Origin of the sequence: Serratia sp. Ag1 (assembly GCF_000743355.1) — a bacterium.
Lineage (GTDB): Bacteria > Pseudomonadota > Gammaproteobacteria > Enterobacterales > Enterobacteriaceae > Chania.
Window position 1 is genome coordinate 171,227 of record NZ_JQEI01000016.1, and the last position, 57,671, is coordinate 228,897.

At 52.6% G+C, this 57,671-nt stretch carries 53 protein-coding genes and 1 other RNA gene (1 of these 54 cut by a window edge); 14 read left to right on the plus strand and 40 right to left on the minus strand.

The annotated features are described in order from the left end of the window. Positions 1-627: 627 nt before the first annotated feature. From dolP to IV04_RS10945, 4 genes are all read right to left on the minus strand, one after another. On the minus strand, positions 628-1,203 hold the full coding sequence (gene dolP, locus IV04_RS10930) for a division/outer membrane stress-associated lipid-binding lipoprotein (RefSeq protein WP_037397710.1): 576 nt from the start codon (positions 1,201-1,203) through the stop codon (positions 628-630). Between the two features lie 10 nt (positions 1,204-1,213). Then, positions 1,214-1,804 (minus strand): DnaA initiator-associating protein DiaA, encoded by a 591-nt coding sequence (gene diaA / locus IV04_RS10935; protein ID WP_037397713.1) that lies wholly within the window; start codon positions 1,802-1,804, stop codon positions 1,214-1,216. Between the two features lie 164 nt (positions 1,805-1,968). Then, on the minus strand, positions 1,969-2,322 hold the full coding sequence (locus tag IV04_RS10940) for a YraN family protein (protein WP_197062165.1): 354 nt from the start codon (positions 2,320-2,322) through the stop codon (positions 1,969-1,971). Further along, on the minus strand, positions 2,319-4,319 hold the full coding sequence (locus IV04_RS10945; protein WP_037397717.1) for a penicillin-binding protein activator: 2,001 nt from the start codon (positions 4,317-4,319) through the stop codon (positions 2,319-2,321). The genes IV04_RS10940 and IV04_RS10945 overlap by 4 nt, the downstream gene beginning before the upstream one ends. 62 nt (positions 4,320-4,381) lie before the next feature. Here IV04_RS10945 and rsmI point away from each other — a divergent pair, with 62 nt between their 5' ends. Together rsmI and rnpB are read left to right on the plus strand one after the other, a co-directional pair. Beyond that, positions 4,382-5,245: a 16S rRNA (cytidine(1402)-2'-O)-methyltransferase gene (rsmI, locus tag IV04_RS10950; protein WP_037397719.1), complete on the plus strand. Its 864-nt coding sequence runs from the start codon at positions 4,382-4,384 to the stop codon at positions 5,243-5,245. Between the two features lie 41 nt (positions 5,246-5,286). Then, positions 5,287-5,665: RNase P RNA component class A (gene rnpB / locus IV04_RS24675), an RNA gene on the plus strand. A gap of 45 nt (positions 5,666-5,710) precedes the next feature. Here rnpB and IV04_RS10955 read toward each other — a convergent pair. Further along, positions 5,711-6,412, minus strand: coding sequence for a pirin family protein (locus tag IV04_RS10955; protein ID WP_037397721.1), 702 nt, complete (start codon positions 6,410-6,412; stop codon positions 5,711-5,713). A gap of 109 nt (positions 6,413-6,521) precedes the next feature. On the opposite strand from IV04_RS10955, the gene IV04_RS10960 reads away from it, so the two are divergent. Continuing rightward, the gene (locus IV04_RS10960; RefSeq protein ID WP_037397725.1) at positions 6,522-7,427 is read left to right on the plus strand and encodes a LysR family transcriptional regulator; all 906 of its coding nucleotides are present in this window, start codon (positions 6,522-6,524) and stop codon (positions 7,425-7,427) included. 25 nt (positions 7,428-7,452) lie between these two features. Here IV04_RS10960 and IV04_RS10965 read toward each other — a convergent pair whose 3' ends face one another. The 11 genes from IV04_RS10965 to IV04_RS11015 form a co-directional block, all read right to left on the minus strand. After that, positions 7,453-8,439 carry a glutathione S-transferase family protein gene (locus IV04_RS10965; RefSeq protein WP_037397728.1) on the minus strand — a complete coding sequence of 329 codons (987 nt, stop codon included), beginning with the start codon at positions 8,437-8,439 and terminating at the stop codon, positions 7,453-7,455. A gap of 75 nt (positions 8,440-8,514) precedes the next feature. Continuing rightward, complete coding sequence (locus tag IV04_RS10970) at positions 8,515-8,910, minus strand: DoxX family protein (RefSeq protein WP_037397731.1); 396 nt, start codon at positions 8,908-8,910, stop codon at positions 8,515-8,517. A gap of 277 nt (positions 8,911-9,187) precedes the next feature. Next, positions 9,188-9,475 carry a YqjK-like family protein gene (locus tag IV04_RS10975; protein WP_037397734.1) on the minus strand — a complete coding sequence of 96 codons (288 nt, stop codon included), beginning with the start codon at positions 9,473-9,475 and terminating at the stop codon, positions 9,188-9,190. Next, on the minus strand, positions 9,453-9,872 hold the full coding sequence (locus IV04_RS10980; RefSeq protein WP_037397975.1) for a phage holin family protein: 420 nt from the start codon (positions 9,870-9,872) through the stop codon (positions 9,453-9,455). Before IV04_RS10980 ends, IV04_RS10975 begins: the two co-directional genes overlap by 23 nt. Positions 9,873-9,874: 2 nt before the next feature. Beyond that, positions 9,875-10,180 carry a YqjD family protein gene (locus IV04_RS10985; protein ID WP_037397737.1) on the minus strand — a complete coding sequence of 102 codons (306 nt, stop codon included), beginning with the start codon at positions 10,178-10,180 and terminating at the stop codon, positions 9,875-9,877. Between the two features lie 160 nt (positions 10,181-10,340). Further along, positions 10,341-10,715 carry a DUF1090 domain-containing protein gene (locus tag IV04_RS10990; RefSeq protein WP_037397741.1) on the minus strand — a complete coding sequence of 125 codons (375 nt, stop codon included), beginning with the start codon at positions 10,713-10,715 and terminating at the stop codon, positions 10,341-10,343. A gap of 132 nt (positions 10,716-10,847) precedes the next feature. Then, positions 10,848-11,222, minus strand: coding sequence for an EnvZ/OmpR regulon moderator MzrA (mzrA, locus tag IV04_RS10995; protein WP_037397745.1), 375 nt, complete (start codon positions 11,220-11,222; stop codon positions 10,848-10,850). Next, positions 11,219-11,899 carry a DedA family protein gene (locus tag IV04_RS11000; protein ID WP_037397748.1) on the minus strand — a complete coding sequence of 227 codons (681 nt, stop codon included), beginning with the start codon at positions 11,897-11,899 and terminating at the stop codon, positions 11,219-11,221. Before IV04_RS11000 ends, mzrA begins: the two co-directional genes overlap by 4 nt. Before the next feature lie 127 nt (positions 11,900-12,026). Continuing rightward, positions 12,027-12,470, minus strand: a complete 444-nt coding sequence (locus IV04_RS11005) for a hypothetical protein (protein ID WP_037397751.1) — start codon at positions 12,468-12,470, stop codon at positions 12,027-12,029. Between the two features lie 181 nt (positions 12,471-12,651). Continuing rightward, on the minus strand, positions 12,652-13,428 hold the full coding sequence (exuR, locus tag IV04_RS11010; RefSeq protein ID WP_037397754.1) for a transcriptional regulator ExuR: 777 nt from the start codon (positions 13,426-13,428) through the stop codon (positions 12,652-12,654). A 116-nt stretch (positions 13,429-13,544) separates the two neighbouring features. Next, positions 13,545-14,843: an MFS transporter gene (locus tag IV04_RS11015; protein ID WP_037397757.1), complete on the minus strand. Its 1,299-nt coding sequence runs from the start codon at positions 14,841-14,843 to the stop codon at positions 13,545-13,547. A gap of 399 nt (positions 14,844-15,242) precedes the next feature. On the opposite strand from IV04_RS11015, the gene uxaC reads away from it, so the two are divergent. The 3 genes from uxaC (at position 15,243) to IV04_RS11030 (ending at position 18,785) form a co-directional block, all read left to right on the plus strand. Further along, positions 15,243-16,655 (plus strand): glucuronate isomerase, encoded by a 1,413-nt coding sequence (gene uxaC, locus IV04_RS11020; RefSeq protein ID WP_037397760.1) that lies wholly within the window; start codon positions 15,243-15,245, stop codon positions 16,653-16,655. 8 nt (positions 16,656-16,663) lie between these two features. Then, positions 16,664-18,154: a UxaA family hydrolase gene (locus IV04_RS11025; protein ID WP_037397763.1), complete on the plus strand. Its 1,491-nt coding sequence runs from the start codon at positions 16,664-16,666 to the stop codon at positions 18,152-18,154. A gap of 73 nt (positions 18,155-18,227) precedes the next feature. Continuing rightward, positions 18,228-18,785: a YgjV family protein gene (locus IV04_RS11030; RefSeq protein ID WP_037397766.1), complete on the plus strand. Its 558-nt coding sequence runs from the start codon at positions 18,228-18,230 to the stop codon at positions 18,783-18,785. Here the strand turns inward: IV04_RS11030 and sstT are convergent, their stop codons facing one another. The 5 genes from sstT to IV04_RS11055 all read right to left on the minus strand — a co-directional run bounded on the left by sstT (position 18,786) and on the right by IV04_RS11055 (position 23,816). Next, the gene (gene sstT, locus IV04_RS11035) at positions 18,786-20,024 is read right to left on the minus strand and encodes a serine/threonine transporter SstT (protein WP_037397769.1); all 1,239 of its coding nucleotides are present in this window, start codon (positions 20,022-20,024) and stop codon (positions 18,786-18,788) included. A 265-nt stretch (positions 20,025-20,289) separates the two neighbouring features. Next, positions 20,290-21,264 (minus strand): TerC family protein, encoded by a 975-nt coding sequence (locus IV04_RS11040; RefSeq protein WP_037397772.1) that lies wholly within the window; start codon positions 21,262-21,264, stop codon positions 20,290-20,292. 254 nt (positions 21,265-21,518) lie between these two features. Further along, positions 21,519-22,250 carry a glutamine amidotransferase gene (locus IV04_RS11045; RefSeq protein ID WP_037397775.1) on the minus strand — a complete coding sequence of 244 codons (732 nt, stop codon included), beginning with the start codon at positions 22,248-22,250 and terminating at the stop codon, positions 21,519-21,521. A gap of 1 nt (position 22,251) precedes the next feature. Continuing rightward, complete coding sequence (locus IV04_RS11050) at positions 22,252-23,232, minus strand: Gfo/Idh/MocA family protein (RefSeq protein ID WP_037397778.1); 981 nt, start codon at positions 23,230-23,232, stop codon at positions 22,252-22,254. Positions 23,233-23,309: 77 nt separating this feature from the next. Beyond that, positions 23,310-23,816, minus strand: a complete 507-nt coding sequence (locus IV04_RS11055; protein ID WP_037397781.1) for a M48 family metallopeptidase — start codon at positions 23,814-23,816, stop codon at positions 23,310-23,312. Positions 23,817-23,966: 150 nt separating this feature from the next. Here IV04_RS11055 and rlmG point away from each other — a divergent pair, with 150 nt between their 5' ends. Continuing rightward, the gene (gene rlmG / locus IV04_RS11060) at positions 23,967-25,106 is read left to right on the plus strand and encodes a 23S rRNA (guanine(1835)-N(2))-methyltransferase RlmG (protein ID WP_037397783.1); all 1,140 of its coding nucleotides are present in this window, start codon (positions 23,967-23,969) and stop codon (positions 25,104-25,106) included. A 35-nt stretch (positions 25,107-25,141) separates the two neighbouring features. Here the strand turns inward: rlmG and IV04_RS11065 are convergent, their stop codons facing one another. After that, positions 25,142-27,163 (minus strand): FAD-dependent oxidoreductase, encoded by a 2,022-nt coding sequence (locus tag IV04_RS11065; protein ID WP_037397785.1) that lies wholly within the window; start codon positions 27,161-27,163, stop codon positions 25,142-25,144. 442 nt (positions 27,164-27,605) lie between these two features. Between IV04_RS11065 and IV04_RS11070 the strand changes: the two genes are divergently transcribed. The 3 genes from IV04_RS11070 to IV04_RS11080 all read left to right on the plus strand — a co-directional run bounded on the left by IV04_RS11070 (position 27,606) and on the right by IV04_RS11080 (position 32,528). After that, a complete protein-coding gene (locus IV04_RS11070) occupies positions 27,606-29,225 on the plus strand; it encodes an ABC-F family ATP-binding cassette domain-containing protein (RefSeq protein ID WP_037397788.1) in 1,620 nt (539 codons plus the stop codon). Positions 29,226-29,302: 77 nt separating this feature from the next. Continuing rightward, entirely contained in the window at positions 29,303-31,012 is a 1,710-nt protein-coding gene (locus IV04_RS11075; protein WP_037397791.1) for an amidohydrolase, read from the plus strand. A 172-nt stretch (positions 31,013-31,184) separates the two neighbouring features. Next, positions 31,185-32,528, plus strand: a complete 1,344-nt coding sequence (locus IV04_RS11080) for an APC family permease (RefSeq protein ID WP_037397794.1) — start codon at positions 31,185-31,187, stop codon at positions 32,526-32,528. 47 nt (positions 32,529-32,575) lie between these two features. On the opposite strand, the gene IV04_RS11085 is transcribed toward IV04_RS11080, so the two are convergent. Continuing rightward, on the minus strand, positions 32,576-34,051 hold the full coding sequence (locus IV04_RS11085) for a PLP-dependent aminotransferase family protein (protein WP_037397797.1): 1,476 nt from the start codon (positions 34,049-34,051) through the stop codon (positions 32,576-32,578). A gap of 121 nt (positions 34,052-34,172) precedes the next feature. Between IV04_RS11085 and IV04_RS11090 the strand changes: the two genes are divergently transcribed. The 3 genes from IV04_RS11090 to IV04_RS11100 are packed head-to-tail and all read left to right on the plus strand — an operon-like array spanning position 34,173 to position 38,208. Beyond that, entirely contained in the window at positions 34,173-35,438 is a 1,266-nt protein-coding gene (locus IV04_RS11090; RefSeq protein ID WP_037397800.1) for a 4-aminobutyrate--2-oxoglutarate transaminase, read from the plus strand. 12 nt (positions 35,439-35,450) lie between these two features. Further along, a complete protein-coding gene (locus IV04_RS11095; protein ID WP_037397803.1) occupies positions 35,451-36,905 on the plus strand; it encodes an NAD-dependent succinate-semialdehyde dehydrogenase in 1,455 nt (484 codons plus the stop codon). 58 nt (positions 36,906-36,963) lie between these two features. Next, positions 36,964-38,208: an amino acid permease gene (locus tag IV04_RS11100; RefSeq protein WP_037397806.1), complete on the plus strand. Its 1,245-nt coding sequence runs from the start codon at positions 36,964-36,966 to the stop codon at positions 38,206-38,208. 64 nt (positions 38,209-38,272) lie between these two features. Here IV04_RS11100 and yfcF read toward each other — a convergent pair whose 3' ends face one another. Both yfcF and IV04_RS11110 read right to left on the minus strand, forming a co-directional pair. Beyond that, on the minus strand, positions 38,273-38,908 hold the full coding sequence (gene yfcF, locus IV04_RS11105) for a glutathione transferase (RefSeq protein ID WP_037397809.1): 636 nt from the start codon (positions 38,906-38,908) through the stop codon (positions 38,273-38,275). A 112-nt stretch (positions 38,909-39,020) separates the two neighbouring features. Continuing rightward, positions 39,021-39,674, minus strand: a complete 654-nt coding sequence (locus tag IV04_RS11110) for a Qnr family pentapeptide repeat protein (protein ID WP_037397812.1) — start codon at positions 39,672-39,674, stop codon at positions 39,021-39,023. Between the two features lie 182 nt (positions 39,675-39,856). Here IV04_RS11110 and IV04_RS11115 point away from each other — a divergent pair, with 182 nt between their 5' ends. After that, positions 39,857-41,317 (plus strand): EmmdR/YeeO family multidrug/toxin efflux MATE transporter, encoded by a 1,461-nt coding sequence (locus IV04_RS11115; RefSeq protein ID WP_037397814.1) that lies wholly within the window; start codon positions 39,857-39,859, stop codon positions 41,315-41,317. A 45-nt stretch (positions 41,318-41,362) separates the two neighbouring features. Here IV04_RS11115 and IV04_RS11120 read toward each other — a convergent pair whose 3' ends face one another. From IV04_RS11120 to IV04_RS11185, 15 genes are all read right to left on the minus strand, one after another. Continuing rightward, a complete protein-coding gene (locus IV04_RS11120; RefSeq protein ID WP_051916756.1) occupies positions 41,363-41,983 on the minus strand; it encodes a DUF2913 family protein in 621 nt (206 codons plus the stop codon). A 106-nt stretch (positions 41,984-42,089) separates the two neighbouring features. After that, the gene (locus IV04_RS11125) at positions 42,090-43,616 is read right to left on the minus strand and encodes an MFS transporter (RefSeq protein ID WP_037397816.1); all 1,527 of its coding nucleotides are present in this window, start codon (positions 43,614-43,616) and stop codon (positions 42,090-42,092) included. A 701-nt stretch (positions 43,617-44,317) separates the two neighbouring features. Continuing rightward, positions 44,318-44,869 carry a tyrosine-type DNA invertase gene (locus tag IV04_RS11130; protein WP_037397819.1) on the minus strand — a complete coding sequence of 184 codons (552 nt, stop codon included), beginning with the start codon at positions 44,867-44,869 and terminating at the stop codon, positions 44,318-44,320. Positions 44,870-45,014: 145 nt separating this feature from the next. Further along, positions 45,015-46,352 carry an ATP-binding protein gene (locus tag IV04_RS11135; RefSeq protein WP_037397822.1) on the minus strand — a complete coding sequence of 446 codons (1,338 nt, stop codon included), beginning with the start codon at positions 46,350-46,352 and terminating at the stop codon, positions 45,015-45,017. A 20-nt stretch (positions 46,353-46,372) separates the two neighbouring features. Continuing rightward, a complete protein-coding gene (locus IV04_RS11140) occupies positions 46,373-47,092 on the minus strand; it encodes a winged helix-turn-helix domain-containing protein (protein WP_037397827.1) in 720 nt (239 codons plus the stop codon). A 312-nt stretch (positions 47,093-47,404) separates the two neighbouring features. Next, the gene (locus tag IV04_RS11145; protein WP_037397829.1) at positions 47,405-47,932 is read right to left on the minus strand and encodes a fimbrial protein; all 528 of its coding nucleotides are present in this window, start codon (positions 47,930-47,932) and stop codon (positions 47,405-47,407) included. 444 nt (positions 47,933-48,376) lie between these two features. After that, on the minus strand, positions 48,377-48,898 hold the full coding sequence (locus tag IV04_RS11150) for a fimbrial protein (RefSeq protein WP_051916757.1): 522 nt from the start codon (positions 48,896-48,898) through the stop codon (positions 48,377-48,379). A gap of 158 nt (positions 48,899-49,056) precedes the next feature. Continuing rightward, positions 49,057-50,007: a fimbrial protein gene (locus IV04_RS11155; RefSeq protein ID WP_037397832.1), complete on the minus strand. Its 951-nt coding sequence runs from the start codon at positions 50,005-50,007 to the stop codon at positions 49,057-49,059. Positions 50,008-50,164: 157 nt separating this feature from the next. After that, positions 50,165-50,692 carry a fimbrial protein gene (locus IV04_RS11160; protein WP_037397835.1) on the minus strand — a complete coding sequence of 176 codons (528 nt, stop codon included), beginning with the start codon at positions 50,690-50,692 and terminating at the stop codon, positions 50,165-50,167. A 365-nt stretch (positions 50,693-51,057) separates the two neighbouring features. Further along, positions 51,058-53,580 (minus strand): fimbria/pilus outer membrane usher protein, encoded by a 2,523-nt coding sequence (locus tag IV04_RS11165; protein WP_037397838.1) that lies wholly within the window; start codon positions 53,578-53,580, stop codon positions 51,058-51,060. A gap of 54 nt (positions 53,581-53,634) precedes the next feature. Next, positions 53,635-54,306: a molecular chaperone gene (locus IV04_RS11170; RefSeq protein ID WP_037397841.1), complete on the minus strand. Its 672-nt coding sequence runs from the start codon at positions 54,304-54,306 to the stop codon at positions 53,635-53,637. A gap of 304 nt (positions 54,307-54,610) precedes the next feature. Next, positions 54,611-55,303 carry a response regulator transcription factor gene (locus IV04_RS11175; RefSeq protein WP_152562859.1) on the minus strand — a complete coding sequence of 231 codons (693 nt, stop codon included), beginning with the start codon at positions 55,301-55,303 and terminating at the stop codon, positions 54,611-54,613. Between the two features lie 115 nt (positions 55,304-55,418). Continuing rightward, positions 55,419-55,946, minus strand: a complete 528-nt coding sequence (locus IV04_RS11180; protein ID WP_037397847.1) for a fimbrial protein — start codon at positions 55,944-55,946, stop codon at positions 55,419-55,421. A 471-nt stretch (positions 55,947-56,417) separates the two neighbouring features. Continuing rightward, positions 56,418-56,966: a tyrosine-type DNA invertase gene (locus IV04_RS25215; protein WP_072010874.1), complete on the minus strand. Its 549-nt coding sequence runs from the start codon at positions 56,964-56,966 to the stop codon at positions 56,418-56,420. A 431-nt stretch (positions 56,967-57,397) separates the two neighbouring features. Beyond that, on the minus strand, positions 57,398-57,671 hold the 3' portion of the coding sequence (locus tag IV04_RS11185) for a beta-ketoacyl-ACP synthase (protein ID WP_037397850.1). Its footprint extends 956 nt past the window's final position; 274 of the gene's 1,230 nt are visible here — the last part of the coding sequence; the start codon falls outside the window, past its right edge; it ends in the stop codon at positions 57,398-57,400.

Genomic DNA, 57,671 nt, shown 5'->3' on the forward strand with positions numbered 1-57,671 from the left:
GCTTTGCGGACGACAGATTGAGATGGTGCTTCCTCCCGTGGAGTTGTCTCTTGTTCACATTTTGAGGTTTATTGTGGGATGGGTGTTTATTTCGGTCGTTATACCTTTTGTGTTTACTCAGTAACGCGGGTGAACACGACCGAGTTGGGGGCTCAAGAGCCAGCCCCCAACACCCCGGCCCTTGCCATATCAGGCGGTGGGCTGCGCCCACTTCCCTCACTCCGACACCGCGCATCACGGCCGGCTACGACAGTCGTCCCTGACTGTCTCGCCTGAACGCGCCGTCCGTGGCGCGTTCGCCTATGCGCGGTGTCTCCGTTCGGCGCCTTCAATGGCCTCAACACCCGTGCTCATCTCACCGACAATAATGTCTAATCTATTGTTATCAATATCCCTGTAAAGGGTGTACGGCGAAGGAGTCCGCGTAGCGGGCAGGCCATGTTAAGCGTGGGCGGGGTGCAGGGCCCCGCCTTGGGCCCTGCAATTGCCGTTCACAGTGGGGTCATGGGATTGCATGCTGTTTACGGCAATTCCCATTACACCTGACTGGCAGAGACAAGCACGATGTGTATAAGAGACAGCACTGGGAGAGGGCCGGGGTGAGGGTATCTACCCCGGCGTTCGAGTTTACTTAACGTAGGTAAATGCCGTGGTGACGTGCTTGACACCGCTAATCTGGCTGGCGATTTGAGCTGCGGATTGCCCTTCTTTTTGCGTTACCAGGCCCAGTAAGAACACTTCACCATTCTCGGTCGTCACTTTCACGTTCGAGGATTTGACCGTATCGGTGGTCAGGAGCTGTGAGCGGACTTTGGTGGTGATCCACGTGTCGACCGATGCCGTGCCCAGGCTGACAGGCGTGCCCTGGCGGATTTCGTTATACACTTCTGTAGCACCCTCTACGCCGAGTGCGATCTGCTTGGCGCGGCTGGCAAGCTCGCGATTGGGGGCCTGACCGGTGAGCAGCACCTTGCCTTGATAAGCGGTGGCGACAACCCGGGCTTCTTTTTTCAGTTGCTGATCTTTGCTCAGGGCATTTTCAACCCGAGCTTCCAGGGTTCCGTCATCAACCTGTGTTCCTACGGAACGTGGATCGGTGGCAGTTTTGGTGGCTACGGCGGCACTGCCGACCACGACAGCACCCACACAGCCTTGTAACAGCAGGGCGCTGAACAGTACTGCTAATGTTGTTTTCAGCTTCATCTCAGTTCCTTTAATCGTCCTGGTGGGGGAACAATGTATTATCAATCAGGTCACATAGGCAATTTACGGTAAACATATGCATTTCCTGAATACGAGCGCTACGGTGGGAGGGGATACGGATCTCAACATCCTGCTGGCCGAGTAAACCTGCCAATTCCCCACCGTCGTGGCCCGTGAGTGCCACAATGGTCATATCGCGCGTCACTGCCGCTTCAACCGCTTTCACAATATCACGGCTGTTACCACGGGTGGAAATCGCCAGCAAGACGTCTCCGGTATGGCCCAGCGCCCGCACCTGTTTGGCATAGACCTCATCATGCAGACGATCGTTGCCGATCGCGGTCAGCACCACGTTATCGGCATTCAGCGCGATAGCGGGCAGGCTGGGGCGCTCGGTTTCAAACCGGTTGATCATGCTGGCGGCAAAATGCTGAGCATTGGCAGCGGAAGTCCCGTTGCCGCAGCACAGGATCTTGTTACCGTTTAATAATGATTGGACCAGGGTCAGCGCGGCGCGGGATATTGCGTCAGGTAGGGCTTCCGCCGCCGCAATCTGGGTTTGGATACTCTCGGTAAAACAGACTTTGATTCTATCCAGCACGTTGTTTTAATCCATTTAGTCAAAGACCGGCTTGCGCCGGTATACCCATCACACTTCAAGCCGCAGGCGTGTGGCTTTTCCCTCTCGGGGCCAGCATAGGTGCTGTGCAAAAACGCATCGCGTCTTTGTCCTGCTGCTCGAATTATTTAGGGTACAAACCATAATTAATCCGCATTGAAGGCATTCGGTATCCATTCTATCTGGCTACCGGTGATCGCAAAAACATCAAAACGGCAAGATGATGTGTCAAAACTGGCTCCGCGCCCCGCCAGCCAAACGGCGGCGGCGTGCAGCAACCGCTGTTGCTTGTGGTAAGTGATGCTGGCAGCCGCATCACCAAAGGTGGCACTGCGCCGGTAGCGCACCTCAACGAACACCCAGGTTTGACCATCGCGCATGATGAGATCCAGCTCACCACCACGCACCGCCACGTTGGCGGCGGTGAAGGTCAGCCCAGCGCGTTCCAGATAGCGGCGGGCCTGTATTTCGTAGCCCGCCCCTTTGGCGCGTTGGCTCAGGAGGCCGGAACGACCATGCCCTGGCGGTATTGCAACCAAGTCAGTTTCCTGGCGATCACACAGTGAGGGGAAGAGCTCAGCACACCGCTGGCACCAGATACCTGGAACCCCGGTAACTGGCGCATTTCAGCAAAGTGATTGCTCAATGTCCAGGCATCCATTCCCATGGCATACAGGCGTACCAGAGAATAGTCGTTACGGAACTGGGTGCTGACCTGCTGCTGCAACTGTGGATTCACCCCGGCCAGTAAAGGAATGTCACTGAACTGCAAGCCTTCCATTTCCAGACGGAAGTCTGGGCCAGCACCCGCCTGGTAGCTGCGTGAACTGGCGAACATGGCTGGCTTGCTGCGGGAATTGGTGGTCATGTCGATCATCGGTTTGATCAGCGTTAACTGATCTTGTGTGGCAATGATGTACACCGCATCAATACCTCCGCCGCTGGCGGCGGGGACTTCGCTTGGCTGAGCCGGAATGGTCAGGCCCGCGATAGTCACCGACTCTGGCGCTGATGCGGCGACCGATACCGGCGTACCGCTCATACGGATACCACCGCTGTTGACCATCTGGCGCAACTCAGTCGTAGAACCGATGTTTTGTTGCAAGACGGTTTGACCGCCCTGTTTCTGCCACTCTTCGGCAAAGGCTTTGGCAATGCGATCGCCAAGCGCACCGCGTGGGATCAGCAGCAACGGCAGGCGTTTCTGCTGGGCCCAGATATGGCGTGCTGCATCACGGGCTTCATCTTCTGGTGAGAGCGCAAAATAACAGATGTTCGGGCTGTCTTGCGGCTGTTCCGGCTGGTTGAGGGCCAGTACGTTCAGTGGGGTTGGCGTGCTGGCAAGCTGATCAACATCGGCTTTCAGCAATGGGCCAACCACCAGTGTGGCACCATCCTGCTGGGCTTGGGCAAGCAGGGCAGGCAATGGCTGGCTGGAGGTATCGTACACCTTCACCTGCGTATTGGCGGAAGGCGTTGGCAGGGCTGGCGTGGTTGCTGGCGCTACCGGTTGTGCGATGGCGGCATCCGTAGCAGGCGCAGAAGGGCTCACGGCCCCATCGGCGTTGGCTACCGCAGCCGCATTTTGATCCAGACCATTGCCCGGCGGTGGTGTTTGAACCGGCGCGCTAAGCGTGATGCCACTTTGTGCGGCGGCAAAACCTTGCTGGATAGCATCGGCAAACACCTTAGCCTGACCATTGAGCGGCAACAGGAGTGCGATGCCTGAGGTCGAGGCCTGGCTGAAATTCAGCACCTGGGTTAATTGCGTTGGCAAGCTTTTGGCCGCTGGGTTTTGCGGGTAGCGGTTCTGCCAATCTTTAATGCCTGCTTTCAGCAGTGCTGGATCCTGCTTGTTTTCCTGATAAACCCGCAACAGATCCAGCCAGCCCTGCAGCACGTTTTCGTTGGCGTTGATCACCAGGCTGTTCATATCTGCGGGCTTGAGGCCAAGCAGCGCCTGCCAGGTTTTATCCAGGTTCTCCTGCCGCGCATTGGCAGGCAACAGCGGTTCCTGAGCAATATAGGCACGAATCAGCGGCAGTGAGGCTTGGCCCTGATTGGCGGCAATCTGTGCCTGATACAGACGCACGAGCTGATTCTGTGAAAGCAGGCTGCTGTCGATGCTGTTCAGCGAATTGCGTGCAGCATCGTAACTTTTGTTGTTCACCTGCAATTCTGCGAGCAATAACTGGCGTTCCACCAAGCGTTGGTTGTTCATATCTTGCGGCAGAGTGTCCAACTGCGCCGCCGCCTGCGGCAATTTGCCCTCGCGGATTAATGCGCGAATAGCAAGTAATTGCCAGTCAGCCTTGTTATCATCGCTACTTTGCTGCAGTTGTTGCAGATAGTAATCAGAGTTGGCGCTCGCTTCATCTTGTATATTTATGGGCGGAGTTTGTGGCGCCTGGCTCGGGCAACCTGCCAAGAGCAGGGCTGCCAGTACAGCAGGGAGTAAACGCCCTGCTTTGGTACGAATGAATGTTGAGGAAAGCATACTGTATCCAGTGATGTTTTTTTCAAGATGCTCAATATTAAATCGGCAATCCGGATGAAACAATGAATCAACAGCAACAATCAGCCATTTCTGCCTCAACGCTGTACGTGGTGCCTACCCCCATTGGTAACCTGGGAGATATCACTCATCGGGCACTCGAAGTACTGAAAAGCGTCGATCTGATTGCGGCGGAAGATACGCGCCATACCGGGTTGCTGCTGCAACACTTTGCCATTAGCGCGCGGTTGTTTGCGCTGCACGACCATAACGAACAGCAGAAGGCGGACCAATTGCTGGCGAAACTGCAGGAAGGCCAGAGCATAGCATTGGTTTCCGACGCTGGCACGCCATTGATCAACGACCCGGGTTATCACCTGGTGCGCCGATGCCGTGAAGCCGGGATCCGTGTTGTGCCGTTGCCGGGGGCCTGTGCCGCCACCACGGCGCTGTGCGCTGCGGGGGTAGCTTCCGATCGCTTCTGTTACGAAGGATTCCTGCCTGCGAAAACCAAAGGCCGTAAGGATACTCTGCTGGCGCTGGCAGAGGAACCGCGCACGCTGATTTTCTATGAATCAACCCACCGTTTATTGGAAAGCCTGCAGGATATGGTCACCGTATGGGGGCCGGAGCGCTATGTGGTGCTGGCCCGTGAGTTGACCAAAACCTGGGAGTCGATCCATGGCGCGCCAGTGGGGGAACTGCTGGCTTGGGTGCTGGAGGATGAAGTTCGTCGTCGTGGAGAAATGGTGCTGATTGTCGAAGGGCACAAGGCGCAGGAGGACGCACTACCTGCAGAGGCGCTGCGCACGCTGGCGTTGTTGCAAAAAGAGTTGCCGCTGAAAAAAGCGGCGGCGCTGGCGGCAGACATCCACGGCGTGAAGAAAAATGCGCTGTATAAACATGCGCTGGAACATCAGGCCGAGTAAAGCTGTTGACCTGTTGCGGCCACGACGCTACTATCCGCGCCGGAGTTGACCAGACAGTCGCCGCTTCATTGCCGTCCTCTTCGGGGGAGACAGATGGAGGGGAGGAAAGTCCGGGCTCCATAGGGCAGGGTGCCAGGTAACGCCTGGGGGGCGCAAGCCTACGACTAGTGCAACAGAGAGCAAACCGCCGATGGCCCGCGCAAGCGGGATCAGGTAAGGGTGAAAGGGTGCGGTAAGAGCGCACCGCGCGGCTGGCAACAGTCCGTGGCACGGTAAACTCCACCCGGAGCAAGGCCAAATAGGGGTTCGCATGGTACGGCCCGTACTGAACCCGGGTAGGCTGCTTGAGCCAGTGAGCGATTGCTGGCCTAGAGGAATGACTGTCCACGACAGAACCCGGCTTACCGGTCAACTCCCTCTACAACAGATAACCCCGTGTAGCTTGAGCTGCGCGGGGTTTTTCTTTTAAACCGGTAAATCAATCAGCAAAGCACGTAACGGCGATTCTGCCCGCAGGGTAAGGCGATGTTCCTCGTGGATAAACGCACCGTCTCCGCAGGTCAGTTTTTGGCTGTCATGATGTTCACCGTTGGCTGAAAGCGTGCCGTGGATCGATTGCAGGTAAGCGCGTGGCCCGTTCAGCGCCAGCGTTTGCTGCTCACCAGCTTGTAAATTCAGATGATGGATCCACACCTGTTGCCGCAGTTGCAGGCTGCCTTGCGCGCCATCGGGCGAAGCCAGCAATTGGTATGGCTGTGAGGGCAGATGCAAACGTTGTATCCGATCGTTGTTGCGCTCTGGGCAGGCATCTAACCACAGTTGCATTCGGGTGAGCGGTGTTGTGTTGCTGATATTCTGTTCGCTGTAACTGAGCCCGGCCTGAGTCGCGAACAGGAGTGCTTCTCCGGCAGCAGCGCGCACGGTGTGACCATCGCTGTCGCGGTATTCGGCTTCCCCTTGCAGGATCAGATTCAGAATATCAACGTTAGGGTAAGTGCGTGGTTGGAATGAAGCACCGGGTGCCAGCACTTCCTGATTCAACACGCGCAATGAGGCATAACCCATCAGCTTCGGATCAAAGTAATGCCCAAAGGAAAAGGTATAGCGAGCCTGCAGCCAACCAAAGTCAGCTTGCCCGCATTGTTGTGCTGTTCTGCATGTAATCATGGCAATCGGCTCTTTAAATATTCATAACTCAAATGGTAAGCATCTGGACGCCGGATTGTTAGCCAGTTAATCTGGTCGGCATATTCAAATTTCCTGAAAGAGAGATCCGATGGCCAGAGATCGTGCATTAACGCTGGAAGCACTGAGGGTAATGGATGCGATTGACCGCCGTGGCAGCTTTGCCGCCGCTGCCGATGAACTGGGGCGAGTGCCTTCAGCACTCAGCTATACCATGCAAAAACTGGAAGAAGAACTGGATGTGGTGTTGTTCGATCGTTCAGGGCATCGCACTAAGTTTACCAACGTCGGGCGGATGTTGCTGGAGCGCGGGCGTGTGTTGCTCGAAGCGGCGGATAAATTGACCACCGACGCAGAAGCGTTGGCGCGCGGTTGGGAAACCCATCTGACCATTGTGAGTGAGGCGTTGTCACCAGCGGCTAAATTGTTCCCACTGATCGACAAACTGGCGCTGAAGGCCAATACCCAGGTCTCGATCTTTACTGAGGTGCTGGCCGGTGCCTGGGAACGCCTGGAGCAGGGGCGTGCTGACATTGTTATCGCGCCGGATATGCACTTCCGTGCCTCATCAGAAATCAACACCCGCAAATTATACAAAGTGATGAGCGTTTATGTGGCGGCACCGGATCATCCGATCCATCAAGAGCCGGAGCCGTTGTCAGAAACCACGCGGGTGAAATATCGTGGTATTGCGGTGGCCGATACCGCGCGTGAACGGCCAGTGCTGACTGTGCAACTGCTGGATAAGCAGCCGCGTCTGACGGTCAGTACGATTGAAGATAAACGCCGCGCTTTGCTGGCGGGTTTGGGGGTAGCGACCCTGCCGTACACCATGGTGGAAAAAGACATTGAAGCAGGGCGCTTGCGCGTGGTGGGGCCGGAATACAGCCGTGAAGTTGAAATTATCATGGCATGGCGGCGCGACAGCATGGGCGAGGCTAAATCCTGGTTCCTGCGTGAGATCCCACGCCTGTTTGCCCGGCAGGACAATCAGTAACCACGCCAGTGGGCGGGGTTAAATGTTAACCAAAGTGCCGATCGCGCCCGTGCGGCGCATTCAGATCTTGCGCGGGCCCGACAGAAATAATGCCATGCGGGTTGATGGTGGCGTGGCTGCGGTAATAGTGATGGCGGATATGTGCCAGGTTAACTGTTTCCGCGATGCCCGGCATCTGATAGATATCGCGCAGAAGGCCATACAGATTAGGGTAATCGCTGATGCGGTACCGATCGCATTTGAAATGGGTGACATACACCGGATCGAAGCGCACCAGCGTAGTCCACAGGCGCAAATCCGCTTCGGTCAGGCGCTCGCCAGCCAGAAAGCGCTGTTGCCCCAGAATCTGCTCCAGCCGCTCCAAGGCAACAAACACCCCGTTTACGGCTTCATCATAAGCCTCTTGGCGGGTGGCAAAGCCCGCTTTGTAGACCCCGTTATTTACGCTGTCATAAATCCAGCCGTTCAGCTCGTCGATCTCGGTGCGTAATTCAACGGGATAATAATCACCTGCGCGCGCGCCCACGGCATCGAATGCACTGTTAAACATGCGGATGATGTCGGCAGATTCATTGCTGACGAGGGTGTTTTGCTGTTTATCCCACAGTACGGGGACGGTGACACGCCCGCTGTAGTGCGGATCGGCTCGCAGATAAAGCTGATAGAGAAAGTCGTTATGATGCAGAGTGTCGCCCGTGGTGGCAGGAAAGTCTTTCCCAAAGGTCCAACCGTTTTCCCGCATCAGTGGATGAACAACGGAAACCGGAATGATCTGCTCCAGACCTTTCAGCTTGCGCATCAGCAGGGTGCGGTGTGCCCAAGGGCAGGCGAGGGAAACATAAAGATGGTAACGATTTTGCTCGGCTTTGAATCCCCCGTTCCCCTGTTCGCCGACCTTACCGTCTGCCGTAACCCAGTTACGGAACTGAGAGGTTGAACGCTTGAAACGACCGCCGGTAGAGGTGGTGTCATACCAAGTGTCTTGCCAAACGCCATCAACGAGCTGGCCCATGATGATCCTCTTCATTTGCTGTATGAGAAAAGCCAAAGGCCCAGCAGAGTTCTGGGCCTTTGGAGAGAGTTCAGCTTACCATTTTTTGTTCAGAATACGGTCGATGCTGAAGGCGCCGGGGCCTGCGACGGCCAGCACGATGTAGCCACCAGCAATAGTCAGGTTTTTCATGAACATCAGTTGGTTGACACCTTCGGCAAAGTTAGTATGGAATAACAGTGCGGTCAGAATGGTGAAACCGGCGGTGAACAGTGCCACGGTGCGGGTCAGGAAGCCGAACAGAATCGCCAGACCGCCGCCAAGCTCCAGCAGAATGGTCAATGGCAGTAGAAAACCAGGTACACCCATTGCTTGCATGTATTGTTGGGTGCCAGCATAGGCATCACCCATTTTGCCGTAGCCTGCCACGATAAACAGGATTGGCATCAAAATACGTGCAACCAGCAAGCCTGCATCTTCTAATTTTTTCATCATTAACTCCAAAAGTCATTTTGTTCGCCAATCTAGGCATCTGTTCGGCCAGACAGCGTTATGCTGACGATGGCCTGTTGATGAAATTAATAGTAGACGAGAATGATTGCTGTTGTTAGCAAGTAAATCTGTCAGATTTTTTCAAAAAAATTGAATTTCTCGACCATCATTAAAATACAATGAATCAGGACGTTGCCATGCCTTTGGTCGCCAACGCGTAAAATTTGTGCAGAATCCGCGCTTTTACCCTGGGATAGTTGAACGAGTGGTGAAGGGTTTACTTGGCGGGGAAGGCTTTCCGGAGCAAACGAACCGTGCTCCAAACGCCCAACGCACGGCGTGACCAACGGATAAATTTGCCGGGATGGCGGATGCCGTACAGAGCAACCATGCTGGAAGCAATAGCCACGTATTTACGCAGGCTGGCCAGCGTTTGCCAGCCTTGATCGAGATATTCGGTCTTGTCCAACCAGAGAGCTTTATTCGCTGCCAGATCCTGGCGCTGTTGCTGGATCTGCTGAATCAACTGCTGTTTTTTCCATTCACGGTACTGGCGGCGATTCATTATTCCCCTCCAGCGCGGAGCGATCCAGTTTCAGTTGCCTGCGTGACGCGCTTAACAGTGTCGAACGGCGAGCCTTAGCCAGGGTCCAGATAACCCCCACAATCGCCAGAAACAGTAAGATGGCGGTGGTGGTGCCTAGTGCGATCAGGCGATAAACAGGGTCAATGGCCCAAAAAATCAGCAATAACAGGCTCATCAGACCAAAAGCGGTGAATAGCAGGGTGATCCCCGCCATTAACAGTAACTGAACGAGGTTGGCTTTCTCCTCTTCCAGTTCGATAACGGCCAGGCGCACGCGCGTTTCCACCATGTTGACCAGAATGGTGAGGATGCGCTGGCCGATATCCAGAAGCCCTTTAGCGGGCCCCTGGGTGCGAGTTTTCGGTTGTTCGCTCATCATCAACGGCGCGCAAGCAGAACGCCTAACACAATGCCTACCGCAGCACCAATACCGACACCGGTCCACGGGTTTTCACGCACATAATCGTCTGCCTGGCAGGCCATCTGTTTGGTTTGATGAGCCAGTTTATCGCCCGCATCACTCAGGCGAGCGCGAGTATCTTTCAGCGTGTTTTCTGCTTTGGTGCGTAGTTTATCCAGCTCAGCTTTAGATTTATCGGTAGAAGAGTTCAGCACTTCTTCCAACGTATCGGCCAGCGACTTCAGTTCAGCGCGTAAGTTTTCTGCATTTGAATCTTGTGCCATTTCGATAACTCCTTAACGTCGACAGACCTCCAACATAGCGGATTTATTCGTTGGAGCAAAGGGCTTATGTCTGGTTGATATCACTGACCTATAACGTGAAAGGCTGCAAAAATCCCGCCATAGCTGGGCTCTTATCGATAAATCCGCTGGTGTAAAAAAATTATTCCGCCTGAGCTGCCTTCAGCTCGGCTTGTGCTTCGGCCAGTTTTTGCTGCTTTTTGGCAACTTTTTCCGCTTTGCCTGTTTGCCGAGCAGCTTGCAGTTCTTGCTCACGCTCGGTGACTTTTCTTTTTTTATCAGCAATTTTCTGTTGGCGATCTGCTGCCAATCCGGTGTCTGTACAATGGGTTTGCACTTCGCTTAACGCTTTTTCCAAGCCCTGTACGCGGTAAGTGTTACCGTATCGCTTGGCGTAATCAATCTGCGTTTGAATCGCCTGTGCTTTTTGAGCACAACTGCTGTTATTAGTGGCCGAAGAGAGAGCCGAATAGGCCAGAAGGGGAATTGCCAGTAAGAGAGCGTGACGTATTTTCATGACATTCAATTCCTTATTGGGAGGGGCTTCCTGCCGCCAGTGGCTATATAAATAGCCGATAATCCTCAGTGAGGATCGGCAGAGATGGCGGGTTAATCAACCCAATAGAATAACCCTTTTAGTAGCAGAGAATTATCCTAAATTGAACGGGGCGCGAGCAAACTTGTGCACCCAATGGCTGGGTGCTGGGGATTCGCTTAGCGCTATGATATAGCCGGGGGGAAGAATGGTTTGCAAGGTTTCACGCGCCAACAATTGTTGCTCATGGGAATCCAGACGGATCACCAAACCGTTGCCATCGGGGGTAATGCTTTTGATGCGGATACCGCGTTCATCCAGACGCTGATAGACATAAAAACCGTCTGGCAACGACTGGCCCTGATCGGGGGCATGAATACGCAGTTCGCTTTCCGTGCGTACCATATAGGGCGCGAGTGCCGTGACCAAGGCCAGCAAAACCAGTGCGCTGACCAAGGTGTATTGCCAACGTGGACGCTTGGCGTTCACACGCCCTTTCCCTGACCTGGATTGCCTGAACGCTTCTTGCGCCACAGTACCACCAGTGAACCGATCAGCCCGACGACCAGCAATACCAGCGGCAGCATCATCAGGCCAAACATCAGTTGATCTTCATACTTGCGGAACATCGGGGTTTTACCCAGAGCGAAGCCGACGGAGACCAGGATCAAAACCCACAGTAGGCCGCTGATCCAGTTGAAGACCTGGAAGCGGGTATTGCTCAGGCCGGACAGGCCAGCGATGGTTGGCAACAGGGTTCGTACGAAAGCCAGGAAACGCCCGATCAGCAGCGCCGATAGCCCGTGGCGGTGGAACAGTTGGTGTGCTCGCTGGTGATAGTGAGCGGGCAGGTGTGAAAGCCAACTCTGCACCGTTCGCGTATTCCCCAGCCATCGGCCCTGGATGTAACTGACCCAGCACCCCAGGCTGGCGGCGGTAGTCAGGATAAAAATTGTTACCGGGAAATTCATGGTGCCTTTTGCGACCAGAACACCCACCAGGATCAGCAGGCTGTCACCCGGCAGGAAGGCTGCGGGCAACAGACCATTTTCCAGAAATAAAATCATGAACAGCAGGACATAGAGCGTCCAGACCAGCGAAGGGTTAGCCAGCGTTTCGAAGTCTTGCTGCCATAAGGCGTCCAACAATTGCTTAATGATATCCATCCGGTGTTCCTAAAACGTCATTGTTTGCTTTATTCAGCGCTGGGGCGCGGTGAGCGGAAACCCAGTGTGCTGATAGTGATGAAACGGTGTTGCTTTATTCGTTAGTTCTAATGGATGCGACACCGGGTCATAAGTGATAAGTCACTGAACCACGGTAAAGAATATTGCTATCTTTCCAGCCACTGATTCTGCTTTGCTGCTGGGAGGAGTGCAGGGCCCAGTTGATTTGCGCAAGCCAGTTCGGTGCAGGTGAGTCTGCCTGCCGCTGAGGCTTGGTATTACTGTCTGCGCCCGTCGCTAAAGTATAGGTTGGAACTTGCTGTGCGGGAGAAAGCAATGAGCTGGAGAAGGGCTGAACCCGTGGCAATAACAGCAGCAATTTGCCAGGGGCTTTACGACGTAGCTCCGCCCGAGAGGGGGAAACCGGGTCGTCAGGAGAAAGCTGTGGCCTATCAGAAAATGCCAGAGAAACTAACGCTTTGGCTGTGGTTTGTTCTGCATAGAGATTTTCGCCGGAAACCGAGCTGGCCCAGCAAAAAAGAGCAATAAGCATGGCAAACAACCAGCGCATGTATTCGCGTTCCGCCCCCAAGCCAGTAGGTAAAAAAGTGGTCTAATTCTACCAAAATAGCATGATTGGCAACAGGGAAATCTGCATCACGATCAGTGAAATGTCGTGTAGCAGGCACCAGGAGCGGCATCGATTCAGCCGATTTTACATTACCTGACAATACCTGCCGTTTGGTGAGCCGCTATTTGTTGCCAGCGGCAACGTTTTCCAGATGGACTACCGGGTTCTCTGCAAACAGGTAGCGATCGGCATTGTATTCAAAATCGTCGGTGGTGGCGTTGAACAGCATCTGCTTGGTATTTTCCAGGTGCTGCCACATTGCCAGCTTGGCGGCGTGGGGATCTTTGCGGATCAACGCCTTGAGGATCTCGTCGTGATCGTCACACCAACTGGCGATTGAGCGAGCGTCAATATGCTCATGCAGTTTGATCCAGTAAGGGTTGCTCACCCTCTGCACCCACATTTTTTCGACAATCGTTGCCATCGCGGTGTTTTGGGTGGCCAACGCCACCTGAACGTGGAATTTGAGATCCCAATCAGAGTCGCGGAAGCGATCCTCTTTGCGTGCCTGTTCCTGGATCTCCATCAGGTTAACGATATCCTGTTTGGTCACCTGAGTGGCGGCGAATTCGGCGATGTTGCTTTCGATGAGCTGGCGCGCCTGCAGCAGCTCAAAAGGCCCAGCGGTGGCAAATTCGAGGCTATCGCCCGGTATCACCAGGTTTTTCTGCTGGTTGGAGATGACGTGGATCCCAGAGCCTTTGCGTACTTCGACATAGCCTTCAACTTCCAGCATGATAATCGCTTCGCGCACTACGGTGCGGCTGACGTTCATTTCTTCAGCGATATAGCGCTCCGCTGGCAGCTTATCACCCACCGGATAGACCCCGCTTTCAACGCGTTGTTTGAGCTCGGCGGCCAATTGCTGATAAAGGCGTCTGGTTTCAGTGAATTCCATAGTGAATACTCTGTGGTAGGAAGGCTCGGTGCCATAGTACTTGTTATACCACTTATCCACTATTGCTGCCAGTAGCGCACTGGTGGAAAACCCGGCACAAGGCCGGGTTGCTGAGGTTAACTGTTGGCGTTTGCTGTTTGTAAAGGGGTTGGTGGGGGTTCGACTGCGGGTCGGTTTTGCAGTACGGTCCAAATCACAATTGCCCCGAGAATATCGAACACCGACAGCGCAGCAAATAACGGGCTGAAGCCCAGAGTATCTGCCAGAGCGCCCACGACCAGAGCGAACATGGTACTTGCCGTCCAGGCAGCCATGCCGGTCAGGCCGTTAGCGGTGGCCACCTCGTTACGGCCAAACACGTCTGAGGAAAGAGTAATCAGCGCACCAGACAGCGACTGGTGGGCAAAACCGCCGACGCACAACAGAGCGATAGCGGCATATGGGCTGGTGAATAAACCGATCATCCCCGGGCCAATCATCAGTACCGCGCCCATAGTCACCACCAGTTTGCGTGACACGATCAGGTTCACTTTAAAATGTTTCTGGAAGAACGGCGGCAAGTAGCCCCCCACGATGCAGCCGAGATCGGCAAACAGCATCGGCATCCAGGCGAACATGGCAATTTCTTTCAGGTTAAAGCCGTAAGCTTTGAACATGAACAGCGGGATCCAGGCGTTGAAGGTCCCCCAGGCCGGTTCAGCCAAAAAGCGTGGCAGTGCGATGCCCCAGAACTGCCGGTTACGCACGATCTGCCAGGCAGACATTTTTTTGGCATTACTGGTTTGGTGCTGGGCTTCTTGCCCATCGAGAATATAAGTACGCTCTTCACTGCTGAGTTTTTTCTGGTCTTTCGGGTGTTTATAGAAAATCAGCCAGCAGATGGCCCAGATCAGGCTCAGTATCCCGACGATGATGAACGCCAGCTCCCAACTGTGGGCGACAATCGCCCACACCACCAAAGGCGGAGCAAGCATGCCACCGATGGAGGAACCGACGTTAAAGTAACCCACGGCGATCGAGCGCTCTTTGGCAGGAAACCACTCACTGGTGGCTTTCAGGCCCGCAGGGATCATGGCGGCTTCAGCCATCCCTACTGCACCACGGGCCATGGCCAGGCCGCCCCAGCTATTAGCCAGAGCGGTGCCCATACAGAACAAGGCCCACAGAATGGCAAACATCGCATAACCGATCTTGGTGCCGAGCACATCCAGTATGTAACCGGCGACGGGTTGCATGACGGTATAACAGGCGGAATAAGCGGCAACAATATAGGAATATTGCTGGGTGGTGATATGCAGCGTGCCTTCCAGTGTGGGGGCCGCGACAGCCATTGCGTTACGGGTCAGATAACCGAGTACGGTACCGATGGTCACCAAACCGATCATGTACCAGCGTAACCCTTTAATTTTACGCATCCAAAACTTCTCCCAATCTTGAAATTTCTGCCACCGGTAAACCCGTGGCGTTTCATGTGGTGATTCCCTTTCATTCGTGTTTGCCAGTCTTCCTGTCACCGGCATCCCCCCTGCACAAGCCATAGTGAACTGTTGAAAAAGAGTGCGGGGTGATGAGACAATAACTTGTCATACAGGTTTGAAAGTTGAGTGATATCACAAAAGCTGAGAATCAATTGGGCAATAATAGATTGCAAATTGTTACACCAGTTCGGTGAGGTTTTGTCGATAAAATGTGCTCAAGGCGACGCTTTTACGGGTACTGCAGGCGAAAAATGACTGGACGCTGGATTAAATTGGTGTGATAACTTTTCCGAATTAACCGCAAGGCTAGCCAAGAAACAAGGTGAGGAACCCGATATGGCCACGTTTTTGAGCGATGATTTTTTGTTGGACAGTGAATTTGCCCGCCGCCTCTATCATGATTACGCTGCAGATCAGCCAATTTTCGATTATCACTGCCATCTGCCACCACAGCAGATTGCCGAAAATTACCGTTTCCAAAACATGTATGATATTTGGCTGAAGGGCGATCACTATAAATGGCGGGCAATGCGCACCAACGGGGTAGCTGAGCGCCTGTGTACTGGCGATGCCTCCGATCGTGAAAAGTTTGATGCCTGGGCCGCGACGGTGCCGCATACCATTGGTAACCCCCTCTATCACTGGACGCACCTGGAATTGCGTCGCCCGTTTGGTATTACCGGCAAACTGCTATCACCGAGCACAGCAGACGAGATTTGGCAGCGTGGTAACCAATTGCTGGCACAAGATGCATTCAGCGCGCGTGGCATCATGAAACAGATGAACGTGAAGATGGTGGGGACTACCGATGATCCGATCGACGATCTGCGCCACCATAAAGCGATTGCCGCTGATGGCAGTTTTGATATCAAAGTGTTGCCAAGCTGGCGGCCAGATAAAGCCTTTAATATTGAAGCGCCAGGGTTCAATGACTATCTGCAACAGTTGGAAGCCGCCGCAGATACCTCGATCACGCGTTTCAGCGATCTGCGCGACGCGCTGAAAAAACGTCTGGATTACTTTGCGGCGCACGGCTGCAAGGTTTCCGATCACGCGCTGGATGTGGTGGTTTACGGTGAAGCCGATGAAGCCACGCTGGACAGTATTCTGGCGCAGCGGTTGAGTGGCAAGATGCCAACCCCGCAGCAGAGCGCACAGTTCAAAACCGCCGTGCTGCTGTTCCTGGCCAGCGAATACCAGCGCCGTGAGTGGGTACAGCAATATCACATCGGTGCGTTGCGTAATAACAACAGCCGGATGTTTGCCACTATTGGCCCGGATATCGGTTTTGACTCAATTAATGATCAACCGATGGCTGAACCTTTGTCGCGCTTGCTGGATGCGCAGGCGAAGCAGGGCAATCTGCCAAAAACCATCCTTTACTGCCTTAACCCGCGTGATAACGAAGTGCTTGGCACCATGATCGGCAACTTCCAGGGTGAAGGCTTGGCGGGCAAGATGCAGTTCGGCTCCGGCTGGTGGTTTAACGATCAGAAAGACGGCATGCAGCGCCAGATGACCCAACTGGCTCAGCTTGGGCTGCTCAGCCGTTTTGTCGGCATGCTGACCGACAGCCGCAGTTTCCTGTCTTACACGCGCCACGAATACTTCCGTCGCATCTTGTGCCAGATGATTGGCCGCTGGGTGGCAGACGGCGAAGCTCCGGCGGATATCGTATTGCTAGGCGAAATGGTGAAAAACATCTGTTTCGATAATGCCAAGCAATATTTTGCTATCGAATTGGCATAGGTTGGTGTATGCAACGCATCATAAAAATTCATTCAAAAGACAATGTGGCGGTGGCGCTGTGTGATTTGGCTGCCGGAGAGACGCAAACGCTGGGCGAACGCGTTATTACGCTGGCGCAGGACGTCGCGCGTGGGCATAAGTTTGCTCTTGAACCGATTGCCGTAGGCGAGATGATCGTCAAATACGGTTTACCAATCGGTCATGCGTTGGTGGCGATTGCGCCGGGTGAGCATATTCATTCGCAAAATGCCAAAACCAACCTGAGCGATCTCGACAGCTACCAGTATCAACCGGAATTCCAAACTTTACCGGCGCAGGCAGCGGATCGCGCGGTGCAGATCTATCGGCGCAGCAATGGCGAGGTGGGGATCCGCAACGAACTGTGGATCATCCCCACGGTCGGTTGTGTCAACGGCATTGCTCGCCAGATCCAGCAACGCTTTTTGAAGGAAACCGGCGAAGCGCAGGGGATCGATGGCGTCCATCTGTTCAGCCACCCGTTTGGCTGTTCGCAGCTTGGTCAGGATCATGAAAATACCCGTACCATGCTGCAAAATATGGTGCGTCACCCGAATGCCGGTGCGGTGCTGGTTATCGGTTTAGGGTGCGAGAACAACCAGGTAGACGCATTCCGCACCACGCTTGGCGAATTTGATGAGCAGCGGGTGCACTTTATGGTTTGCCAGCAGCAGGATGATGAGGTTGAGGCCGGGCTGGAGCATTTACATCAGTTGTACCAGATCATGCGCGACGATCGCCGTCAGCCGGGCAAGCTCAGCGAACTGAAGTTTGGCCTGGAGTGCGGCGGTTCCGATGGTTTATCCGGTATTACGGCCAACCCGTTGCTGGGGTGTTTCTCGGATTATGTGATCGCCAACGGCGGCACCACGGTATTGACGGAAGTGCCGGAAATGTTTGGTGCTGAACGCATTCTGATGAGCCGCTGCCGTGACGAAAGCACCTTCGAAAAAACCGTCAGTATGGTCAATGACTTCAAGCAGTACTTTATCGCCCACGATCAGCCGATCTACGAAAACCCATCGCCGGGTAACAAAGCGGGCGGCATCACCACATTGGAGGAGAAATCACTCGGTTGTACCCAAAAAGCCGGGCAGAGCCAGGTGGTGGACGTGTTGAAATACGGCGAACGCCTGCGTCAGCCGGGGCTAAACCTGCTGAGTGCGCCGGGCAACGATGCCGTTGCCACCAGTGCTTTGGCCGGTGCCGGTTGCCATATGGTGTTGTTCAGCACCGGGCGCGGCACGCCATACGGGGGTTTTGTGCCAACGGTTAAACTGGCTACCAACTCAGAGTTGGCGGCTAAAAAACCGCACTGGATCGATTTCGATGCCGGGCAACTGATCCACGGTGTGCCGATGGATAAAATGTTGGGGCAGTTTGTCGATCTGATTGTCGCGATTGCCGATGGCAAACCGGCGCGTAACGAAGTTAATGACTTCCGCGAACTGGCGATCTTTAAAAGCGGAGTGACATTGTAAAGCCTGACGGGCGGGAGTAGCATAAAACGGCGTTTTAATTCCAGCGTTTGCTATTTCCGCCCCAGGATCCCTCATGACGTTTTATTGGTTTGCTCAGGCCGTTGGCGTATTGGCCTTTTTAGTGGGTATCACCAGCTTTTTCAATCGCAACGATCAGCGCTTTAAACTGCAATTATCGGCTTACAGCCTGATTATCGGCGTGCATTTCTTCCTGATGGGGGCCAGCGCTGCGGGCAGTAGTGCGCTGTTAGGGGCGTGCCGTAACCTGATCTCCATGCGTACTCGCAGCTTATGGATGATGTGGTTTTTCATTATCCTGACGCCGATCATTGGCTTGTCCCATTTCAAGCACTGGATCGAACTGTTGCCCATTTTGGGGACGACAGCCAGTACCTGGGCTCTGTTTCGCACCCGTGGCCTGACGATTCGCTGTGTGATGTGGTGCTCAACCGCGTGTTGGGTGACGCACAATATCTGGCTAGGCTCGATTGGTGGCTCGCTGATTGAAGGCAGCTTCCTGCTGATGAATGGCTTCAACATCATCCGTTTTCGCCGCCTGCAACTACGTGGTATCGATCCTTTTGCTGCAGAAAAAAAGGCGCCCAATGGGCGCCTGGCTGACGATCGTTAACTACCGGCGGTTCTTCAGCGGATCTTTATCGGCCAACCGCTGGTCTTCTGCCTGACAGGCGGCTGCGGTAAACAGCACGTCGGTGGAAGAGTTCAGCGCGGTTTCTGCCGAATCCTGCAAGACGCCAATGATAAAGCCCACGGCGACCACTTGCATCGCGACATCGTTCGGGATGCCGAACATGTTACAGGCCAGTGGGATCAGCAACAGCGAACCGCCTGCCACCCCGGAAGCACCACAGGCACAGATGGCCGCTACCACGCTCAACAGCAGAGCGGTTGGTACGTCTACTGGGATCCCCAGCGTATGCACTGCAGCCAGGGTCAGCACGGTGATGGTGATCGCGGCACCGGCCATGTTGATGGTGGCACCCAGCGGGATAGAAACCGAATAGGTATCTTCGTTCAGATTCAGCTTTTTGCTGAGCTCCATGTTAACCGGAATGTTAGCGGCGGAGCTGCGGGTAAAGAAGGCGGTGACGCCGCTTTCACGCAGGCAGGTAAACACCAATGGATACGGATTACGACGGATCTTCCAGTAAACGATCAGCGGGTTAAGCACTAACGCGACCAGCAGCATACAGCCAATCAGCACCACCAGCAGTTGGGCATAACCCCACAGTGCGCTAAAGCCGGTTTCCGCCAGCGTAGAGGCCACCAGGCCAAAAATCCCCAAGGGCGCACAGCGGATCACGGCGCGCACTACTAAGGTGATGGCGTGTGACATATCGGTGATCAGTGTTTTGGTGGTTTCAGAGGCATGGCGCAGTGCTAGGCCCAGACCAACCGCCCAGGTCAGAATGCCGATGTAGTTGGCATTGATCAATGCATTGAACGGGTTGGCGACCACGCTCATCAGCAGATTTTTCAGCACCTCAACGATACCCCCCGGCGGGTTGATATCGGTATTCCCCACGGCCAGAGCCAGCGTTGAGGGGAAGATAAAACTGATTAAAACGGCGGTCAGTGCGGCCGCAAAAGTACCGATCAGATAGAGGAACAGAATCGGGCGAATATTGGTTTTCTGGCCCTGTTTGTGATTGGCGATAGAGGCCATCACCAGCACCAGTACCAAGACCGGGGCAACGGCTTTCAGTGCGCCGACGAACAGCGAACCAAGTAGGCCAATAGCGGCGGCACTGGCTGGCGAAACCAGGGCGACCACGATACCGGCGACCAAACCGACCATTATTTGTTTAACCAGGCTGCCCTGAGTGATGCGTACTAATAGTTTATTCATGATGCTCTTGCGTTTCCGCTCCCCTGAAATGTGATTTACAGATGATTGCGCCTCGGTAGGAACTTTTAGTTTTATCTGTAACTAGGTGTGTTTGCCCGAGCAGTATTCAGTAAATGATAGGGGTTGAAAAGAGGGGATGCTGAAATTCCGTGTGTGGAGTAATCGTTTATAACATTCTATTTACATTTATGTGATCGCAATAACATTTGGCCTTATACGCTTATTGCCAGACAATCACGGGGCGACTCGCGCCCCGGATAACAGATTATGGTGTGTTTCTCGATTTCATATCGTTACGGTGGTTGACCCAGATGTTGATCAACAGCGTCAGCAGCAGAATACCGGCCACCGTGCCCAGAGAAATGGCGATCGGGATATGGTAGAAATCGACGATCAGCATTTTAATACCGATAAATACCAGAATCACCGACAGGCCATATTTCAGCATCGAGAAGCGTTCCGCCACGTTAGCCAGCAGGAAGTACATGGCACGCAACCCCATGATGGCAAAAAGGTTAGAGGTCAGGACGATAAACGGATCGGTGGTCACGGCGAAGATCGCAGGGATGCTGTCAACGGCGAAAATCACGTCGCTCAATTCCACCAGGATCAGCACCAACAACAGCGGCGTAGCGAACAGTATGCCGTTGCGGCGCACGAAAAAGCGCTCGCCTTCCAGATTATCCGTCATACGCAGGTGGCTACGCAGCCACTTCACCAGCGGTTTGTCACCGATGGCGGCATCATCTTCCTTCGCCAGCGCCATCTTGATACCGGTGAACAGCAGGAAAGCGCCAAACAGATACAGCAACCAGGCGAATTGTGTAATCAGCCAGCTACCAGCAAAAATCATGATGGTACGCAGGATGATAGCGCCAAGTACGCCGAAGATCAGGACACGGCGTTGTAAATGAGCCGGGACGGCAAAATAGCTGAACAGCATCAGCCAAACGAAGACGTTATCAACCGCCAGCGCTTTCTCAATCAGGTAACCGGTCAGGAAGGCCAGAGCTTGCGTGTCTGCCACGGCGCGCCCGGCGGTCTCGTTCAGGTAGTACCAGAAACCGGCGTTAAACAGCAGTGCCAGGCTCACCCACACCAAAGACCAGCAGGCGGCCTGCTTCAGCGTCATGGTTTGTGCGCCTTTGCGGCCTTGCAACAGTAAATCAATCACCAGCATAACGACGATAATGGCGGCGAAACTGGCCCATAGCCAGGGAGTACCAACGGTATTCAACATCGGGGATATCCTTTAGAAACAAAAACGGCCAACGTCGGAAGACGCTAGCCGCTCTGTGAACGCTGCAAGCAAACCTCGCCTTCCGGCAAGGTCTCACTTACAACGTTGATGAAGGTTATGACACCTTGGACATCAGGTTGCCCGGTAACCGGATGCTTGCGCATCGTAATGACGATTAACCGGCAATGAAGTTACTCCCCTTTGCGTGGCAAAAAATAATGCAAAACCTGCGGGGGGTCAATGTTTAAAAATCGTTACCCAGCATTTAAGCGCTGCGCGCCGAGGCTGACGACAAAACCTTGCAACAGCATCTGGCTGAATGGGGTATTGCTAACCTGTTGTTGTTTAACAAGGTAAGTCTGTTGATTGGCGGGATCCCGCTCGCTGAGCCAGCTCAGATAGCGCTGCATGGCCGTGCCGTCAAATTCCGGGTGGAATTGGGTGGTTAACGCGTGATCGCCATAGCTCAGGATCTGGCAAGCATCCTGCTGCGAACGTGCCAGCACGTCGGCACCGGGTGGTGGCGTCAGCACCGATTGTGAATGGATCAGATTCGCTTTGAAACGCGGCGGCAATGCGGCAAGGCGCTTATCGTTGCTGGCGGCGGGCAGCAGTTCGATCTCCAATGTACCGACCTCCATCCCCTGCGGGTGATAGCCGACTTCTCCTCCTAACGCATAAGCCAGCAACTGATGGCCGTAACAGACGCCAAAAATCGGCAGCCTGATCTGCATCGCCTGTCGCAGCCACGCCGCTGCTTGCTCACTCCACGGCAGTTGTTCCGTCACCATTGCTGGTGAACCGGTGATCACCACGCCGCAGTAGTTTTCTGGCGGCAACAGGGGCTCACCGGCAGGAAGATGAACGGTCTGCACGCGATCGGCAGCGATATTCCCTTGTTGCAGGAACATCTGGTCAAAGTTGGCCAGTTCACGGCGAACGGCTTCCGGCGCATCGCCGGTTTGCATCAACAGTAACGGTTTCATCTCATTCATCATCCGCCGGGAAGACCACACCGGTTTGACGACGGATTTCGGTCAGCAAACGGGCGAGAGTTAATGAGTTTGCTAAACCGGGGTGTTCGATCTGCCGTTTTTCCACCAGTTCGACAAAGGCTTCCGCCTCATACAGCATGGTATTGATGTGCTGTGGTTGGGTCAGGTCCTGCTGGCTGGCACCGCGCGGTGTCAGCACCACTTTCTGATATTCGGAGATCTTCTCGATCACCAATGTGCCGTCTTCCCCCTGGATCTCGCTGGGAATGTTCGAGTTGCTGACTTTGGAGTGCGTAATGGTTACGTCAAAATCACCGTAGTTCAGGCAGACGGTGCCGTGAGCATCGACCCCGGTATCCAGTAGCGACGCAGTGGCCAGCACCGTTTGCGGAGCACCGAACAACGCCACCGCGTTGGCAACGCAGTAATAGCCAATATCCATGATCGAACCGTTGGAGAATTGCGGATTAAAGGTATTAGGGTTTTCACCGGCCAGATAACGTGGGTAGCGGGAAGAGTATTGGCAAAAGTTGAGGAGAGCCTTACGCAGCCTGCCTATTTTCGGCAATGCCTGTTGCAGCACCCGGAAGTTCGGCAAATAGGCGCTTTTAAATGCTTCAAACAGCACTACCTGATTTTCGCGCGCGCAGGCCACCAGCTTTTCCACTTGCTGCAGATTGGACGCCAGCGGTTTTTCGCAGATCACATGTTTTTTATGGCTGAGGAACAGCAGTGATTGCGGGTAATGCAACGCGTTAGGGCTGGCGATATACACCGCGTCGATCGCATCGGATTGTGCCAGTTCTTCGAGAGAATCGAAAAAATGTTCGACAGGGTAGTTGGCCCCAAATGCTCGCGCCTGTTCGAGGCTGCGTGAATAAATGGCGGTCAGCTTCATGTTGCCGCTCTCATGAGCTGCATCGATAAAACTTTCCGTAATCCAGTTGGTGCCAACGACAGCAAAACGAATCATAGGTAACTCCGGTTCCCGCAAACAAGTGGCTTAGGGAACCAGATTAACACGCCATAAATGGAAGGCGAATGATTGTGTTAGCCGTACAGCGCACCAAATAATGACAGATGTGTGAGGTACAACCGGGTATCAAATTCCAGTTGGTGATAACTGGGTTCCATATGGCAACACAGGCTGTAGAACGCTTTGTTATGGTCTTTCTCTTTCAGGTGCGCCAACTCATGCACCACAATCATCCGTAGAAAAGCTTCTGGCGAGTTTTTGAACACTGTCGCTACACGGATCTCCGCTTTGGCCTTCAGCTTACCGCCCTGCACGCGAGAAATGGCGGTATGCATACCCAGCGCATGTTTCATCACCTGAATTTTGCCGTCGTAGGCCACTTTGCTCAACGGTTGGGCATTGCGCAGATGCTGGTTTTTCAGATCGACGGTAAACTGATAGAGCGACTTGTCGGTGGTGTAGTCGTGCACCTGCGGGTAGCGTTGCAATAACACTTCGCCCAGCCGTTGCTGCTGGATCAACTGCTGCACCTGCGCTTGCAGATGTTCGGGATAGCCTTGCAGGTAGGTCAACTCAGACATGCTGTTCAGAATTCAGTGGCGAAACGGGGCCTATATTGTATGACGTTTTTCCGCGCAAATCCCGCAAAGGGCAATTAATCCCAAAAAACATTTTACTGATGCGCGTTTTTAGGGGATAAACGGCTCAAATTTTATCAGTCAGGAGGGGCAATGAGCCAACTCGATCTGGGAACACAGCAACTTGAGCTGGAGCGTTATCCCCAACAAGAAGAATCCACCCAACTACAGGCGTGGGAAGCTGCGGATGAATATCTGCTGCAACAGCTTGAAAATATCGCCGTGGGCGAGCGCCCTGTGCTGATTTTCAACGATAATTTCGGCGCGCTGGCCTGCGCTTTGCATGCTCATAAGCCTTACAGCATCACTGACTCTTACATGAGCCAACTGGCAACCCGCCATAATCTACGGCTGAATGAACTGGATGTTGAACAGGTGACGCAGCTGGACAGCCTGGCGGAACTGCCTGCCAACCCGGCGGTGGTGCTGATTCGGGTGCCGAAAGCGCTGGCCTTGCTGGAGCAGCAACTGCGGGCGCTGCGCAGCGTGGTGGCTGCCGACACGCTGATTATCGCCGGTGCCAAAGCCCGTGACGTGCATACGTCGACCATGCAGGTGTTTGAGCGCGTGCTCGGCCCGACCCGCACCAGCCTGGCCTGGAAAAAGGCGCGCCTGATTTATTGCCAGGTGAGCGACATCGTGCCTCCAACTGCTCCGGAAACCACCAACTGGCTGCTAGATGGTACAGAGTGGCTGATCCACAATCACGCCAACGTATTTTCACGCGGCAGCCTGGACATTGGTGCGCGCCTGTTCCTCGAGCATTTGCCGCAGGATCTGGGCGGCCATATCGTCGATCTTGGCTGTGGCAACGGCATTATCGGTATGCAAGCGCTGGTGCAAAACCCAGAAGCGCAGATGACTTTTGTCGATGAGTCTTATATGGCGGTGGCGTCCAGCGAGCTGAACGTAGCGCACAACCTGCCGCAGGAGATGGATCGCTGCCAGTTTGAAGTGAACAACTCACTGGCGGGTATTGAGCGTGAAAGTTTGCAGGCCGTGTTGTGTAACCCCCCGTTCCACCAGCAGCATGCGATCACCGATCATACGGCCTGGCAGATGTTCTGCGATGCCAAGCGTTGCCTGCAAGTCGGGGGTGAACTGCGCATCGTTGGCAACCGCCACCTGGATTATTACCAGAAGTTGAAGCGCCTGTTTGGTAACTGCACCACCTTGGCGTCTAACCAGAAGTTCGTGATCCTCAAAGCGGTCAAGTCTGGCGCACGGCGTTAATGTGTGCGGGCGCAGTGTTACGCTGCGCCCCAGTTTTACAGCGCCATCGCCAGCCGTGTGCCCTGATCGATAGCGCGGCGTGCATCCAGCTCAGCGGCCACGTCGGCACCGCCAATCAAATGCACGGTTTTCCCCATTGCCAACAGCGGTTGTTGCAATTCACGGCGCGGTTCCTGCCCGGCGCAAATCACAATGGTATCCACCTCCAGGCAGCTTTTCTGATCGGCGCGCACGATGTGTAAGCCTCGATCATCAATGCGCTGATAGCTGACGCCGTTCAGCATCTTCACACCGCGCATTAACAGGCTGGTGCGATGGATCCAACCGGTAGTTTTGCCCAGCCCTTCACCCACTTTGCTGCTTTTACGCTGCAACAGGAAGATCTTGCGTGGGGCTGGTGGCACCAGCGGCCCTTGGGCGCTCAAGCCCCCTCGCTGGTTAAGCAGTGCATCAATTCCCCATTCGCGGTTAAATGCCTGCCGATCCAGACTGCTGGAGAGATCGTGCTGGCTGAGGTATTCGGCGGTATCAAAACCGATCCCGCCAGCGCCAACGATCGCCACCCGTTGGCCGACCGGTTTTTTGTCACGCAAAACATCAAGATAACTCAGCACGTTGGCCTGCTCGATGCCGGGAATCGCTGGCAGGCGTGGCACGATGCCGCAGGCGAGGATCACTTCATCGAAATCGGCCAAATCCTCTGCTTGCACCTGATGCCCCAGGTTCAGCGTCACTTCGCGCAGCGCTAACTGGCGGCGGAAGTAGCGTAGGGTTTCGTGAAACTCTTCTTTGCCGGGGATCTGTTTAGCGATGTTGAATTGCCCACCAATCTCATCGGCAGCGTCAAACAGCGTTACCTGATGCCCACGGCTGGCAGCGGTGGTGGCGAATGCCAGCCCGGCAGGGCCTGCACCGACCACCGCCAGCCGTTTGGGTTTTTCTGCCGGAATCAGCGGCATTTCGGTTTCGCGGCAAGCTCGGGGGTTCACCAGGCAAGAGGTGAGTTTGCCTTCGAAAATCTGATCCAGGCAGGCCTGATTGCAGCCGATACAGGTGTTGATCTCATCGGCACGGCCTTCTGCCGCTTTTTGCACAAAAGCCGCATCGGCCAGGAACGGGCGCGCCATAGAAACCATATCGGCGCAGCCTTCGGCCAACACCTGCTCCGCGACTGCCGGATCGTTGATGCGGTTGGTGGCGATCAACGGGATCGTCACTTTGCCCATCAGCTTGTGCGTCACCCAGGTGAACCCGGCGCGCGGCACCATAGTGGCGATGGTCGGGATACGTGCTTCATGCCAGCCAATGCCGGTATTGATCAGTGTGGCACCGGCCTGTTCGATCGCCATGGCGAGCTGTTCGATCTCCTGCCAGCTTGAGCCTTCTTCCACCAGATCGAGCATGGAAAGACGGTAGATCAGAATAAATTCTGGGCCGACCGCTTGCCGCACGGCACGCACGGTTTCTACGGCGAAACGCATACGGTTGCTGAAACTGCCGCCCCATTGATCGCTGCGCTGATTGGTACGCGCCACCAGAAACTGGTTAATCAAGTAACCTTCGGAACCCATCACCTCAACGCCGTCATAACCCGCCTGTTGCGCCAGCGCGGCACAGTGGGCGAAGTCGGCAATGGTCTGTGCGATTTCTGCGCTCGTCAGCGCTGTTGGGGTGAACGGGCTAATCGGCGCTTGTAAGGCGGAAGGAGCTACCGGTTGTGGCTGATAGCTGTAACGCCCGGCGTGCAGAATCTGCAGCGCGATTTTGCCGCCTGCCTGATGCACCGCATCGGTGATGATCCGATGATGCGCGATCTGCTTTGGTTGATTCAAGATCGCAGCACCGTGCTGTACCACTCCTTTTTCATTGGGTGCGATACCGCCAGTGACAATCAGGGCGACCCCCGCTGCCGCGCGTTCGGCATAAAATGCCGCCAGGCGCTCCGGGCCATTCGGTAATTCTTCCAGGCCAGTGTGCATCGAACCCATCAGCACCCGGTTTTTCAGGGTGGTGAAGCCGAGATCCAGCGGCGCCAGCAGGTGGGGGTATGCGCTCATTGCAGTCTCCAATGTAGTTATATACCCGTCATACTTCAAGTTGCTTGGGTGTTGGCTGCCTTCACTCACCCCAGTCACTTACCTGAGTAAGCTCCTGGGGCTTCGTTCCGTTGCCGCCTACAAGCAACTCGAATTATTTTGGGTATAGTTATAGGTGTTACCGAGTGGTCGGACGAGATAAATCTAGCCGTTGTCGGCGGCGTTGGGAATTAAGGATGCGCTGAATGTGATGAATATCATGAATCGTGAGTTGCAACGTGTATGAAAAATCAGCTAGCATTTGCGTGCTGTATACCCGTTAGCCGTTTAGGGAATACATTTTCAGCCTCTTTCTATCTGCGGAGCCATTAGCGAAGATGAATAACCACACCTGTTGATATCTTGTCCCATGTCGTGCATGTCAGTGCCGAATGGGGGGTTTTGATTTCATTCAGGAGTGTTTATGGCTCACTTTGCGCAGTCTCCTTACCTCGTTTTACATCAATTAACCTGTCAGTTTGCTAATGGCGAAATCTTGTTTGGTCCGCTTAACCAAACTCTGGAACAGCAGCACTATGGGCTAGTGGGGCGCAATGGCGTAGGGAAAACCCGTTTGCTACGCCTGATTGCGGGTTTGGATAAACCCGCTGCTGGGCATGTTGAAACTCACGCTTCTTTCGCCTATGTCGCACAGCAACCGCACATCACTCAACAGATGACTCTGGCGCAAATGCTGGGTTATGGGGAGATTTTTGCCGCACAGGCACGCCTCGAGCAGGGATGCCCGCAGCATGATGATATTGATTGTCTGGAAGGTCAGTGGGATCTGGCCGAACGCCTGAAAATAGCGTTTGCCAGTGCAGGGTTACCCGCTTTTGACCCGCAACGGCCAGCCAGTGGCCTGAGCGGTGGTGAGCGTATGCGTGCAGCTTTGTGTGGTGCATTGCTGACAGGGGCGGATTTCCTGTTGCTGGATGAACCCACCAATCATCTCGACGTTAACGGGCGTGAATGGTTGTATCAACAGATTGCGCAGTGGCCTGGAGGCCTGTTGATAGCCAGCCACGATAGGCAATTATTGGCACGGATGCAGCGAATTGTTGAACTTAACCCGGATGCACTGCGCAGCTACGGTGGCAATTATCATGATTACCATCAGCAGCGGGAGCAGGAGCAGCAAGCGGCGCGTAATCAACTGGAACATAGGGTACTGGAAAGGCGACGGGCCCGCATCCGTCTGCAGAAAGAGCATGATAATTACCAACGCCGTTCCGCCCAGGCGCTGAGATCTGTGAACACCCGGAACGTTGCCTCTTTTGAGAAAGCGGCCATCAAAGGCGCGGCCCGCGACATCATGGGGACAATACGGAAACAGCATCAGGGGCAAAAGAGTTCGTTGGATAACGCCGTGCGTGAGGCTCGGGATAGGGTGGCAGAAGATAACCCGGTGATGCTGACTTTGCCAGGCAGTACAGTGGCGGCAGGTAAGCAGGTGTTAGTCTTGGAGCAACTGCAACTGCCTTTCATCTCTATGCCGTTACTCAACTGGCGGATGGATGGCCCAATGCGTGTCGCTATCACTGGCCCGAATGGCTGTGGAAAATCTACCTTACTGAAAGTGATCATCGGGCAGTTACCCGCCGTTAGTGGTCATTGCCACTGTTCAGTAGTGCCAGCTTATCTCGATCAAAATCTCTCTTTACTCGATCTGACGCGTTCGGTCGTCGATCACCTTGGTATACAGGATACTCCACTGGCTGAGGGGGTTCTGCGTAGCCAACTGGCGAATCTGCAATTGAGTGCCGAGCGGATTATGTTGCCATTATCGGTACTGAGTGGCGGAGAACGCCTGAAGGCGGCATTGGCCTGTGTGCTATGGCGTCGTGAGCCTGCGCAATTATTGTTGCTGGATGAACCGACCAACCACGTGGATCTGGCTTCAGCTCAGGCGATTGAGGTCGCGTTGGCGGCATTCCCCGGTGCGATGCTGGTGGTATCACACGATGAGGATTTCCTGCAGGCATTGAAACTGACTCATCGGTTGTATTGGCAGAATGGGAACTGGCACTTTCAAGCGATATAGCCGGGCCAAGGATTTCAGTTTTCCCCGGACTCAGATCTATACTTAGGATCGTTTTGTACGATTTTGAGAGCTTTGATATGACACCAGTGGCAAAAACTGCCGACGTAATTTATTACAACGGCATTATTTTCACGGCGGATGCGGCAAACCAGGTTTGCAGCGCGTTGGCAGTAGGGCAGGGATACGTGCTGGCTGTCGGGGATAATGAGCAAGTGCTGGCGCTTGCAACACCGACAACCGAGCGTATCGATCTGCATGGCAAAATGATGATGCCGGGCCTGATCGACAGCCATATGCATCCGTTCTGGGGCGGTAAGCAGCTGAAAGGCTGCAGTTTGCATTATGCGGCGCTGACGGTGGAACAGACCTTGCAGCATATCCAGGCACACCTGGACAAATACCCGGCTCATGATGATAACGAATGGCTGACGGTGCGCGCTTGGCAGCGTCAGGCCATGGTACCGGTCGGGGCTGACATGAGCCGTGCGGTGCTGGATACGCTGAATACCCGCCGCCCGGTGGCGTTATTCTCCAACGATTGTCATACGTTGGCGGCCAACAGCCGTGCGCTGCAAATGCTGGGGATTGATGAAAATACCCCAGTACCGCCAGATGGCAAAATAGCCCGCGGTGCCAACGGCCAACTGACGGGGATCCTGGAAGATGCGCCCGCGATGCGTGCCTTCGACAGCATTCCTTCTGGCACCGCTGAGCAGAACGTGCAGATTGCCGCTCACGTGCAGCAGGTGTTGCACTCTCAAGGCGTTACCACTGTGATGGATACCCGTGTGTTTGCTGAACAGCTTGCGGCCTTTGCCGCGCTGCGCGAGCGCGGTGATCTGACGCTGCGCGTTCTCGGGGCGAAAGAAGTGACGCCAGACAGCGTGCAGGGGCCAGAGGATGCCGCCCGGGCGGTGCAGGAGGTGGTCGCCTTCGCCAAGCAGTGGGGCGATAAAGAGTGGACGCCGCAGGCCGGTATTGCGGTTGATCACTTGAAGCTGTTTGTGGATGGCGTGTTGCAACCGCCGACCATGACCGCCGCGCTGTTGCGGCCGTATCGTGAACACCACGGTGAAATGCCAGGTGAACGCTATGGCGATCTCTACTTCACCACGCCAGTGCTGAACGCGCTGATGGTGGAGTGTGGCCGCGCTGGCCTGCATCCGCACACCCATACGGTGGGGGATGGGGCGATCGAACAGGTGCTGGACGCGGTTGAACTGATGCGTGCCGCCTGCCCTGGCAAGGACATTCGCCCTGGCTTGGCACACAACGAATTGGTGGCAGCACATCAGTACGCACGTTTTGCCGAGTTGGGCGCGACGGCGGTGCTGTCATTCCAGTGGGCTGGTTTACCCGGCGTGCTGATTGATGAAGAGCGTGAAATGCTGGGTGAGGAACGTTTCCCTCACTTGGAACCGGCGGCACGTTTTCTGGACGCAGGAGCGCGCGTGGCTTACGGCAGTGACTGGCCGATCGATCGGTTGGACGAATGGTATAACCTGCAGGTCGGTATGACCCGCCGCGCGTGGGATAGCGAAGGCAACCCTGCTGGGCCGCGTCTGGATAACGATCGCAACCTGACGCTGATCGAAACGCTGCGTGCAGCGACCATTGATGCGGCCTATATGATTGCCAAAGAGCAATACATCGGTTCGCTGGAAGTGGGCAAATTCGCTGATGCGATCGTGCTGCAGCAAAACCTGTTTGAGCAACCGGCAGAGAAGCTGTACCAGACCCGTATTGAACGGACGCTAGTGGGTGGCCGAGTGGTCTACCAGGCGTAAATGTGACCGGGCGGGAACGGGCATTGAGCCATTCCCGCCCGATTAAAAAGTAGAAAGCTGATTGTTAACTTCCCCGGCGCCTTGTCTTGTGCCAGTATTCGTTTCCTTAATTTTACGCAGCTTAAAAAACGCTGATTAACGATGCAGTTTTGTATCAGGAGATGATACGGTAATGCCGCAAAATATTCGGTTGCAACGAGTTCTTAAAACCCCTGCCTTGGTTGCGTTCGGCCTCGCCTATATGGTGCCGCTGGGCGTATTTACCACCTATGGTCAGGTTACCGTTTTAAGTCAGGGCCACTTGCCCATCGCTTATCTGGTGACCATCGTCACCATTCTGTTTACCGCTTTGAGCTATTGCCGGATGACCAACGCCATGCCGTTGGCCGGGTCGGCCTACTCTTATGTTCAGCGCAGTTTTGGCGGTAAAACCGGTTTCCTGGTCGGTTGGGCGCAGATCCTCGATTATCTGTTCCTGCCCATGCTTAACTATCTGGTTTTAGGTATTTTCTTGCACGAGGCGTTTCCGTCGATCCCTGCTTACGTGTTTATTCTGACTTCCATCGTTAGCGTCAGCTTGTTGAATATTCTCGGGGTACGCTTGCTGAACTCCGTGAACTTCACGCTGATCGCTCTGCAGATGGTGTTTATCGTGCTGTTTATTGCCTTGTCATTCAGCGGGGCCGATCTCAGCCCAGAGGCGCTGATGAAGCCATTGCTGGTGGATGCCGGTGATTTTTCTGGCCTGATCGCCGGTGCTGCGGTGCTGTGCCTGGCGTTTCTGGGGTTTGATGCCATTGCCACCATGGCCGAGGAAGCCGCCGACGCCAAACGCACGCTGCCGCGCGCTATTCTGATCACCGTGATCAGTGCCGGGGCGATTTTTGTCGCTGTTTCTTACGCTGCTCATCTGGCGTATCCAGACTGGAAGGCGCTGATCCCTTATCAGGATACTGCCAGCCTGATTATCTCCGAGCACGTTGGCGGGAAGTGGATGTACAACTTCTTTATGGCCACTTACCTCACCGGGGTTTACGCCTCGTCGATGACGGCGCAAACCGGCGTATCCCGGATCTTTTACGCCATGGGGCGCGAAGGGGTGTTGCCGCGCAGAGTATTCTTCCATCTCCACGCCCGTTTCCATACGCCGTGGCGTGCGATTGTGTTTGTCGCCATCATCTCCCTGCTGGCGCTGTGGATGGATCTCAGCATGGTGGTTTCGATGATCAGCTTTGGTGCTTTGGGGGCGTTCACCTTCGTCAACCTCAGCGTGATCAAACACTTCCTGGTGAATGAAAAACGCCGTGGCTTGGGGGCGATGCTCAAATACGGCCTGCTGCCGCTGATCGGTTTTGCCATGTGCGTCTGGCTGTGGTTCAACCTGGATCCAGAAGCGTTGAAAGTCGGTTTTATCTGGCTGCTGGCCGGTTTCCTTTATCTGCTGTGGCTGACTAAAGGGATGCGCCAGGATCCCCCGGCGGTTGCCCATGACGATATTTCTCACCTGATAGATTGAGTCGTTCAGGCTTTTCAAAGGCGATCCATGGGGTCGCCTTTGTCTTTTTAACGTCCATCAGTATAAATACACTCCAGCAGCACGCTGAACGCTGCGGCCATCTGTTCTTCCGGCACGCAGGCAAACCCCATCAGCAGGCCGCGCCGGGTGCTGGATTGCATGTAATAACGCGACAGCGCGCGCACCAAGACCCCGCGCGCGCTGGCTGCGGCGGCAATGGCTACATCGTCGGCATTGTTGGGCAGATTGAGGATCAGGTGCAGCCCGGCATTGCTATTAAACTCACTCAAGGCCTGTTTACCCAAGTGTTGCTCAATCAGCGCGGTAAGAAACGTGCGGCGTTTGGCATACAATAAACGCATACGGCGGATGTGGGCCGTGTAGTGCCCTTCCTGAATAAACTGTGCCAGCGCCGCCTGGATCAACAGATGCCCACCGCGATACAGCTCGGCATGGGCGATTTTGAACTCTTTCATTAGCGGTTTTGGCAGCACCATATAGCCCAGGCGCAGGGCGGGATACAGCGTTTTGCTGAAGGTGCCGATATAAATCACTGGCGCATCGGCCTCTAACCCTTGCAGCGCCGGGATCGGCTGCCCCGAGAAGCGGAATTCGCTGTCATAGTCATCTTCCACAATCCAGCTACCGGCATAGCGTGCCAACGCCAGCAGCCGCTGCCGCCGTGCCAAACTCATCACGGAACCCAGCGGATATTGATGCGAAGGGGTGACAAAAATCAGCCGTGGCGCACTCGTGGTTTGCTCTGCTGGCACCATACCTGCTTCATCCACTTCACACGGGCAAATATTGACGTCGTTCATCCGCAGAATATTGCGTATGCCCCAATAGCCCGGTTCTTCGATCCAGGCATTGTCGCCAGGGTTGCACAGCATTCGGGTCACCAGATCGATGGCCTGATGAATGCCCTCGGTAATCAGGATCTGTTCCGGTGAACAGCGCACCGAGCGTGCCACACGCAGATAATCCACCAACGCATGTTGCAGTTCCGGGCTGCCACCCTGATTGCTGTAGGTCAAACGTTGCGGAGTGGGGCGGCGGCTGATGCGCGCCTGGATCTTACTGAAAATCTGATGTGGAAAGGCATTGACGTCGGGCACGCCGGGGATAAACGCGCCCCACTGCTTCGGGCTGGCGCTGGCGTGGTGCAGCAAAGTGGCCCCACGTTTTGACAGCTCAACGCGCCGTTGTTCGCCGTTATCGTTAACCGGCTGGCTGGTCGTGGAGAGATAGCTGTCCGGCACGGTTTCTGCGACGAAGGTTCCACTTCCCTGACGCGAAAGCACATATCCTTCAGCCAGCAGTTGTTCGTAAACCGTTAACACCGTGTTGCGGGATAAACTGAGTTCCTGAGCCAGATCGCGCGACGCCGGTAAGCGGCTGGAAGGGGGCAGGCTGCCGTCCAGAATGCTGGTGCGGATCGCATTGTAAAGCCGTTTATGCAGCTTATCACCGGGCTGCTCGCCGAGGCGTTGCAGCAACAGGTCACCACTTAATGAGCGCAATTGGATCCCTCAATTAAACGTAACTGGCACTAGATTATAGGGCCACATCCTGGGTAAATAAACCTCATTGTTTCGCAGTTGTGAACAGAATTGACAACAGACACTGTCCGGAGAACACCAGATGAAAAACGCAGAACTGAATCAACGCCGTTTAGCCGCCACTCCACGTGGGATTGGTGTGATGTGTGGTTTTTACGCAGAGCGCGCTGAGAATGCCACTTTGTGGGATGTAGAAGGCAATGAGGTGATCGATTTCGCTGCGGGTATTGCCGTGCTCAATACCGGCCATCGCCATCCGAAGGTAGTGGCTGCCATAGAAAAACAGCTCCAGGCTTTCACCCATACTGCTTACCAGATTGTGCCGTATGAAAGCTATGTCACGCTGGCGGAGCGCATCAACCAGTGTGCGCCGATCGAAGGGGCCTGTAAAACCGCTTTCTTCACCACGGGCGCAGAAGCGGTGGAAAACGCGGTGAAAATTGCCCGCGCCTATACCGGTCGCCCAGGCTTGATCACCTTCGGCGGCGGCTTCCATGGCCGTACTTACATGACCATGGCGCTGACCGGCAAAGTGGCTCCTTACAAACTGGGTTTTGGCCCGTTCCCCGGTTCGGTGTTCCACGGCCAGTATCCGAATGCGCTGCATGGCGTCAGCACCGAAGACGCGATGAACAGCCTGGAGCGTATTTTTAAAGCCGATATCGACCCGAAACAGGTGGCAGCGATTGTGCTGGAGCCGGTGCAGGGCGAGGGCGGCTTCAATATTGCGCCGCCGGAATTTATGCAGGCGTTACGCACATTGTGCGATCAGAACGGCATCTTGCTGATTGCGGATGAAGTGCAAACTGGCTTTGCCCGCACGGGCAAGCTGTTCGCCATGGACCACTACGCGGTGAAACCAGACCTGATCACGATGGCGAAAAGCCTGGCGGGGGGGATGCCGCTGTCGGCAGTGGCTGGCCGTGCCGAAGTGATGGACGCCCCCGCACCGGGCGGGCTTGGTGGCACCTATGCGGGTAACCCGCTGGCGGTGGCCGCCGCACTGGCAGTGCTGGAGGTGATCGAAGAAGAGCAACTGTGCCAGCGCTCACAGCGTTTGGGGCAAGACTTGGTCGAAGTACTGCAACAGGCGCGTAAACATTGCCCGGCGATTGCCGATATCCGTGCCAAGGGTTCGATGGTGGCGGTGGAGTTCAACGATCCGGCTACGGGCAAACCATCACCGGAGTTTACCCGTCAGGTGCAGCAAAAAGCCCAGGAAGAAGGCTTGCTGCTGCTCAGCTGTGGCGTATATGGCAACGTGATTCGTTTCCTCTATCCATTGACCATCCCTGATGCCCAGTTTAGCCAGGCGCTGGCGATCCTTGCGCGTGCGCTGGCCCAATAAGGAGCGAGAACGATGAAATTACATAATCCCGAATTACTGCGCAGCCAATGTTTGATCAACGGTGAATGGTGTGATGCGCGCAGCGGCAAGCGTGAAGCGGTGATCAACCCGGCCACTGGGGCCGAATTGGCCACGGTTCCGTTGGTCAGCGCGGAAGAAACCCAACAGGCGATCGCTGCCGCACAGCAGGCGCAAATCGGCTGGAAGCAACTGACGGCCAAACAACGTTCAGCGTTGCTGCTGGCTTGGGCCGATAAAGTGATGGCGGCGCAGGAAGATCTGGCGCAACTGATGACCGCTGAACAGGGTAAATCGCTGGCTGAAGCGCGTGGTGAGGTGGCCTATGCCGCCTCGTTTATCACCTGGTTTGCTGAAGAGGCCAAACGTGTCGATGGTGCCGTACTACAGGCACCGCTGGCGTCGCAACGGCTGGTGGTGGTGAAACAGCCGATCGGCGTTTGCGCGGCGATTACCCCGTGGAACTTCCCGGCGGCGATGATCACCCGCAAGGCTGCACCGGCTCTGGCGGCGGGCTGCACCATGATCGTCAAACCGGCTGAGCAGACGCCGCTGACCGCGCTGGCGCTGGCTAAACTGGCACAGGACGCCGGGATCCCGGCAGGCGTGTTGCAGGTGATTACTGGCGAACCTGCACAGGTTGGCAAAGTGCTGTGCGACAGCCCGGTGGTGCGCAAACTGAGCTTCACCGGTTCCACCGAAGTGGGGCGCATTCTGATGGCGCAGTGCGCGCCGACGATCAAAAAGCTGTCGTTAGAACTGGGCGGTAACGCACCGGTTATCGTGTTCGATGATGCCAATCTGGATGCCGCTGTGGCGGGCATTATGGCGTCGAAGTTCCGCAACAGCGGCCAGACCTGCGTGTGCGCCAACCGGATCTACGTGCAGGACGGCATTTATGATCGTTTGGTGGACAAACTGGTCGCCGCAGTGGAGCAACTGAAAGTGGGTGATGGCTCGCAGGACGGCACCACGCAGGGGCCGCTGATCGATCAGGGCGCAGTGGAGAAAGTGCAAAGCCACATTGATGATGCGCTGATCAAAGGGGCACAGATTGCTACCGGCGGGCAGCCACACGCGTTGGGCCGGACTTTCTTCCAGCCGACGGTGATCACCGGGGTGACACAGCAAATGCGTTTTGCCAAAGAAGAGACCTTCGGCCCGGTGGCACCGTTATTCCGTTTCCATGACGAAGCAGAGGCTATCGCCATGGCTAATGATACTGAATTTGGCCTGGCGGCTTATCTGTTCACTCAGAACGCGGCACGCCAGTGGCGGGTACCGGAAGCTTTGGAGTACGGCATGGTGGGGATCAATACCGGGTTGATTTCCAACGAAGTCGGACCATTTGGTGGCGTCAAGCAGTCTGGGCTTGGGCGTGAAGGATCGCGCTACGGCATTGAAGAATATCTGGAGCTGAAATACCTGTGTATCGATGTGAGCTGTTAACCCCCTGGACTTCAACACTTCCCGGTGGCGTGGGCTGCCGGGATGCAAAGGATGAACTATGCCTTCTGAAAACATCGCTATTTCTCCGGCGGTTGCCGCCGGGGAGCGGGTATCTGCACCCGCCAAATCACTGAGTTTCCTCGAAGGGGTCGCCATGATCGTGGGGACCAACATCGGCGCTGGCGTGCTCTCCATCGCCTACGCCTCCAGCAAGGCAGGCTATTTACCTCTGTTATTCTGGCTGGTGCTGGTCGGTTGCCTGACTACCATCACCATGCTTTATGTGGCTGAATCGACTCTGCGTACCCGGGCGCATCTGCAACTGAGCGGGCTGGCCCGGCGTTATGTTGGCAGCTTTGGCTCCTGGCTGATGTTTGCTTCAGTCTGTGTCAACAGCGTTGGTGCACTCACCGCCTACATGACCGGCAGCGGTAAATTGCTGCAATCCCTGCTCGGTATTTCCCCGGCCCTCGGTAGCCTGCTGTTTTTTATCCCGGCGGCGCTGGTGTTGTATCTGGGCCTGAAAGCCATTGGCCGTGGCGAGAAATTTATCAGTATCGGCATGGTGGTGATGATTGCCATGCTGGTGGCCGCGACGCTGTTAAAAGAAACCACCCAAATGCGCAATCTGCTGGACGGTGACTGGCGTTTTATGGTGCCGGTGTTCAGCGTGGTGGTGTTCTGTTTTTCTGCACAATACATCGTGCCCGAGATGGCGCGTGGTTTCGCGGACAAGCCAGCACAACTGCCAAAAGCGATCATCGTCGGTATGGCGATCACCTTCCTGTTGCTGGCAGCGGTGCCGATGTCGGTGATTGCTCTTAGCGGGCTGAATAATATTTCTGATGTTGCCACCATTTCCTGGGGCCAGGCGTTGGGGCAATGGGCCTTCTTCTCTGCCAACATCTTTGCACTGTGCGCGATGCTGACTTCTTACTGGGGATTGGGCGGCAGTTTCCTGACTAATATCTTCGACAAGTTCCGGTTGGGGGACGATGAGCAACCTTTCCGTCGCTTTGGCGTACTGCTGCTGGTAGTGCTTCCGCCGTTTGCTTTGGCCTACAGCGGCCTGGTTTCTTTCGTTAATGCGCTGTATTTCGCTGGGGTATTCAGCGGTGTGATCCTGTCGATCATGCCGATGCTGATCTTGCGACGCGCGCGTCAATCTGGCGATCAGGCACCGCTCTGGCAGTGCAACTGGATCACTCATCCGATTCTGCAAGTGAGTATTGTACTGCTGTATATGGGCGGTGCGGTGTATGCCGTTGCTTCGCTCTTGGGCTATTTACCTGCCGGGTGGTGACGTTTTCCTGAAAGTGATGTTGTGTTTCTCAGTGTGAGAACGGCGGCGCTGTGGCCGCCGATTTTTAACTCCGCATTTTTTCCGGCAGCGCCAGCCAAGCCTGCACCGCAGGGCGTTGCCATTGCCGCTGTGCGTAACGACGCAGATTCTCCGGAACTTCGTCACCGTGCATCACCAACCGATTAAGCATTAGAGCTAAGTCGGTATCAGCGATGCACCACTCGCCAAACAGATGATCCTGGCCGTGGCTCAGCAACTTTCCCGCTGCAGCGATCAGCTTCTGTGCGGCCTGTTGGGCTGCCGCACTCAATGGGGCGAATTTACCCTGGTTGAAAATGACTTCTGTCGGGCGTTCTGCACGCAGTGGCAGCAAATCGCTGCGCAACCAGGCCTGAACTTCACGCGCTTTGGCACGCTGTTTGGCATCCTGCGGGTAGACCGGATGAGCAGGGTGGATCTCTTCCAGATACTCATCAATGGCGGAAGATTCGGAAAGATGAAAATTATCGATTACCAGCGTAGGTACCCGGTGGGTCAACGACAGGGCGCCGTAGGCTTGGCCCTGGTTTTCGCCCTGTGACAAATCTACCGGTTTGAGGGTGAACGGAATTCCCTTTTCGGTCAGAGTAATAAATACCGACATGGCGTAAGGGCTGACAAAGTTTGCATCGGTGTAAAGCACGGCTGTTGACGGATTCATTGGTGTTCCTGATGAGTTAAGAGGAACCGAAATCATTGGCGAAAAAGCAAACCAAATCAAGGCACCGTGCTGATGATAAAAAATAATGAGGCATTAGGTTGGTTAATGAAGGCTAGGAATCACTGACTAGCACGATGCCTAGCCGATCGATTAAACCGACAATCTGCTGGCTATCCAGTTGCGCGCCTTCCAGGTCAACCTGACGGAGATCCAGTTCACCCAGCTCGGAACCAGTAAGATCGCAATGATTGAACGTGGCGGACCGCCAGTCGAAATGGTTGAATTCACCGCCGGAAAGGTCTGATCCGATAAAGCTGGCACCGAGCACGTTGGCACCGTTCCAGCGGTTTTCCCACAGTTCACATTTTTCCAGCACCACCTTGGAGAAGTTGGTGTAACTCAGATTGCTTTTGGTGATAAAAGCGCTGCAAAAGTAGCTGCGTTGCGAAATCATGTTCATAAAGTTGGCACCGCGAAAATCGGCCCCTTGTACTTTGCACTCGCGGATCTCCAAGCCTAACGCGCTGGTATTCCTGAAATCCGCCAGGGAGAGATCGCAGCTTTTGAAGCTGGCATCTTTCAGCACTGCCCGGTTGAAGGAGCAACCGAGTTGGGTAGCTTCGTCATAGAACAGGCAGCCGACAAACTGGGTATCCGTCAGATCGGCACCGGAGAAATCACAGTTAAGGAACTTGCCATTGGTGATGGTCGCACCGCGAAATCGATCGCGTTCGATCCGCGTGGATTGCAGGACTATCGGTTGCATTTTATCACCTGTTTTTTTATACAGTTTTTAGGATAGTACCTGAGGTGGGTGATGAAAGGAAATAACTTCCTTTCTCTGCAATCATCCCGCTGTAATTTGAAATACTTCGGATATCCCTTGCAGTGCAAGCGCTTATAAATCATGATTGAAACGTTGTTTCACTTCTACTCTTCAGGCCAATTTTGAACTTACACGCGGCACTGCGCCAGAGCGTGACCCATACGCGCTGGTATGCCAAACGAAAAAGCTATCGGGTGCTCTTCTGGCGTGAGATTACCCCGTTGGCTCTGCCGATCTTTTTAGAAAATACCTGCGTATTGCTGATGGGGGTGCTGAGTACCTTCCTGGTCAGTTGGCTCGGTAAAGAGTCGATGGCGGGGGTTGGCCTGGCAGACAGCTTCAACATGGTGGTGATGGCCTTTTTCGCCGCAGTCGATCTGGGGACCACGGTGGTGGTGGCCTTTAGCCTCGGTACGCGAGATCGCAAGCGGGCAAGGGCTGCGGCGCGCCAGTCGTTGGTGTTGATGACCGCAGTGGCGTTATTACTGGCGGTAGCGATCCACCTGGCGGGTGAGCATATTATTAATGTGATTGCCGGTGCCGCCACGCCCGAGGTTAAAGCGCTAGCGCTTTCCTATCTGCAAACCACGGTGTGGAGCTACCCGGCGGCGGCGATTGCGCTGATTGGCAGCGGGGCGCTGCGTGGGGCGGGGAATACCAAGATCCCGCTGCTGATTAATGTCGGTATGAATATCCTCAATATTCTGATCAGCAGTACGCTGATTTATGGCCTGTTTAGCTGGAATGGGCTGGGCTTTGTCGGTGCGGGTCTGGGGCTGACCATTTCCCGCTATCTCGGCGCTATCGGCATTATTTATGTGTTGATGATTGGCCTGAACCCGGCACTGCGTATTTCATTGAAGAGTTATTTCACCCCGCTGAACAGCAATATCCTGCGTGATGTGCTGGGGATTGGTATCCCCGCCAGTATCGAGTCGGTGCTGTTCAACTGTGGAAAGTTGCTGACGCAGATGTTTGTTGCCGGTATGGGGACCAACGTGATCGCCGGTAACTTTATTGCCTTTTCTATTGCCGGGCTGATTAACCTGCCGGGGAGCGCTTTGGGCTCGGCGTCGACCATTATTGTCGGCAAGCGTCTGGGTAAAGGGCAAATAGCTCAGGCCGAGAAGCAACTGCGCTATGTCTTCTGGCTGGCAACCATCGGCTTGACGATGCTAGCCTGGGGAACCGCGCCGTTCGCCGGGCTGTTTGCCTCTTTATATACCCAGGAAGAGGATGTTAAAGAGGTAGTGAAAATCTTGATCTGGCTGAACGCGGCGTTTATGCCGATCTGGGCGGCGTCTTGGGTGCTGCCCGCCGGGTTGAAAGGTGCGCGTGATGCCCGTTTTACCATGTGGGTCTCAATGTTAGGCATGTGGGGTTGCCGCGTGGTGGCCGGTTATACCTTGGGCGTGCTGCTAGGGATGGGGGTGATCGGGGTGTGGCTGGGGATGTTCAGTGATTGGGCGGTACGCGGAGCGTTCTTCTATTGGCGTATGGCCAGCGGGCACTGGCTGTGGAAGTATCCGCGTATCAAGAAAACCCCACTGGCCATAACCGAGCATAAAAAACTGGCTGAGTAATCAAACTGTTCTAATGCAGGTGAATCACACCTGCATTAAAGAGACCTAGGCCACTTCCGGGATTTGCTCGTCGATGCTGACAAACAGGCGTGCATAGGGGGTTTCGCCGAGCACCTGAAAAACGTGGAATTTCTGCTCCAGCAGTAAGATGCCAAAAACTTGTAAATCACCCAGCACCCTGACCTCCAGCGGTGCCAGTTGTGAACCCTGTTTACAGAAAACCTCGTCAAGATGGTTCATTTCGAGCATCAACGCGTTGATGCCATTCACTCGGGCAGGCACTTCGCCCGTTCTCCACTCTTCTGGCGTCAGGACGTAGTAGCGCCAGCCTGCATTTTTCAGAGCTTCGATAATATAGGTCAGCCGGTGTAAATCGGGCTGCTGATTGATCGGGTCCACCCAGGAAAAATACAAATACTGTATGCGTTCATAGAGCCTGCTGTGCATACCTAATTGACGGCCACGGGCGATCAGCCAGGCTATTTCGGGAGCAACTTGTTTGGTAAAGCGTTTTTGTTTTTGTGCCGTGAGCAGCCAGCGCAGCAAAAACAAATGCCCGTCTAAAAAAGAGGTCACCTTCCCATCCTGTTCCGCCAGCTTCATCGCGATCTGAGCACAAAAAGCAAAATGGGCTAATTCCCTGTTTTTATTATCGATATCAGTCATGGCAAATACCGTAGAAGAACTAACTAGATTTGGGATTGATCCCTAACCTCTGGTTTTTATTGGGGAAAGTTTTCGGGAAGCCACATTGTGCTTCCCGAAAAAGTGATTATTTCTGTGCCGTTAATTCGGTCAGTTTTTCCTGCGGTACTTTTTGCCCCAACGGGTTATTGCCCCAGCATTGTTCATACTTCCAGCCGGTCAACTCTTCGATAATGGCTCGGTGAGCCGGAGAGATATCCGCCATGGCTCCCCCGGCTTTAATCCGCGCAATCTCTTCCAGCAGCACCATGTGGCTCTTTCTGTCCAGCTTCATTTGCGTGGTGTAGAAAATCGCGACCAGTGCCAGTGCGATTACGCCAATTGCGAAGACCCCGACAATCGCCTGCACCGCCGTTTCTGGCTGTACTGGCTGCCCAGAGACAAAGCCAAACTTGCTGAGCGTCCAGCCCATGGCGAACACGATGATAGAACGCACCATTTTCCCGGCGAATGTCATTGCGCCAGCATACAGCCCTTCACGGCGACGCCCGGTAAGGACTTCATCCACGTCAGCCAGGAAGGTATAAACGGTCCAAGGGATGTAGTAGATCCCCCCGGTGCTCAGGCCAAAAACGGCAGTAATGGCAAACAGGACGATCACCGTGGCGGTATCGGACCAACCGGTAAAGTAGAGCGCTGCGTAAGCAATAACGCTGACAATGACCACCTGCAAGGCAATGCGGAATGGCCGGGCAAAGCCCATTTTCACGCAGATACCAATAAAGAAGGCGGTTGAGACCAGTTGCATGACCGAACTGAAGCTATTGAGTTGTGAAACCAGCACGGCACTTTGGCGCAGGCCGAAGATGATGAAATAGGTAAATGAAGAAGCAAACAGCCATTCCGCGCCGAAGCCAAACAGATACATGCCCAAATGCTTGCGGAAAATACGCAAACGGAAGGTGGAGATCATATCAATACACAGCTTTTTCAGCGCTTGCCCCAGGCTGCTGGTGGTCTCTTTTACCACTTCACTGGCCGGGCGCTCCCATGAGGAGACATACAGGGCAATCATGGCAACACACATGATTGCACCGTAGGCGATACCGGTATAAAGGAACGGCGTTGGGGAGTCTTTACCGTAGATGGCGATAAACTGGCCAGGAATAAAAGCGGCCATAAAGTTAGCGATTTTACCAAAGATAGCTTTTGAGCCGGTCAGCTTGGAGCGCTTGGCAAAATCGGTGGTCATTTCTGTTGCCAGGGTTTCGTAAGGCACCATGATTGAGGTGTAGATTAATTCAAACAGGGCGTAGGTGAGTAAGTAGTACCAGAAGCCAAACCCGCTCATCCACAGCAACGGATAGAACAGCACCAGCGGGATCCCGATGAGGATAAAGAACCGGCGGCGACCAAACAGCCGGCCAAGCCGCGTATTGTAAAAGTTATCCGTAATGTAGCCCATGATCGGGTTACTGATGGCATCAAGAATGCTGGCCAGCGAGAAGATAGCTGCGGCTTCTACGACAGAAAGGCCACAAAAGGTCGTATAGAAGTACATTAACCAGGCACCGCTGATCGCTAATGCTCCGCTTCCCAATAAGTTCGCACTGCCGTATGCGACCGTATGCCTGACTGTTATCTGCTTTTCCATGTATCCGCCGTATATAAAACACTGTTTCAATTTATATGACACGTTGTTTCTTTATATTACTGTTGGGGGGTGAGAAACGAGATGGAGATCACACAACAACGTTTTGCGCAGAAAGGGTACAGGTTGGAGAATTTTGCTATCTGAGTGTATTATTTTTGTTAAATTGATTTAAAATCAATTAATTGAGATTTTTTGCTCAACTTGAGAAAAAATGTGTTCGGTGAGCCGAATTGGCGAAATCGCATTTTTTTTGTGATTTTTGTCACAAAAATATTGAAATGGTGTTTTGAAAAGAGTAAATTCAGTTTTGTGACATGGGTCACACTAAAAAACACCAAGAACCAATGAGGAAACGACCATGAAAACCATGCTGGCTATCTCTAAATTTTTTGAAAAACTCGACGAAGCTTACTCTGATTTGTGCAAGCGGATTGGCTCAATTGTATTACCTTTCTGATCTAAGCCATCCAAGGCCTTACCCGCTAAGAACATAGGCGCTTACTCTATCCTCGCCATAAGTAGGATAGGATTACGGCAATCTGACGTTGATCATCGGATGGTGAGTTGTCATTAATCACGTCGTTTGCCATAGCGCCTGCTCTATTTCTTTTACACTCCTCGCAACCTCATCCTTCAGATTTTAATCTGAAAAACGGCCTGATATTTTTCACCTCACCCGATATCACCACGGTATTTATCGTTTAAAAAATAATAGACTTGAATCTTGCCGCATTACTGGCGGTATAGAGCACCGTATGACGAATATTTCTGTGCCCGAGATAGTCTTGAATCAAACGTGTATCCATCCCCTGTTCCGCTAATGCATAACCACACGAGTGGCGCAACATATGTGGAGTGACTACCACGCTGATACCCGCCGACTCACCATAGCTTTTAACCGCTTTGTAGAAACGTTGGCGCGAAATTCGTGTTCCGTGACGCGAAAGAAAAAGCCATGCGCTGTCGGCATTTAAATAGGCCGAACGTTGTTGCAACCAGGCTTTGAGCAGGATAATTTCAGTGTCATGCAACGGGTGCTGCACTGAAAAACCATTTTTTAGTCTGCTGACGTGGACAGTTTTGTTTACTAAATCAATATCCGAGAGCTGCAGATTGGTTAGTTCACTCACCCGGAATCCATGGATATAGCACATCAAAATCATGCACTGATCGCGATAATAATTATTTCCGCGCGTAACATTGGCTAATAAACGCTCCACTTCATTCTTGTTTAAGTATTTTCTGGTTCTCACCACTTTTCCTGCTATGACTTGCCGCTGATTTGATACCGATATCCTACTGGCTTTATGTGTTCTTAGATGGTGAGTTTGGTTACTCTTTAGTTGTGTTTTGACGCTCTCTTGTTGCCTTTTGTAGCCGATCTTTCTAAATGTAAATTTACTGTTGATAATGGCAGGGGACTTCAACCACGAAACAGGCTCCACCCAGTTCCGAGGTTCTCACGTAGACTTTGCCGCGATGCAGCGCAACGATTTTGTAGACGATCGTCAAACCCAAGCCGAAACCGGTGTTATTCGCTTTTTGATCCCCTTTGCCTCTATAAAATGGGGTGAAAATTTTATCATAATCCTCAAGGGAAATGCCTTTGCCGTTATCTTCCACAGAAAAAGTGAGTATCTCTTCAGTACGGCTTACGCTGATCTGAATGGTATCGTTGGTGTGTTTTTTGGCATTACTGAGGAGATTGTTCAACACATGTGTCATCAGATTTAAGTCCATAAAGACCCAACCTAGATCGTTATTGTATTTTTTTATAAATGTAATCTTTTCGCTGTCTGTAATGAATAAATCTATTTTTTCATCGAACCAGGTTGAGATATATTGTTTCTGTGGCGAAATGATCTTATTGTAGTCCTCAAGGCTGGCATAATTGAGTGCAGTTTCAATGAGTGATTCTACATGGCTAATTTCATTATAGATATTATCTATGATAGATTCTTTTTTAACATTATTGTTTGACTCAAAATAGTTATGAAGATGAAATCTTATTCTAGCGATAGGGGTACGCAACTCATGTGCCATGGTGTTGGTCATGGATTTACGCATCACAGCGGCTTCTTGGATTTTATCTACCATATCGTTCAAGGCGGTGGCAATAGGGTTGAAAATATCTGATGACGTGTTATCTACTCTGGTCTTAAACTTTCCTGCACTCAAAAGCATCGCTTTCTCGCGTATTTTCACGACATCATGCCAAATTGGTGTCAGCCAGATATAAGAAAAGATAGCGATGAGTAAAGCTGCTGCGGATAATTCAATAATGAGTGCGTTTTTTTCAAACGTGTTTTCATTGTTGATGGTGGCATTGGTATGCGGACTATTTTCATTAACAATGATAACAACATCAGTACCGAAGATTTTTTTTAGGGCTATATTGCCTTGAGTGAAAATAATGCTTCCTTGTGTTGCTCTCTTGTATTGCTCCGGTGTAAGCGATTCATGCAGATTATTCCACTTGCCTAAACTGGCAGTATAAATGGATAACTGATTAAATTGTTCTAATTTTTTGGTAAAACTATCATCACTTTCTCGTGAGAGATATTTTGTTTCTAATAAATTTATCATGTCACGGATGACTTGGTAAGTTGCTCGGTTTTTAAGGTAATCGGCAGTCTGAACTCTGATAAGGTCTACAATGCCGTAGGTAGTAAAAACGGCAAGTAAGAAAAAAATGTAAAACTTTAAGAAGATTATGAGCCTGGTCCAGTTTTTCATTTTTATTCACCAAGGTTGCTCTAGGCTTGCCAGCCATCACGGTTAAGAAGATATCCCTTTCCCCTGATAGTTTTTATTTTTTTAGGATGTTCGGTGTTATCGTCAAGCTTTCTGCGCAAGCGGGATATATGGATATCTATAGTGCGATCAAGCCCATCGAAATCAATGCCTTTCAGTGCCATTAACAGCTGATCGCGTGTGAGAACCTGACCTGCATTTTTAGCCAGTAGCAGGAGCAGATCGAATTCTGCGGTGGTCATGGGAATTTCCTGCTGGTACAGAAAGACAGTTCGAGAGTTTGGGGTGATAACCAAATGCCCGAGTTCCAGCGCAGGATTAACCGAATCCTTATTTTCTACCTCAGTGGGTTTATTCGCTCGGCGTAGCTGGGTCCTGATCCTGGCCAGCAACACTCTAGGCTCAACGGGTTTGATAATATAGTCATCAGCCCCAAGTTCTAACCCCAGGATCTGATCAAGATTTTCCCCCAAAGCCGTTAACATCATAATCGGGCCATGATAGAACTCTCTGATCTCTTTGCAAATATCCATACCACTTTTGCCAGGTAGCATGACATCCAACAAGACCAGATGGGGATGATGCCGTTGGATGTGAGGAACGGCAGCCTCACCGTTATCGATAACGGTGACGTTGAACATATGGTTCCGTAAAAAATCGGAAATCAATGTTGCCAAGGGGCGATCATCTTCAACCAACACGATAGTTTTTCGTTCACTCATAAATTTATCACTCAATTAGGTGGATGGAAAAACGTTATCCATTAATGAAGAATCGACAATTACGCTTACCTGAAGGAGCGTAAACTCCCTTGTAAGTATGTATGCAGTTTGGTGTTAGTGATAGGAAAAGTACTTAATTAGCACTTTATTCTGGTGGTTTGGCCGCTACATTATATTTGCATCGATGGTGTAGGACCATGGAGGATAACGGCTCGGTTTTATTACCCCAGATGGGCTGGCGGCAAACGCGGTACCCTATGGAGTAACCTATGCTGGCCATTGAAGGTTCAATGGCCAGGATGCAGAGGGGGCTTATTGATAAACGATCGTGAACTGAGCGCTCGCGTTGGCAATACCGGCAGTGATCGTATTGGAAATGGCTTTGTAACGCGCTACGAAGTTGAGATTATTCACTGAGCCTACACCGGTTTCCAGGGTGTAAGGTTGGGAGTTCTCAAACAGACGAACCACTTGCTGGCTGGCGTCTGACAGTTCGATAGCAACACCTTGAGCGGCATCAACAGCAGGGGTCAACGCCAGCACGCTGTTGTCGCCAGTTACGCTGGTACCATCAAACTTCACCACGGCGCTGGTGGCTGCCGCAGGGCAATCCTTCAACACCAGTTGAAATTGAGTGGGTGCCGCTTTGCTACCGATGCCGCTAAATGCGCTAGAGGCAACTTTACCCAGAGTCACCGTCAGGTTCTGTGAGTTGGTATCAACCGTGCAGGCTACATCGGTCACTTCGCCCACGAAATTAATGGTACCGTCAGCAGCAAATACGGCTGGGGTGGCAACAATCAAAGAAAACAGTGCAGCGTTAACGATGTTCTTTTTCATAAAATCTCTACTTAATCCATATTTTTTGGCATTACTGAATGCCTGTTTTGTGTAATGTAATTCAATGTATTTTTGCTGTTAAGCACTGGTATTGAATTATCGGTTTTACCACCAAAGACTATTGAGCATTATGCTTAATAGGGTGGTTTCATTTATTACTGGTTAACTCCAGTCTTTAAATGATATACCCGTCATACTTCAAGTTGCTTGGGTATAGGTGTAGCTTACGGTAATTATTAACCGCTTGATGGGCAGTTTGGTTATCTCTGTGTTGTTATTTGTACAACCTATGACAAAGTGTAAATACGCATTTTCAAGGTTGTTGGTAGAATTGGCCTTATTGTCTTCTGTTAGAGGGGAATACAACAATGCTCACTCCGAACATTGCCAGATAGCCCCGAAATACCGAGATAACCGGGTGGCTATCTCGGTAGATGTTGTTAATTAATTATAGGTAAACGAAGCCACCACAGAGGCATTAATGGTGCCTGGCATCACAGTACCGTTTGAGTAAGCCCGGGTTTTCAGGTCGAAAGTGGCGCTTTTTGATGCACCACTCACCATAGTAAAGGTTGTTTTGCCATTACCGAGGTTATTGCCACTGTTAGCACCCACCAGCTCAACGGTCAGGTTGGATGCCGTTCCCTGATTCTTATAACGGGTCGCGTCTGTAGCGTCTGGCGTACCGGCGAAAGCCGCAGTGACCTTGGTGGTTGATACTGGGCAACCCGTCAGTGTAATGCTGAAAGGTTGCCAGGCACCAAAGGCTCCCGCTGTTGCCAGAGAACTAGCCTGAATATCACCCAGGTCGATATTGATAACGGAGTTGCTGGCATTGACCACGCAGGGTGAGGCGACAACGTTCCCCGTAATATTGATGGTGCTGGTATCGGCTGCATTAGCCATGATGCTGTGTGCGGCCAAGAACGCCAAACTACAGTATCCCAATTTCACTGATTTTTTCATTTAACAATCCTGATGTTGACCGCTGATTAGGTATTTCTGAACGACAGAATGCCGTACCTGTTTAATAGAGATATCGCAGGTTATTTACGGGTAAGTGGAATTAACCTGTACTACGCCGGATTCACTCATTTCATTGATGCTTAATAAATGGCTACTATTTATTGATAGGTGACGTTCAGCGTGGCGGTCGTATTGGCTTTACCCGGCATGACCGTGGCTAAGGTCTGATAATAGCGAGCCTGAAAGCTGAAAGTTTCAATTCCGCCTATTGAGGTTTTCAACAGCAGATTATCGCCAATCTTCATCGGGGTGTTGTTATAAAGGATCTGTGCCCCCACTCCCTTGGCGACGTCGGCATTGCCTGCGCCGCTGAGCGCTAATACGCTGGTATTTGCCGTATCGGTATTCTGGGTGCCGGACATCGAGACATTGACTCGGGTATTGGCGTCACAATTCAGGCCCAGATTGAAGCTCGTGGTGGCCAGGGTGCTGTTCACGCCAGTGAACAGGGCCGCCTGCACATTCCCCAAAGGCACGTTAACGCTGGGAGTCTGTAAAGAACAGGCTACTGGAGTGACGGTGGAGGTGCCGATATTAAAGTTTGTGTAATACTGCGGGCTACCCGAGATAGAGATTTTCGCCACATTACCTGGGGTAATGCTGCCCCCTTGTACCCCGGTGGCGCTGGTTTTCACCAGCTGCGCGATGATCCCCGGTGCTGGGACAGAGACATACGTTTGTCCATTATAAGCTAGTGTTGTAGGGAAGGCGGTGCCGCCAGAAATGGCGATTTTTAGCCCCACGCCAGCCAGATTGGTTTGGTAGACGCCATTAACGCCAGAGAGCGTGGTAAACTTTGTCAGATCCAGGTTGATCGCCCATGCAGTGGTACAGCCAAATAACGTCACGCCCCCGGCGATCGCCCCGGAAGAGGCTGAAGCCAATACCGTACCGACGGGCGTATCGCGTTGCACAATCACATTGCCGAAATTGAACGTGCCGGTTTGTGCCGAAACTGCATCGCCAAAGTTACAAGCGGCCTGCACCAAGCTGGAAACCAACAGTGCCGCCAGCGCAAATACGGCTTTTCCTAGAGAAAGTAATCTCACAATTTTTCCTTGCAGATAAAGTCTGTTAGCTATGCACAGATCTACCGTTATTGCCTGCATGACGATAGTTAAGGGGCCACCTGGCGCTGGCGGTTTATCTGTGAGCAGAGATTGAATGACCCGTTATCCTTGGGCGAGCTATTCTGTGTCGATTCGTTTACTGATAAGTAATTGAGAACTGCGCGCTGGCGTTGGCGATACCGGCGGTAATCGTGTCAGAAACCGCTTTATAGCGTGCGACAAAGCTCAGGTTGGTAACGGAGCCGATGCCGGTTTCCAGAGCGTATGGTTGGGAATTTTCAAACAGGTTAACCACTTGCTGGCTGGCGTCTGACAGTTCGATAGCAACACCTTGAGCGGCATCAACAGCAGGGGTCAACGCCAGCACGCTGTTGTCGCTGGCACCGCTGGTGCCGTCAAACTGCACCGTGGCGCTAGTGGCTGCCGCAGGGCAATCTTTCAGCACCAGTTGGAATTGAGTGGGGGCTGCCTTGCTGCCGATGCCGTTAAATGCGCTGGAAGCGACTTTACCCAGGGTAACGGTCAGGTTCTGCGAATTGGTGTCAATAGTGCAAGCGACGTCGGTAATTTCACCCTCGAAATTAATGGTGCCGTCAGCAGCAAATACGGCTGGCGTCGCAACAATCAAAGAGAACAGTGCAGCGTTAATGATATTCTTTTTCATAAATCTCTATTTAATCCTTATGTTCGGCATTATTTAAATGCCATTTTCATATAATGGAATTCAATGACCTTGTGCTGAGGTGCATTATCATTGAATGATTTTTACCGCTCGCTGTACGCGATGATATCCGGCTCGCGCTGCGGTAATTTCATTTAAGGCTGATAGCTCTCGCCATAAAATGATGAGGCTACTTTACGTTTATTACGGATCCCTTGATGGGGACTTTGGTTATCTCAGTGTTGTTATTTGTACAACTTATAACAAAGTGTAAATCCCTTGCTGATCGCCAGCGCCCCCCATATTGGCAAAACCTATCTACCTCTCATTTGAACGATGGCGAAATAGATTGAACCAACGGGGCGGTGCTACAGGCACTGACCATTCACGAGCGGCAACCCGGTGTTTTGTTTGCTGCGTGCTGGCAAACGGTAATTCACTTGGCACTGTTGTGTGTTGCCTTTGCCCCATTGCACTTGCAGCGTGCCTTTTTCGGCCAGACCCGTTAAGTAAACTTCACCGCCGTCGCCAACGATGCTGCTGTTTTCCCCCGTGCTGGCAAGTTCGGTGACCGTGGCACCAAATGGCACCGGATTACCGTTGGCACGCATCATTGTCATCATGACCCGTTGGCCGATGCGTGGTTGATAATCGGCGACCACCACGGCTCCGCGCGTTGGCGTCACCGTTTTTGACGTCAGTTCCATTTCAACGTCATCTGGCAGAGTAGCGGTATCCAGCCCGAGTGCATTGTTACGGTAAGGCGTGACGTAAGGCACCACGGCATAGCCACGCCAGTCGGTTTTCACCCCGATGTTATTGGCCACGCCAACCCCTTTGGCACCAGGTGCTTTCACCAACGCTACGGTTTCCCCCAGCGGTTGTGATAGGGTGACGCCATTTTCATGCACCAGAATGCCGCCCTGAACGCCATAGTTAAATTGCTGCTGTTGGTTGCCGTAGTTGTAGCCTGTATTGAGTTGACCACTGTTGCCCCGGTAACTGGCCGACAGGTTGCCGCTGCTGCCGTTTTGCTGGTTGTAACTCTGCGCTACCGCCCAGTTCAGGTTGTTCTGTTCCAGCGCGGTGCCGTTAAGCCCCAGGCTGTGGCTGACCCGGCCCTGGGTGCCGTTATTCACGCCGTAAGTGGCCCAGGTATTATTGAGCCATCCGGACAGCGGAATGTTAACGTTCAAGGCCAACAGACGATCGCTGCCGCTGTTACCGAGGGCGTTTTTGCTGTGGCTGTAGTTGATGCCATAGCTGATACCACGCCAGCTATTGTTGTAACCCACGCCGGTTGATTGGGTTTTCTGCCCATTCCAGTAACCTTCATCCACCATGCTCAGCGACAGAGAACCCGCCTGTGGGCCAAGGTTCTGGTTAACCGTCAGTTCCATCCGGCTGCGTTTATGCTGCTGGTTGTCGAATGACTGCGTGCTTGTCGGGTTAGAGCTATCCAGCGTTTCCTGTAGCGTATAGAACCCTTTGGTGGAGTAGCGATACCCCGCCAGGCTGACGTTGGTACCCGTATCGGCGAAGCTCTTGCCGTAACGCAGGCGTAAAGATTGGCCGCTGCTGCTGGGCTCGTTCGCCAATGTGGCACGAGCCTGGGTAACATCGGCAGAGAAAGCGCCGAATGTTCCCATATTTTTGCCAAGCCCCAGCGCGAGAGCGTTATAACGGGGAGCCGCCTGCACGCCGCCGTACGCTGTGATCCCCCAAGGCAAACCGTAAATGACGCTGCCCTGAGCAAAGGGGGTTTCATCGATATGGCTATCAGCCGGGCGGTAACGTCCACCGGCGAGGTTGTATTTCATCTGTCCTTCACGCTGCAATACCGGTACGGAAGCAAAAGGCACCACCAGACGTTGTTCGCTGCCATCGGCTTCGGTAATGGTGACGTTCAGATCGCCACTACCCGCAGTGGGATAAAGATCGCTGATCTCAAATGCTCCGGCAGGCACATGGCTCTGGTAAATCACGTAGCCATTCTGGCGGATCGTCACCTGGGCATTGGTTCGGGCAATACCACGCACCACCGGCGAATAGCCGCGCAGGCTTTCCGGCAACATCTCTTCGTCCGACATCAACTGGCCGCCGCGCATTGGCACGCTGTCAAAGATTTCGCTGGAAGAGTTGGTGTCGCCCAAGGTCAGCTGGCTCTTTAAAAACGCGATATCACGTTGCAGGTAGGTATTGATGGATTGCCAATGCCCTTGCTGCTGGCGATCCTGCTGACCATTTTCCTGGTTCCAGACGGAATAGTTGCGCAGGCGCCAAGGGCCTACGTTCAGGCCGCTGCGCAGGTTCAGGTAGTAACTGTTGCTGGCCACGGCATTATCACCGATGCGAGCGTTGGAACCGCTGAAATTGTAGTTGACCAATAGCGCCGTCACGCCGTGCTGCCACTGATCCGGTGTCACATAACCACGGGCTTCGCTTTTCAGCGCTGCTTGGGGAATGCTCAAGTTCAACTGTTGATTGCTGAAGCGAAACTCGCTATAGGCATTGGGGATGGCAGCCGCCAAATCAACGCATTTGTTGTCTTCCGTCAGCGTGCTGAACGCAGCGACATTCACCCCAAGTGCTGCCAGGTCACTGGTACTGAGGCAAGGATGCAGGCCGCTCTTGCCGGTATCATCCTGGCGCTGGACAAATTCCACTTCACGGGAATTGATCATCTGGCCATTCAATAAGATGTCCACGCGATAGACCCCAGGAGCCTGAGAGTCGCCGTCTTCAAAAACTGACAGGTCGGCCCCGGCTTGTGCCGGGTTATCGATCTGCAGCAGTTCTGGATTAAAATATTCACGGGCCTGAGCAACGTGCAAATCGGCTACCATTAAACCGATGAGAAAAGCCAGTGGTAATAATTTGAAGTTCTGCATCTTTCTTACATCTCTGTTCACGGGGCAAACCTTAATTGTTCGTGGTTACCTGCGTTACAGGGAAAACTGGAAGGCATCGCTGGTGCCACCATAGTCATTGATGATCTTCCAACTGACGGTGTTACCGGCTGCTCCTGTGGGCAACGTATAATTCACCGTGGCATTCGGTGCCACCATGGTCACTTCTGGCAACTCTTTACCGCCGAGGGTGATAGAAAAGAAGCTCAGGTAATAGGGCGAGTGGTTGATTGCCTGCAATGTATTACCGTTACGCTGCCATTTGAGGTTTTTTGCGGCATCGTTCAACGAGCCGCTGATGCCTGCTGGGCGATAAATCAGCTTGATGCGGGTCTTGACCGCGATCTGTAGCGTGTTATCCACCTTTTCAGCAGAAGGAATGGACTTAACGTTCAGCCAGAACAGGGATTCTTTATCTTCTGGCAAGTTCCCGCCAGCACGGACGATGCGCAGCATGTTGTCTTGCCCACCGTTCAACCTGAACAAGGGGGGAGTGATGACAAAGGGGACCTTGGTTTGCCCATTATCTTGGGTTTCAACCCAGGATTGCATCAGATAGGCCGTTTTATCCGGGTTTTTTACGCTGAGTGCGGCTTCTTTTTTGCCACCATCATAGATCACCCGGGTTCCGCCAACGATTACACCTGCAGAGGCGTTCAGTGAGGCCAGTAATAACCCGCCGAGCAATGCTTTATGCCATAATTTCATAGTGGAATTTCCTGTATTCTGGGGACAAAAAAGTAAAAAATTAACGGCAGCTTTATCATTTCGTACAGGCTCTATCACTTGACGTTTAGGTTTCATGTAATACAGCGACTCCACAACCGTTATTCAACGAGACGCTATATTGCCTGACTCGTATCTGCAGTGATGGTAACTTTGGTTATGCTGGTGTTATGTTTTGTACACACTATTTCTAATTGTAAAAATGCGGGTTCATCGTGAGCTAACCGCTTGCTTTATTGCATCATTGTCATTATTTATATTTTCTATTTTTTTATGACAGAGTAGATCAGAAACACTCGAAATCCCTGACGGGTATTTCACCATCCTGATAGTTAAGCAGACGGTTGCCTAATGATGTTTTGACGAAAGCAACCAGGTCAGTATTACCTTTCATCCCGAGTTTCCGCATCGCATTACGTTTGTGACAACTGATGGTTTTTACGCTTCGCTTCGTGAGGTCAGCGATTTTTTTCTGCGTAACGCCACGTAAGAAATAGTTCAAAACAATAAGCTCAGAATCTGTTAGAAATGGATGTGTTGATCTGACTTTGTTGTTTAACACTTTGTTAATATATGGACTGAAAACACGGATGTTTTCGAGTGCTTGCATCATGAACCCTGACATTTCACAGAGATGTTCTTTTTTAGAGATCAGCGCATGTATGTTAATGTTGTAGAGAAGTTTTAACTCTGCTTTATTTTTAATTTTTGTCAAAATAACAATCTTTACGTCAGGTAAGGTTTTTTTTATCCAATGGATAAAGTCAATGACCTGAAGTAATGCTTTGTCTGCCCTAAAGGGTTCGATCACAATAAATTGTATGTCTTCGTTAATCAGGTTTTTTTTAAACTCGGCTAAGTTATTTGAGTGATAAAGAACATAGTCTAGCGACATGCAGGACAATAAATACTCAAAGCCGATTGTTGACATCGTACATTCATCGATTAATGCGATTCGAAGTGCAGTGTTGTTTTCCAAACATGCCCCTTTCGTTTTTAACACAAGTTCGCTATGAAATTTATTTAAAATTAAAAAGGCCGCTCTCTGATGACGACCTTGGTTTATAGGGTTCACCTTGAGTGGCTAACTCAGTTTATTGATAAACAATGGTAAACTGAGCGCTAGCGTTAGCGATACCGGCAGTCACGTTGTTGTCGATAGCTTTATAACGCGCAACGAAGTCCAGATTATTATTAGAACCAGTCCCCGTCACCAATGTGTAAGGTTGTGAGCTTTCGAACAGCTTGACCACTTGCTGAGTGGCGTCAGACAACTGAATGGCAACGCCTTTAGCGGTGTCTGCACCAGAGGTTAAAGCGAGCATGCTGTTGTCGCCAGCAACGTTGGTGCCATCGAATTTAACGACAGCTTTGCTTGCTCCTACTGGGCAATCTTTCAGGATCAGTTGGAATTTGGTTGGTGCCGCAGTAGAACCTGTACCGGTAAAAGCGGAAGAGGAGACTTTGCCCAGTGTGACGGTCAGGTTCTGAGAATTGGTATCTACCACACATGCAGCATCAGTCACTTCCCCGACAAAGTTAATTGTCCCATCTGCTGCCATTACGGCTGGGGCAGACATAGCGGAAAATAAAAATGCGGCAGTAATAATTTTGTGGTTCATGAAGTAATCCTTTTAATTAACGAATTAAAATTTCATGCATGGGCATTGGAAGGGCCATTGCATTCTATTTATCCCTTGATTAACATCTTGGTTAGAAAGGCTCACTAATGCGTAATGAGTTTTTCTTGAGGTAGTCATTTTGGGCTATTTTGTATACCTTGGGTTTTTTAACCTTAAGTGAAATGATTTAGCCCATTTAAAATGGATTTAATTTCTTTTTTTATGGCTTTTCCAGCATTATGTACTGATTAACTTTGATGCGTCAATTTATCAGTCACAGGGGTTTTGATGGGGTTATTGTGATAATTGTGTGGATCTGCGTGGGGGAATTGTCACTATTTATATGATTTTAAATATTTTTTCAAAGAGTAATGATGCAGATCACAGCAGAGTTGACACGGAGGAATTGCGGATACTACTATAGGCTCCAGTTTAGCCCAAAATGATCACCTGGTAATTTTTGCTTACAAATTACCAAATGTCTAAAAATCGCCTCGAGTTACTTGCCGTATATAACACCGTATGGCGAATGTTCCTGTGACCTAAATAATCTTGAATTAATCGCGTATCAATTCCTTTGTCCGCTAGAGCATAGCCACAAGCATGGCGTAACATATGTGGGTGGGGCATAACTGACAGTGATGAATCACGCCCATATTTGCGCATCATCTTGTAGATCTGTTGGCGGGAAAGGCGGTTACCCTGGCGTGAAAGAAACAGCCACTCACTATCGCTGCCATTATAATTCAATCGTTTATTTAACCATTGCTGTAGTGGTTTTATCTCCATGTCATACAGTGGATGTATGGTGGAAAATCCATTCTTTAATCGGTTAATCATGATGGTTCTCCCCTCCATATCGATATCGGAGAGACGTAACGCGTTGAGTTCACTGACACGGCAGCCGTGTAAAAAACACATCCAGATTAGGCAACAGTCTCTGTCAGCATGTGCGCCCTGTGCAACCGCGCTAATTAATCTTTTTACCTCTGATAGTGTTAAATATTTCCGACTTTTCATCATATCCTCTCTGTCGTCATAAAATTAACTAGGGATAACCTGTCTATTGGTACTGGCTGCCTTACTCAGCCTGCCTCGAGCCCTGATCCTGCTCCATAAAGAATATTGTTGTAAAAGTATCACGCCTGAGCCTGAATTTAATCGCAGCGCATGTGCAATATCGTACCGGCCTGTTAATAGGTTAGACCTTTTTTTTATTTTTGTATAAGGAGGATTCTGGTTTGCGAAGCTAATTCAGTGATTATAAGACTCTGGCTAATAAAATCCTGTTTCTAATATTTCAGGTTATTTATCAGCAGTGTTGGCAGGGTTAAAATAATATGAGGTTTATACCCGTTATACTTCAAGTTGCTTGGGTGTTGGCTGTATTAACAAATCGATTAAAGACCGATTTGAACAGCGCAAGCGCTGTTCAAACAGGAATACTGAAACTATGCCCAGCGTTTAATCACAATCGAGGTGTTGATGCCGCCGAAGGCGAAATTGTTGCTTTGCAGAAATTCACAATCAATGTGGCGGGCTGCTCCCATGATGTAATCCAGTGCGCCGCATTGTTCGTCTGGATTGTGCAGGTTGAGCGTCGGGGCAAACCAGCCTTCGCGCATCATCTGCAGGCTCATCCAGGCTTCTAGCGCACCACAGGCACCCAACGTGTGGCCGAAGTAACTCTTCAGTGATGAAATCGGCACATTTTCGCCGTAGATC

Excerpts from the sequence above, each read along its gene's own strand:
- dolP (WP_037397710.1), bottom strand. The coding sequence starts at position 1,203 with ATGAAGCTGAAAACAACATTAGCAGTACTGTTCAGCGCCCTGCTGTTA.
- IV04_RS10945 (WP_037397717.1), bottom strand. The coding sequence starts at position 4,319 with ATGCTTTCCTCAACATTCATTCGTACCAAAGCAGGGCGTTTACTCCCT.
- rsmI (WP_037397719.1), top strand. The coding sequence starts at position 4,382 with ATGAATCAACAGCAACAATCAGCCATTTCTGCCTCAACGCTGTACGTG.
- IV04_RS10955 (WP_037397721.1), bottom strand. The coding sequence starts at position 6,412 with ATGATTACATGCAGAACAGCACAACAATGCGGGCAAGCTGACTTTGGT.
- IV04_RS10960 (WP_037397725.1), top strand. The coding sequence starts at position 6,522 with ATGGCCAGAGATCGTGCATTAACGCTGGAAGCACTGAGGGTAATGGAT.
- IV04_RS10965 (WP_037397728.1), bottom strand. The coding sequence starts at position 8,439 with ATGGGCCAGCTCGTTGATGGCGTTTGGCAAGACACTTGGTATGACACC.
- IV04_RS10970 (WP_037397731.1), bottom strand. The coding sequence starts at position 8,910 with ATGAAAAAATTAGAAGATGCAGGCTTGCTGGTTGCACGTATTTTGATG.
- IV04_RS10975 (WP_037397734.1), bottom strand. The coding sequence starts at position 9,475 with ATGAATCGCCGCCAGTACCGTGAATGGAAAAAACAGCAGTTGATTCAG.
- IV04_RS10980 (WP_037397975.1), bottom strand. The coding sequence starts at position 9,872 with ATGAGCGAACAACCGAAAACTCGCACCCAGGGGCCCGCTAAAGGGCTT.
- IV04_RS10985 (WP_037397737.1), bottom strand. The coding sequence starts at position 10,180 with ATGGCACAAGATTCAAATGCAGAAAACTTACGCGCTGAACTGAAGTCG.
- IV04_RS10990 (WP_037397741.1), bottom strand. The coding sequence starts at position 10,715 with ATGAAAATACGTCACGCTCTCTTACTGGCAATTCCCCTTCTGGCCTAT.
- IV04_RS11000 (WP_037397748.1), bottom strand. The coding sequence starts at position 11,899 with ATGGATATCATTAAGCAATTGTTGGACGCCTTATGGCAGCAAGACTTC.
- IV04_RS11005 (WP_037397751.1), bottom strand. The coding sequence starts at position 12,470 with ATGCGCTGGTTGTTTGCCATGCTTATTGCTCTTTTTTGCTGGGCCAGC.
- exuR (WP_037397754.1), bottom strand. The coding sequence starts at position 13,428 with ATGGAATTCACTGAAACCAGACGCCTTTATCAGCAATTGGCCGCCGAG.
- IV04_RS11015 (WP_037397757.1), bottom strand. The coding sequence starts at position 14,843 with ATGCGTAAAATTAAAGGGTTACGCTGGTACATGATCGGTTTGGTGACC.
- uxaC (WP_037397760.1), top strand. The coding sequence starts at position 15,243 with ATGGCCACGTTTTTGAGCGATGATTTTTTGTTGGACAGTGAATTTGCC.
- IV04_RS11025 (WP_037397763.1), top strand. The coding sequence starts at position 16,664 with ATGCAACGCATCATAAAAATTCATTCAAAAGACAATGTGGCGGTGGCG.
- IV04_RS11030 (WP_037397766.1), top strand. The coding sequence starts at position 18,228 with ATGACGTTTTATTGGTTTGCTCAGGCCGTTGGCGTATTGGCCTTTTTA.
- sstT (WP_037397769.1), bottom strand. The coding sequence starts at position 20,024 with ATGAATAAACTATTAGTACGCATCACTCAGGGCAGCCTGGTTAAACAA.
- IV04_RS11040 (WP_037397772.1), bottom strand. The coding sequence starts at position 21,264 with ATGTTGAATACCGTTGGTACTCCCTGGCTATGGGCCAGTTTCGCCGCC.
- IV04_RS11045 (WP_037397775.1), bottom strand. The coding sequence starts at position 22,250 with ATGAAACCGTTACTGTTGATGCAAACCGGCGATGCGCCGGAAGCCGTT.
- IV04_RS11050 (WP_037397778.1), bottom strand. The coding sequence starts at position 23,232 with ATGATTCGTTTTGCTGTCGTTGGCACCAACTGGATTACGGAAAGTTTT.
- IV04_RS11055 (WP_037397781.1), bottom strand. The coding sequence starts at position 23,816 with ATGTCTGAGTTGACCTACCTGCAAGGCTATCCCGAACATCTGCAAGCG.
- rlmG (WP_037397783.1), top strand. The coding sequence starts at position 23,967 with ATGAGCCAACTCGATCTGGGAACACAGCAACTTGAGCTGGAGCGTTAT.
- IV04_RS11065 (WP_037397785.1), bottom strand. The coding sequence starts at position 27,163 with ATGAGCGCATACCCCCACCTGCTGGCGCCGCTGGATCTCGGCTTCACC.
- IV04_RS11070 (WP_037397788.1), top strand. The coding sequence starts at position 27,606 with ATGGCTCACTTTGCGCAGTCTCCTTACCTCGTTTTACATCAATTAACC.
- IV04_RS11075 (WP_037397791.1), top strand. The coding sequence starts at position 29,303 with ATGACACCAGTGGCAAAAACTGCCGACGTAATTTATTACAACGGCATT.
- IV04_RS11080 (WP_037397794.1), top strand. The coding sequence starts at position 31,185 with ATGCCGCAAAATATTCGGTTGCAACGAGTTCTTAAAACCCCTGCCTTG.
- IV04_RS11090 (WP_037397800.1), top strand. The coding sequence starts at position 34,173 with ATGAAAAACGCAGAACTGAATCAACGCCGTTTAGCCGCCACTCCACGT.
- IV04_RS11095 (WP_037397803.1), top strand. The coding sequence starts at position 35,451 with ATGAAATTACATAATCCCGAATTACTGCGCAGCCAATGTTTGATCAAC.
- IV04_RS11100 (WP_037397806.1), top strand. The coding sequence starts at position 36,964 with ATGCCTTCTGAAAACATCGCTATTTCTCCGGCGGTTGCCGCCGGGGAG.
- yfcF (WP_037397809.1), bottom strand. The coding sequence starts at position 38,908 with ATGAATCCGTCAACAGCCGTGCTTTACACCGATGCAAACTTTGTCAGC.
- IV04_RS11110 (WP_037397812.1), bottom strand. The coding sequence starts at position 39,674 with ATGCAACCGATAGTCCTGCAATCCACGCGGATCGAACGCGATCGATTT.
- IV04_RS11120 (WP_051916756.1), bottom strand. The coding sequence starts at position 41,983 with ATGACTGATATCGATAATAAAAACAGGGAATTAGCCCATTTTGCTTTT.
- IV04_RS11125 (WP_037397816.1), bottom strand. The coding sequence starts at position 43,616 with ATGGAAAAGCAGATAACAGTCAGGCATACGGTCGCATACGGCAGTGCG.
- IV04_RS11135 (WP_037397822.1), bottom strand. The coding sequence starts at position 46,352 with ATGAAAAACTGGACCAGGCTCATAATCTTCTTAAAGTTTTACATTTTT.
- IV04_RS11140 (WP_037397827.1), bottom strand. The coding sequence starts at position 47,092 with ATGAGTGAACGAAAAACTATCGTGTTGGTTGAAGATGATCGCCCCTTG.
- IV04_RS11145 (WP_037397829.1), bottom strand. The coding sequence starts at position 47,932 with ATGAAAAAGAACATCGTTAACGCTGCACTGTTTTCTTTGATTGTTGCC.
- IV04_RS11150 (WP_051916757.1), bottom strand. The coding sequence starts at position 48,898 with ATGAAAAAATCAGTGAAATTGGGATACTGTAGTTTGGCGTTCTTGGCC.
- IV04_RS11160 (WP_037397835.1), bottom strand. The coding sequence starts at position 50,692 with ATGAAAAAGAATATCATTAACGCTGCACTGTTCTCTTTGATTGTTGCG.
- IV04_RS11165 (WP_037397838.1), bottom strand. The coding sequence starts at position 53,580 with ATGCAGAACTTCAAATTATTACCACTGGCTTTTCTCATCGGTTTAATG.
- IV04_RS11170 (WP_037397841.1), bottom strand. The coding sequence starts at position 54,306 with ATGAAATTATGGCATAAAGCATTGCTCGGCGGGTTATTACTGGCCTCA.
- IV04_RS11180 (WP_037397847.1), bottom strand. The coding sequence starts at position 55,946 with ATGAACCACAAAATTATTACTGCCGCATTTTTATTTTCCGCTATGTCT.
- IV04_RS25215 (WP_072010874.1), bottom strand. The coding sequence starts at position 56,966 with ATGAAAAGTCGGAAATATTTAACACTATCAGAGGTAAAAAGATTAATT.